This window comes from Streptomyces sp. NPDC059499, from assembly GCF_042749285.1.
Classification (GTDB): Bacteria; Actinomycetota; Actinomycetes; order Streptomycetales; family Streptomycetaceae; genus Streptomyces.
Map to the genome: position 1 here is coordinate 269518 of NZ_JBHYTT010000002.1, position 55580 is coordinate 325097.

Consider the following 55580-nt stretch of genomic DNA (forward strand, 5'->3'; position numbering starts at 1 on the left):
GCGTTCCCCCCCCCCCCCGCCGGGCGGCCCCCCGCGGCCCCGCCGCCCCCGCCGACCCGGCCGCGGTTCTATCACCACCGGGGGCCGCGGGGCTGACGGGGCCGCCCCGGCCGGGGGGCCCCCCCCCCCCGCTTCCGCCGTTTCATGCATCATGTGGGTCGCACAGAACCCACAGAGACGTACGAGACGGATGAGGTGCCCCCGTGCGAATACGGATCGCAACGGCGAAGGCCGCGACGGCAGCACCGCTCGCGGCGGCCTGCGTCGGCATGCTCCTGCTGTCGGCCTGCTCGGGCGCCTCCGAGGCGCACGCACCCTCCGCGGCGTCCGCCGCCCCGACGGGCAAGAACGGCGACGCCCCGCCCGAGGTCCTCGCCGGCCGGGCGGACACCCCGCGGCTGCCCGTCCCGCGCGGCAGGGGCAGCAGTACCGCCGACGACTTCAACGGGGACGGCCACCGGGACCTCGTCATCGACGACCTGGTGAAGGCACCCGAGGACAGCCACGGCGACGACGCCGGCATCGGCATCGTGTACGGCTCAGCCGGCCGCGCCCTCGACCCCGGCACCCGCCAGCTGCTGAGCGCCCGCACCCACGCGGCGAAGTTCGGCGACACCCTCCCCGCGGCGTTCGACGCCCAGACGGCGTGCGACCTCGACGAGGACGGCTTCACCGACCTGATCGTGGCCACGGATCCCCCGTACGACGGCATCGGCCGCCCTCCCGTGCCGCTGCAGATCCTCTTCGGCTCGCCCGGAGGCCTGACCGGCAGGGCCGTGACCCTCCGCATCCCGGACACGGCCAGGTACGGCAACGAGTGGCCCGACCACCCCGTGTGCGGCGACTTCGACGGGGACGAGCACACCGACCTCGTCGTGACGGCGGGCGAGGGCCGGGTCAGCAACCTCCGCGGCCCCTTCACCCGTGCCGGTGCTCCGCGCCGCGCGGAGTCCCTCCCCGGCGGCGGACCGTACCTCTTCGCCCCCACGCCGAAGGCCGACACCAACGGCGACGGCTACGACGACCTCGTCCACTCCCCCAAGCCCCACGGGCCCGGCGAGGCGGCCAGGGGCACCCTGCTGCTCGGCACCCCGAACGGCCCGACCCGCCCCGGCGGCACGTACCGCTTCGAAGCCCCGCCGAACGGCATCCCGACGGCGCCCGTCCGCGGCTCCGGCTCGTCCGCGCCCGCGGGGACGGCACTGCTCGGCTACGCGGACTTCGACGGCGACAGGAAGCGGGACACCGTGGTCCGTACGCACCGGGGCGAGGAGACGGACCTGATCGCCCTGTACCCGGCCACCGCTCCCGGCCGCCCCGGAATCAGCTTCTCCACGGCCCTGTTCCTGCGCTGAGCCCCTGCGGCAGACCCCCCGGGGTTCCCCTAGGGGATGTCACAGGTAGGCCGCAATGGCACCCGTGTTCCCCTGGCCACCGCACCACGCCCTGACGGACCAGGTACGTTCGATACGTGGCTGGATTCAGGATCGGACGCGGCCGGGACAACCGCACACCGCAACAACACCCGCAGCAGCAACAGCCGTACGGCACGCAGGCACCACCGCAGCCGTACGGCCGACAGTCGTGGCCTCCGTCAGGCGGCAACGGCGCACCGTACGGCGGGCCCCAGGGCGCCCCGTACAACGGCGGGCACGGCGGCAACGGACACGGGCAGGGGGGCGGACACGGCGAACCCGAGTACTTCGGCGACCCGTACCACCAGCCACCCCAGCAGGACCCGTACGCCAATGCCCCGGGCCACACACAGGCCTTCAGCATCAACGAGGACCCGTACGGCGACGGAGACACGTACCACGCCGGCCAGGCACCCGCCCAGCCCGCAGGCCCACGCCTGCACTGGAAGCAGCTGCTGAGCGGTGTCGTGATGCGTCCGGGCCCGACGTTCTGGCAGATGCGCGACTACCCGGTCTGGGGCCCCGCGCTCGTCGTCACGTTCGTGTACGGACTGCTCGCGCTCTTCGGCTTCGACCAGGCCCGCGACGAGGCGATCCACGCGGAGGTCTCCACGGCCGTCCCGTACGTCGTGATCACGGGCATCGGCTTCGTCATCGGCGGCCTGGTCCTCGGCGCGGTCACCCACACCCTGGCCCGCCAGCTCGGCGGCACGGGCTCCTGGCAGCCGACCGTGGGCCTGTCCATGCTGATCATGTCGATCACGGACGCCCCCCGCCTCGTCTTCGCCCTGTTCCTCGGCGGCGAGAACTCGCTCGTGCAGATCGTCGGCTGGCTGACCTGGCTGGCGGCCGGAGCGCTGTTCACCTCCATGGTGAGCAAGTCGCACGACCTGCCGTGGCCGAAGGCCCTGGGAGCCTCCGCGATCCAGCTGATCGCCCTGCTGTCGATCATCAAGCTCGGCACGATCTGACCCGGACGACACACGGAAGGGCCCCGGTGCTCAGCACCGGGGCCCTTCCCACGTCCACCCGCGGGTCTACGAGTCGAGAACCTGCCCGGCGCGGCGCACGACGGGCTTCTCGACACTCCACGGGAAGTTGATCCACTGATCGGTCTTCTTCCACACGTACTCGCATTTCACGAGCGACTGCGGCTTCTCGTAGATGACCGCGCTACGCACTTCGGCCACGTGGTCGATACAGAAGTCGCGCACCAGTTTCAGCGTCTTGCCCGTGTCCGCCACGTCGTCGGCGATGAGGACTTTCTTCCGCGTGAAATCGATGGCGTTCGGCACGGGCGCCAGCATGACGGGCATGTCCAGGGTCGTACCGACCCCGGTGTAGAACTCCACGTTCACCAGGTGGATGTTCTTGCAATCCAGCGCGTACGCCAGGCCACCCGCGACAAAGACCCCGCCGCGCGCGATGCTCAGCACGACATCCGGCTCGTACCCGTCGTCGGCCACCGCCTGCGCCAGCTCACGCACGGCGAGCCCGAAAGCCTCGTACGTCAGATTCTCCCGCGCCTCGTCAGCCATGCCGCATCACACCTGGGTCCGATGGAAATTCATGTACGAACGCGAGGCCGTCGGCCCCCGCTGCCCCTGGTAGCGCGACCCGTACCGCTCGGAACCGTAGGGGAACTCGGACGGCGAGGTCAGCCGGAACATGCACAGCTGCCCGATCTTCATCCCCGGCCAGAGCTTTATCGGCAGCGTCGCCAGATTCGAGAGCTCCAGGGTCACGTGCCCCGAAAACCCGGGATCGATGAAGCCTGCCGTCGAATGCGTCACCAGCCCGAGACGCCCCAGTGAGCTCTTTCCCTCCAGCCGCGACGCGAGATCGTCGGGGAGCGAGATGACCTCGTACGTCGACGCCAGTACGAATTCGCCCGGGTGAAGGATGAACGCCTCATCACCCTCCGGCTCGACCGTACGCGTCAGGTCCACCTGCTCGACCGCTGGATCGATATGCGGATAGCGGTGGTTCTCGAACACCCGGAAGTAGCGGTCCAGCCGCACATCGATGCTCGAGGGCTGCACCATCGAAGCGTCGAACGGATCAATGCGAACCCGCCCTGCATCGATCTCGGCCCGGAGGTCCTTATCTGAGAGAAGCACGCACCGAGGATACGCAGAACGCGCGGGCCCGCCCCAACCGGACCGCCCCGCGCGCCTGCTCCACCACTCCCCGCCGCCGCTACCGCTCCCCGAGCACCACAGGAACGGCCTGCCTCAACCGGGCGCAGCGCGGGCAGCGGATGAGCCGCCCGGGACCGATCCTGTCGGACCCGAGCTGCTGCATCGGGAACGACGAGGTAGCAAAAACGTGCCCTTCGGCACAGCGGACGACGGTGCGCTCCATCGACTCCATCAAGTCCCTTCCCCAACCAAGCCTTGGACGAGACCGCCACATTAGGGGATGAACAGGACGCCACTCCAGGCGGCACTCCGCCCACCCACGCTACGCCCCCAACTCCCGCTCCCCGCACCCGCGTCCCGGCGGCGAAACGCCGGACAGACCCCGCGGCGAACACGCCGGGGGCCTGCCATGAGGTAGAGTGTGCGGCGATGCACTGCCGATCATCGGCGCGCTTCGCGGGTGTAGTTTAATGGTAGAACATGAGCTTCCCAAGCTCAGAGCGCGAGTTCGATTCTCGTCACCCGCTCCATGAAAAAGCCCCAGGCCAGCGGCCGGGGGCTTCTTTGTTGTCTGGACCATTTCAGGGGTCCCGCACCAGATCCGCACCAGAAGGCCTTTGATCAGCCTTCTTGCGGGCGGTGCGCACGAGGTCATCCAGCCCGCTCGCGACTTCCTGTTGTCGCTCGAGATCCGAGTGCTGATAGATCAGCGCCGCCTTCTCCGACGACTGGCCGGCGCGGACCATCGTGTCCTTGAGGGTGGCCCCGGATTGGGTGGCCAAGGTGTGACCGGTGTGACGAAGGTCGTAGAAGCGGAAGCCGTCCGGCATGCCGACGAGCACGCGGGCCCTGCGCCACTTCCGCCCGAAGGAGGAACGCCGGAACGGCTTGCCCTTCTCCCCCACGAACAGAAGTCCGTGCGCCCCCTTCTCCGCGTACCAGTCGAGGTGACGCCGGACGTCGGTCCGGAGAAAGGCCGGCAGGACCACGACCCGCTTGCCCGCCTCCGACTTGGTGTCGCCAGGAACACGGCGACCGGTGGTCAGCTCGGGCGCCGCCATACGGACCCGGATGGTCATCTCGTCCAGGTCCACGTCCTTGCGGCGCAGCTCGGCCTGTTCCTCCGGCCTCATGGGACCGTACGCACCGAGGAAGACCATGAGCCGCCAACGAGGCCCGAGGGCATCGGCGAGCGCGTCGACCTGGGCGACGGTCGCGATCTGGCGTTCGGCGGACGACTCCTTCCCGGCGCCCCTGATGCGGCACGGATTGCGGCGGATCAGTTCGTCATCGACCGCGGTTTCCATGACGGCCTTGAGCAGCCGGTACGACTTGGCCACGGTCGTGGCGGCCCCGGTGGACGACAGCCGCTCGGTTCGCCAGGTACGGACTCGGGGTGCGGTGATCTCGTCGAGGTCCAGGCCCTCGAAGGTGGGCAGGAGGTGGAGCCGCAGGAGTCGCCGGTACAGCTCGTCAGTGGTGGCGGAGAGACCGCGTTCGTCCACCCACTGGAGGGCGTACTCCTTGAAGTTCACCGCCCCGGCGTCCGGGTCCTGCCAGTCCCCGCGCGTGAGGTCCGCTTCGATCTGGGAGAGCCAGACTTCGGCGTCCCTCTTGGTGTCGAAGGTCTCCGGCGCACGGAACTCCTGCCCGTCCGGGCCCAGGTAGCTCGCAGTCCAGCGACCGGACCGGTACTGGCGCACGGCACCGAAGCGCCGACGGCTTCCCTTCGCGTTCCCCATCAGGCAGGCCTTCCGTATCGGGAACGTCGACGGCGGATCGGCTGCACGGTGTTGCCCTCGATGTAAGCCGCCAGGACGCTCTCCTTGATACGCACGTGGCTGCCGACCTTGACGAAGGCGATCCGGCGTTCGGCGATGAGTCGGCGCGGGAAGCGTGCGGTGGTGCCGAGGCATTCGGCAGCTTGGTCGACGGTGAGCAGGGGGTCAGTCACGACCGATCTCCTTCCAGGGCGAGGGCATCGCGTGCGGTCTCTCGGTTGAGTTGCAGGTCTCTGGCGATCGAGGCGGCGAGGACGGATTCGCCGGGGCTGTGACCTTGTCCGACGTACTGCCAGTCCGTGAGGACGAGGACGGTCGGATCATGGTCCGGGTCGGGCAGGCCGAGTTCTTCGCGCTGCTGGGCGGCGCGGTAGTCGGCGCGGATCTGGCGGAGTGCGCCGAGGGTGGTGGAGTAGTGGCGGGACTTGGAGGAGAAGTGGCCGCGGAAGCCGAGCATGTGAGCCCACGCGCTCAGCCGCCGGTCCGGGTAGAGCGCGTCGAGGTCGAAGCAAGCTTCGATGAGGCGGCGCGGGTGGTCGGGTACCTCGAGGAGGACCAGGGCCTCACGGTTGCCGACGCGGCGGTCGATGGTGCCGGTCGTCTCGGCTGCTTTGGTGGCGTACTTGGCGACGTAGGAGGCGACGGCCTGTTCGGTGATGTCGGTCCCGGCGTCGAAGGCTCGGATGGGGCGGATGTCGAGCTGGGTTCCCCAGCGCATCGGGCGGGCGGGTTGGCCGGCGGCGGCCGGGACGGTGATGGTCGTGTACGCGTGTACGGCGGCCGCGCGGATGGAGTCGTCGAGCAGCTGCAGGGAGGCCCAGGAGGGCGGCGGGCTGTCGGGTCCGTCCGGGCCGTCGAGGCGTATGACGGCGTGGAAGTGGACGGCCCCGCGCTTCTGGAACTCGGCGACCTTTCCGTACGAGACCCGCGCGGTTTCCTTGAGTTCGCGTTGGGTGAGGCCAGCGCGGGCGGCGATCTCGCGGCGGAGCCTGTTGGTGAAGCGCTGCCAGAGGTCCCCGGCGTGGTTGTTGAAGAGGACCGCCCCGGCGTAGTCGTACGACTCGGGGTCGAGCGGGGTGCCGAGGGCATCGTCGTCGGGGCGGTGGGTGGTACCGCAGCGGCAGCGGCCTGAGTCGGGGCGGTTGTGGACGGGGCCGAAGGATGGGGCGGTGAGTGTGGCGAAGACGCGGGGGTGTTCGCGGACGGTTGTGGGGATGTCCTTGTCCTGGTCGCCCGCGAGTCCGGCGCGGATGAGGTGGTAGGTGTCGGCGGAGTAGGTCCAGGCGCAGGCCGGGCAGCGGGAAGCACGGCGGTTGCCGCACGCGACGCGGAGCCTTCCTCCCGGCTCGGTGTCGGTGGAGTAGCGGTACAGGGTCTGGCCGGTGGTCCGGTCCTTGGTGAGCGTCCAGCCGGACAGGTGGATGGGGTTGGAGCAGCCACCGGTGCGGCGGATCTGGTCCTGCCAGCGGTCGAAGCCGGTGGACCCGGCCACCCGCAGCAGATCGCCGAGGGTGGCCGGGTCCAGGCCCGCGAGGATCGTGCCCGTCACGCGTGCTCCCGCTGGACGACCGGGGCCGGTGCCGGGGTGCGAGTCGAGCCGGTGCCACGGCAGGGGCGGCAGGTGATCAGGAGGGTGGCGCGGGTGCCGTCGTCGAGGAGCGTCCCGGTGTCGATGGCGACGGCGGGGAAGCCGTCGCAGTCCGGGCAGATGCGCGTCGGGGCAGGACTGTGCTGGGCCATGATGGTGGTCCTTTCGATTGCGGTTGGAAGGGGCCGGACCGTCCGGGCGGCGGCGATGCTTGGCGGCTTGTGCGCCACCCGGAGGCCGGTCAGCGGTGCCGGTTGTCGGAGGCCATCAGCGAGCGGATGACCAGGGCGCAGATGGCGACGGATGCGCCGGTGATGGCGACCGCGAGGAGCATCGAGACCAGGACCGCGCCGACGACCAGGACGACGGCCGTCGCACCACCCACGAGAGCGATGACGGCGCCGGGCGTCAGCTGGACAGTCGGCCTGGCCGCAGCAGTCGGGACAGCCAGCGGCACAGGGCTCGGCGAGTGGTGCTGGACCACAGAGGTCGGCTCCAGGACGGCCGGCGGGGTGATGCGGCCGGTGGGCTGAGGCATGGTGGGGACTTTGGGCTTGAGCATGGTGGATCTCCCTTCACGGGTGGTTACTTGACGGCGGTGTCGATGACGGGGGCGAGCAGGCTGTCGGCGAGGAGGTAGCCGCCGAGCAGGAGGACCGCGACGAGCCAGAGCGGCGGGCGGATGAGCTTGATGCCGAGCCAGCCGACGATGATCAGGGCGAACCAGAGGGGGACGTCCACGGGGGCCGTTCTCCTATCGGGCGGTGCAGCGGTGGGTGCGGGCGGCGAGCTGTGCGGCGGTCTGGCTGGAGTAGTCGGCGGACCAGCCGCAGCGGTCAGCGCTGCAGACGGCGGCGTGTTTGGTGCGGCCGTGGCGGTCGCGGTGGGTGCCGATCTGCACCGGGCCGATCCGCATCACGGAGTGGAAGTGGTCACGAGCGGGCATGGCGGTGGTTCTCCCTTCTGGTCAGGCGAGTTGGGCGGCGATGGTCTCGGCGAGCTGCGATGGGACACCGAGCCGGGCGCGCAGGGTGTCGGTGTCGATCCGAGTGCCGGTGCGGGCGTGGTGGTCGTCGGCGAGCTTGCGGGCGTGGTCGACCAGCGCGGCCGGGACCGGCGGACCGGCCGGGACGACGGGAGCGGCAGGGACGAGTGCCGGGGTGTCCTTGGCAGCCGCGGAGATGGGCTCCGATCGCGGATCGGGGGCCGGTTCCCGCTCGACCTTCGGAGCGGGCTCCGGGGCTACGGGTGCCGGCGGAACCGGCTCCAGCTCCGGCTCCTGGGCGGAGTGCGAGTGGGCGAGGAGCGTGCCGCCGAGGAAAGCGAGGGCGGGCCAGCCCGCGATGCCGAACCGCAACCAGGCCGGCGGGTGGGCGAGGTCGAGGAATCCGGCGGTCGTGACGTTGGCACCCAAAGACGCGAACAAGGCGATCAAGAACCAGCACCAGGCCAGCCGGGACGGACCCTCACTCCGCAGCCTTCGCCAGGCAGCGACCAGCAGCAGATCAACGCTGATCGGGTAGGCCCAGGCCTTCCACCCGTCCTGTCCGGCGGCGGCGGCGAGGTCGTGCAGGTGGGCGAAGGACAGGGCACCGGCGATGACGGCCTGGACCAGGACGGCGTCCACGCGGAACGCGGGGCGGGCCATCACGAGCCCCTGGGGTAGTCGGGGCCGTCGGCGGGGTCGTAGCCGGGCGGGAACATTCCCGGCGGGGGCTCGGGAAGCGACGCGGCCAGGGACGGGCCGATGGCGTCGATGAACGCGTCGTCGGCACCAGGGGTGTTGGCGTACAGGGCCAGGGCGCCGAGCATCAGCACGGTGCGGTGGAAGTCCTCGATGTGCTCACACATGGGGAGTCGGTCTCCCTTCCTTCAGGCATGGAGCGGGTAGGGACCCGGCGCGATGCGGTCACGCCAACCGGGGTGCGGGCGGAGTCAGACGGTGGCGGGGGCAGCCTTGGCGAGCGGCTCGGAGGCCGGGGCCAGGGCGCCGACGACGGGCCGGAAGGCTGCCAGGACGGGCAGGTCCGGGGTGCGGTCGGCGTGCCGGTTGCAGATGTTCACGGCCGCTCGGAGCGAGGTGTGCGGGGCGCGGATGCGGGCCCAGCCGCCGGAGGAGTCGCCGGTGACGGCGATGCCGGGCGTCTCGGTGGGGATCTGTATGGCGGCCAGGACGGCGTCAGGGGCGATGTCGCCAAAGGCCATGTTGGCGGAGGATTCGTCATTCACGCGGTGGGCGGTGCGGCCGGTGAGCTGGGCACGGAGCATCGTGATGCCCTTGCCGAGTTCAGAACCGAAGCGCTGTCCACAGATCTCCAGGTAGATCCCCGCGGCCCGTCCGAGTTGGGCGAGGCGGACCAGCGCGGTGATGATCCGGTCCCTACGCTTCTCCTCATCCTTGGAGGCGAAGAGGGCGAGTTCGGCGACCTCGTCCACCAGGACCACGACCGGGACCGGGCGTAGGTGGTCGGGCAGGTCCCAGATGTCTGCGGCGATCTCCGCGTCCGGCACGTTCACCGTGATCCGCTGCTCGGCCCGGATCAATTGGTAGACGTCCTCCATATGTGTGACGAGGGCTTCGAGGAGGTCGAGGGCGGTGTCGGGGTTGTCGGCAAGTGCGGAGAACCGGCGGGCCAGCGGGAAGAGTTCGACGCCCTGCTTGCAGTCGATGCCGACCAGCGCGACGTTCATGGGCGCGAGGCCGGCGACCAGGTTGCGCTGGTAGACGGACTTCCCCGACTCGGTGGCGCCGAGGGTGAGGCCGTGCGGAACAGTGCGGTAGTCGCGGTAGTGGACTGCTCCGTCCTCGCGCAGTGCGACCGGGACCCGCATCGGTGTCGGGTCGGTCTTGGCGGGCATCTGCACCCGCTTGAGGACGTCATAGCCGGTCATCCGCACTTCGACGACGCCGGAGCGCAGTTCGCGGGAAGTCACGCCGTACATGCCGAAGGAGTGCCGCAGCCGGTCCGTGGCGGCGGAGACGTCGAAGGCGTCCTGTCCGGGGCGGAGCTTGAGGCGCAGCACGAGGCCGGTGCGGGTGGGGCGGATGCGCAGGATGCGCGGGGCCCGGGACTCCGGCGCGGGCCGGTTGGTCATCCGGGCGAGGGCCAGACGCCAGCGGGAGGGCGGAACGGTCAGCCCGCACGCGTCCATCACGGAGACGTAGCGGACCGAGACCCGTAGGGCGGCTAAGGCCGCGCCGAAGGCCAGCCAGTACCAGGCGGGGCGCCGCCACCGCAGGATCACTGCGGCAGCGACAACCATCACCAGGGCGACCGTGAAGCCGGTCATGATCAGGCCGCCTTCGGCTTCGACGCAGCGGCGGCGAGCGAGGTGACAGCGACCGCGCGGAACGCGATCCCGTGCTTCTTCTGGCCGTTGAACTCGTTCTCCCACGCCGAGGCGACCAGCCCCGTCAGCGCGACCGGGGTACCCATCGCCAGGTCCTCGGAGACACCCGGCTGCGGAACGGTGAGCTTCAGGATCTCCACCTCGTCCGGCGTGGAGAACATGACCTCCACCGTCATCAGCGTCACGCCCTCCTTGTCGAGCGCGATCTCACCGGTACGGCGGTCCTTGATCTTCGGCTGGGGAGCCTTGGCGACCATCACGGTCGCGTTGGTGGTGTCGATGGGAATCTGACGCACAGCAGATCACTCCTCTATAGGTGCCGAGCTCCATCACTCATGTACATGAGTGACATGAAGAAGAGTGCAGGACTCCTGTACATGAGTCAACCCGCCGCGAAGAATAAATCGCAGCGGGTTGAGGGGAGTTGAGTGTGCGTCAGTCAGCGGCAGGGATCCGGTAGCTGAAAACGAACTGGTCAGCAGCCATGAGGGTGTCGCAGACCTCGACCACACGCCCCTCTTCGGTCACGGCATCTCGGATGAGGTGAACAACCGGGGCGCCGGGGCTCAGCGCGAGTTCGGAAGACTCCGCCTTCGAGGCCGGCCGCGCCTGAAGGGTCTCGACGAACTCCGCGAAGACATGGCCGTCGTCTTCAAGTCGGGCGTAGATCCCACCAGGGCCGGGGTTTTCAGCGAACAGCTCCGGGATGTCCTTCACGACGTCCCACGGCAGGTACGACGTAGCGGTCTCGACCGGAGTGCCATTGCGGAAGTAGAGGCGGCGGCGGGCCAGCACCTTGGTTCCGGGTTCGACGTCCAGGCGATCCGCGATGTCGTCAGGTGCGTCGGCCGGCCCGATGAACAGCACGCTCACCTTGGCGGTCGCGCCGGCCTGCTCCGACTCTGCGAGGTACGCGGCCTTGCCACCCTTGCGATGCGAACGCCGGAAGCGGTCCGAAGACCGATGACGCACCGGGGGCCGTGCCTTCACCAAGGAGCCCTTGCCGTGCCGGGTCTCCACCAGGCCGCTCGCGCGTACCTCCACCATGGCCTTGCGGATCGTGCCGCCGGAAACCCCGTAGCGGTCGACCAACTCGGACTCACTCGGCACCATGTCGCCAGGCTTCAGGACACCTGCCCTGATCTGCTGAACGATCTCGTCGGCGATCTGAACGTACCGGGGTACGGCCCTGTCACCTCCTACTGCTGTTCCCATCGACCTGCTCACTCTCCTATGCTCCTGTACATGAGTAACAGCGCCCAGGAAGCTCCGTCAACGCCGAAGCACAGTGTGTCCGTGGCGGGGGCTGTCGTGCGCGAGGACGGCCGACTCCTGGCGATCCGCCGTGCGGACAACGGGACATGGGAGCTGCCGGGCGGAGTGCTGGAGTTGGACGAGTCCCCGGAACAAGGCGTCAGCCGCGAGATCTGGGAAGAGACCGGCATTCACGTCGAGGTCGACCAGCTCACGGGCGTCTACAAGAACACGGCCAGAGGCATCGTCGCCATGGTCTTCCGGTGCAAGCCCTCCGGGGGCACCGAGCGCACATCAGCCGAATCAACCGCGGTCGACTGGCTCACGCCGGAGCAGATCACCGAGCGCATGTCCGAGGTCTACGCGATCCGCCTGCTGGACGCCCTGGACGGGGCCGGCCCCCACGTCAGGAGCCACGACGGCCACCGCTTGCTAGAGGCATCAGCATGACCAGCGGTAGAAAACTCCCCAAGCCCAGACCCCTGGATGAGCTCGACAGCGTGCACGACTTCCTCGACGACGTGCGCCTACGGCCAAGCATGTACGTGCGAGGCCGTTCCGTCCTTCACCTCCAGTCGATCCTGTTCGGGTACAGCGTCGCCTGTGAGATCCATGGAGTTCCGGCGATGACGGACTTCGTTCACACCGGGCCGTTCAGCGAGTGGCTGTGGCCTCGACTCGACATGCAGTACCCAAGCTCGCTCGGCTGGGCTGTTGAGATCGAGCGGGCAGCTGAAGCAGCAGACATCGCACCTCTGGACATGTTCTTCGACCTCTTGGACGAGTTCCGCCTGGCGCGGCACGAGGGCACCCAGCAAGCCACGCGGTAAGAGTTTCTCTACTTCATCAAGACCCGCGCACGGCGCGGGCACGCGCCGCCTCAGCGGCGCGGCCTGCCTCTGTCTTCGCCCCGGCTGGCCGCGCCCGGCGGCGCGCTCGTGCTGCGGGCGGAAGCGAGGAAGTCATCCGCGGCTCAAGGACATGCCTCCGGCGGGGGTGCTCAGACTCCGGGATGGGTGGGGCACCGTTCGCGACTGCCGGCCAGAGCGTGGTGAGCGTCGTGGGGCCCCCATCCCGTCCGCCTTCGACCCAGGCAAAGCCGAGCAGTCGCGGCCCAGGGCGTCAAGGTCGTTCGTACAGTGGCGCGCTCCACCTTGACGCCCTGAACCACGCCCGCTCCACGATGTGTGGGTCGAAGGCGGACGGGATGGGAGCTAGAAGTCGTCACGTGGCAGGAAAGCCCGACGCGCCTACAAGCAGTACACCGAACTACCCCTAACTCATCTGACTACACAAACGCCGGACGCGATCCTCCCGCGGGCGCCATACTCAGCTGGTGGAGGCACCCGATACTCAGCAACCCGCGCCACCGCGAGCGCCGCTCAAAGCCCTCTCTTGGCGAGTAGTCATATCCTCTTTCTTGGTTGCGTGTTGCATTACCGCCGCAACGACTTGGCTACTAGTAGCGACAACTGCTGCCCAAAACTCAGACGAGGCCAAAGTCGCCGCCGTTAAGATCAGTGCCATTCGAACTGGACTCAGCGTGGGCGCAGGGGCCGGGGGTGCAATGGCTCTACTCCTAGCCGCGCGCAGACAATGGCTCGGAGAGAGATCTCAAGCCCACCAGGAAGAAGTTTCCGAAAATGAAATGATGGATGCTACGGAAAGGAGAATCACCGACCTTTACGGAAAGGCAGTAGATCAACTCGGAAGCGATAAGGCTGCAGTTCGAATCGGAGGAATCCTTGCACTCGAAAGACTGGCCCAAGCGAACCCTAGCCACAGGCAAACCATCGCTGACGTAATCTGCGCGTATTTGCGCATGCCTTTCCCGATTCCCTCATCGGTGGATCTCAGCAATATCACTCCCTATGTGCTCCAGGATGCCCTTCATGCCGATGAAGAGCGTCAAGAAATTCAGGTTAGGACTACCGCGCAGGGCATTTTAAAGCGCCACCTGTCGCATCACTCTAAAGGTCGAAGTGAATTTTGGAACGATCTCCGACTAGATCTGACCGGCGCCACTCTAGTGACGCTCAATCTAGCAAATTGCGAGTGGGGGAGTGCCGTATTTGCACACGCACGGTTTGTTGGCACCACTCGCTTCACAGGCTCCCAATCGTCTGGTGATTCAAATTTCAGGGGGGCGAGATTCTACGGATTCACAGATTTCATGGGGGCGGTATTTTCCGGGCAAGCGCGATTCGACGACGCAAATTTCGGTAGGTCATGTAACTTCACCGAGGCAAGCTTCGATCGAGGTGCTAGATTCGACAAATCCTCCTTCACTGATCAAGTGAACTTCACATTGGCTAATTTCTATGATCGATCCATCTTCGATGACACTACGTTCCTCGAGGGGGCGATATTCTCCAAAACGCACTTCTTGACAGATGTTCAATTCATGAGAGCGACCTTTGGCGAAAAGGTCCGTTTCGGTGAAACTAGATTTGGAGGCACTCTGACCATTGCGGAAACGTCATTTGAAAAGGAGGCCCGTTTTGGCGGATCCCACTTCGAAGGAAGACTTCGAATCCGCAATGTCACCTTTCATCGAATTGCGAGTTTCGCGGAATGCAGGTTCGACTATGGTGTTTCATTTCGCAAGGTTAGGTTTGCCGGTACAGCTCGATTTTCCAACAGCCTAGTGCTCGCCGGAGCCTCCTTTAGGGAGACGGTTTTCGAGAGAGAGACGAGTTTCACGGGACCGCCGAATTCGCAGACTGTGAGCTTCTACGGTGTCCAGTTCGGCGGGGCAGCCGACTTCCATCAGTCGACTCAGAACTCGTTCAAATTCGAAAACTGTTCGACATTTAGCGCAGATGCATTTCATCCGCAACCCTGCGGCTGGGCGGTTTCCAGTCGGGCCGCACCATCAGGAAGATTCGAGATTGTACGCTGGTACGCACCCCTAATCATTCCCTAGCGAGGCGCGGTGGTGGCCTGGTCGCACAAGGTCCATGCCAGATGCGTGCCAGACAGGGCGGTCAGCAGCGGTCGACAAGGAGGGCTGCAAGGAGCCTCAGGGATCACTCTGGCGCTCGTTTGCGCTGGCCAGAGACCCAAGCATGTCTGGAAGATCAGTGATTCCCAAGCTCCGTTACTGCACTGATTTCAGTCGTAGTCGCAACAGCCGTGCGGCGAACAGGCGGAGGTTCTAACCTCTCCTGTCATGGAGTGGATATCGCTGGCCAGCACGGCACTTGGCGCGGCAATCGGGGTGGGCTCCACCTTGCTCGCTGATCGAGTCAGGTGGCGCAGGGAGCGCGCCGGCCAGAACCTCGATGTACGGAGGCAGCTGTACGCCGACTACACCGCCGCGCTCTCACGGATCCGAACGGCACTCAACGAGTGCGCGCAGGTGGACATCCCGGCTGACGAGAGGCCTCTGAGGGTACGTGAACTGTTCCTGGCCCCTGGTGCGTACGAGATTCGCCATCAGTTGGCCATCGTCGCACCACCGGAGGTTGTGGAAGCCGCACGATCAGCGTTCGTGGTACTGAGGGATACGCGGGACCTGCTCGTGGAAGGTTCAGCGCTCGACGACACGGCCTACATAGAGATAGAGGCCAGGTTCGATGCTGCGGTGGCCGAGCTCCGAACCCTCATGCGCCTTGATCTTGGAGCAGCCACGTCGATCACGGCACGATGACACGTGACCGAGGAGCCAGTAGCCACAGAAGGCTCGCACCAGATGCGCACCAGTTGGCACAGCGAACTGTGGTCAACAGCGGCGACCGCAACAGTCTCCCCGACTAGCCCGACGGGCACATCGCTGCTGGTCAGCTGGTGAGCTGGCATGACGCTGCCTGTGATTCCCAAGCTCAGAGCGCGAGTTCGATTCTCGTCACCCGCTCCACGAAGCCCCAGGCCTGCGGCCGGGGGCTTATTTATTGGCCGAGCGGTGCGGCCGGGGCGGCGCCGCACTCCCTCGAACTGCTCGCCGCCGTCTCGGCATACGCAGCTCTGATAGCGCTGGGCCCGGCGGCCAGGCCCAGCCCTCCCCGCGCCTGAGGTCAGGGGTTTCTGTCCCGCCGCGCTATGCGGAGTCAGCACGGCCGCACCCCGCCGCGTCAGGCCACCCACCTGGCAGGCATCCTTCTGCATTCCTTGATCCGCAACCCGAGGCGCGTCACCCCGTTCTGGAGTCTCGCGCCGCGCCTGGGCCGACCGGTACCGGTACGTCCTTTACCCCTGGTTTTCCGGGATGATCCGGACTCTTCTCCGCCGGGTTCACTCCGGTCTTCCCCTGCTGCTCGCCCGCCAACAACTGCTCGCAGTATGCCGGTACGGCCTTCCGGTTGCCCGCCGCCTCCTCAAGCCGGCTTGTCGCCGCGTCCCTGGACTCATTGCCCCGCCCCTCTACTGCCGCCAGGTAGACGCGGCAGTGGGCGACGGTGTCCTGCGCTGTGCCCGGGCGCTCCGTCGGGGACCCGTGCGAGACCGACGGGGAGGGCCTCGATGAACGCTGTGGTGCCCGCCCCCCGAGCCCGTCACCAGCCGATTCCTCGCCCGCGCCAGGTACCGTGGGCGCGTTCTGCCCGGGCTTCGGCTCCGCGCCACCGCCGAACGGCAACGAGATGGCACCGTCGCCCGCCGCCACCGCGACCCCGCCGAGCGCCGCCGCTGTGACGACGCCCGCCAGCAGCGCCTTGAGCGACCGTGCCCAGCGACGTTCAGCGGCAGGCCGCCAGTCGTCCCGTCTGCGCCGCCACCGCAGCGGCTCCGAGTGCGCACCTTCCTCATGCGCCGTGCGGAAAGCACGGAGCGCCTTCTCCTCTGCAGCTTGGCTGAGGGCGCCGGGGCGGCTCGCCGCGTCGAGCAGCGCCTCCAGCTCAGGAGGATGGGGATCTTCCCATTCGGGGTTCATGTCTCATCCTTCAGCGTGCGCTGTGCCCCAGGCGTCACACCGCGTGCTCCAGCCCGGGTGAATTGCCCCGCCAGTCCCTTTAGTCCCCGGTATGCCGCGGTGCGAACGGCCCCGGGGCGCTTGCCCAGCACCCGTGCGCTCGCCGGACCGTCGAGCCCGACGACCACGCGCAGCAGTACGGCTTCCGCCTGATCGCGCGGCAAGTTGCCGATCAGTTCGAGAGCCTGCTCCGTGGAGAGCTTCTCGAGGGCAGTGGCGGCCGTGTCGTGCCGGCCCGGCATCTCCAGCATGTCCTGTTCCAGCAGTGAGGTGCGCGGTCGCCGTTTCTGCCTGCGCAGATGGTCCAGAGCACGGTGACGGGCGATCGTCGCCGTCCAACCCCGGAAACCCGCCCCGTCGCCGCGGAAGCGACCCAGGTCGCGCGAGATCTCCAGCCAGGCCTCGGACGCCACGTCCTCGGCGTCGTCGCCGACCAGCCCCCGGACATAGCCGATCAAGCCCGGCTGCACCAGCCGATACGCGATCGCGAACCCTTCCTCGTCCCCCTGCTGAGCTCGCTCAACAGCAGCACCGAGCTCCGCGTCGTACGCCCCCACACTTCCCTCTCCGTACCGGCACCCCGTTGAACCCGCCCCCTCATCTCTGCGTTCGGAGGCGAAGAAACGTCACTGGAACAAGGATTAGAGGCGCTGCACAGACTCCTCGGGGCCGCCCTCTTCGAAGCGATTGACCATTTGCCGAGCGGACTCCACACGCACCCATCGGGCATCCGAATCCCCGAACGAGGCCTCACGTCAAAAAGTAGATTCGTTCGAGTTCCGGAGGAGCATCTCCACGAAATCGAAGCTCCTGCCCAGCAGGTCCGCATTCTCCCCTCCCTCCAGAAGGGCCGCGCTCACCACACCTCGAAGGAACACATCCGACAGAAAGTCGTAAAGGTCAAACCAGTCCATGTCGACGCCAACTGCGTGCTCTGCGGAAACGCCGTCCGACGGGCGACCGCATTCGGTGAGTACGGCCGCGCCACCTGCACGGGCGAGCTCCTCGCCCACCAGCAGGTGAGGGATGACCCGGGTGGCTCCGGATCCGCAGGCCCTGTGACGTTTCGCAGCCGGGATGCGCTGGATACGGCAGGCCGCCCATGTGACGGGTGCGCCGCAAATGAACTTTCAGAGGGGTGGGGCAATTGAGCCCGCGTACGTCGCATGCGTACAGAACACTGAGCATCAAGCGCCGGGTGTGGCTGACCCTGGGCGCTGTCGTCCTGGGAGGGGCCGGCGTGGCGACGGTCGCCATAGCCAATCCCCCCGAGAACCGGGGCCCTTCCGGTCCCGAGAAGCGTCCGGCGAAGGTCCGGACGTTCGAGCTCGCCAAGGGCGGAGCCAACGAAAGGGAGCTGCCGGCCACAGACACCGAGCCGTTCTCGCTGGTCGGCATCGGCTGGGACAGCGCCACAGCCGAGGTCGCGGGCACGGCTCAGGTGCGAACTCGCGAGGCGGGAACCGGCAAGTGGTCCGGCTGGCAGGCACTGGAGCTGGACTCGCACGGCCCGGATGATTCCGAGGGCGCGACGCGCGGAGCCTCCGAGCCACTGTGGGTCGGCCCGTCCACCGCGGTACAGGTACGGGTCAAGGCGGCCAAGGCGCTCCCCAAGAACCTGAAACTGCACATGGTCGACCCGGGCGTGAGTGCCACCGAGTCTGGGAATCAGGCCGCCCCGGTCATGGACAAGGCTGCGTTCGTGGCGGACGAGACGCCGGGCGCGACCCCGACGGACACCGTCACGCCGACCGACGACTCCGTGACGCCGACCGAGCCGGCGCCGACGGAGACCGCGGTGCCCGCCGAGTCCGTACCACCGCCCTCCCCCGGCAGCACGGCAACCGACGCCCCGAGCGGATCGCCCACCCCGACGGACACCGTCACGCCGTCACCCACTCCCACCAAGCCGACCGCGCCTCCGTCGACCGTAAAGCGGCCTTCGGTCATCAGCCGCGCCCAGTGGGGCGCGGACGAGTCCATGGTCGAAGACCCGGCCGAGTACATCGACAAGATCCAGGCCGTCTACATCCACCACACAGTCGGCTCGAACAACTACAGCTGCGCCGAATCAGCCGCGCTGGTCCGCGGCATCATGACGTACCACGTCAAGACGGAGGACTGGAACGACCTCGGTTACAACTTCCTCGTCGACAAGTGCGGCCGGATCTTCGAGGGCCGCGCCGGCGGCGCCGACCTCCCGGTCAAGGGCGCGCACACTTACGGCTTCAACAGCTACTCCACCGGCATCGCACTGCTCGGCGACTTCGAGGGCGACACCGCCACCGGCAAGCCCGCAGGCCGGCCGACCACCGCTGCGCTGCAGTCCGCTGCCCGCGTCGCAGCATGGAAGCTGGGCCAGTACGGCGGCAGCCCCAAGGGCTCGGTGACCCTCACCTCCATGGGCGACACCGGCAAGTACACCGAGGGCCAGCAGGCCACCATGAGCGTGATCTCCGGCCACCGCGATGCCTTCGCCACCGCCTGCCCGGGCAAGAACCTCTACGCCAAGCTCTCTGCGATCCGCGACTTCGCGGCCGGAGCCGGCCGTAACTCCGCCATTCCGACCTCGGACTTCAACCGGGACGGAATCAATGACTTGGTCGCCGGTCTGCCTCGGAAGGCGAGCAGCGACGGCAGCGTCACGGTCCTGCCCGGCACCATCAGTGGCCCCGGCTCAACTGCCCGCAAGATCCTCAACCAGAACAGCACCGGGGTCCCCGGCTCCTCCGAGGCAGGTGACCTCTTCGGCTCCGACAACGCCTGGGCCGATGTCAACGGCGACGGCTACGCCGACCTCGTCATCGGTGTGCCGGGCGAGAACGGCACTGCGGCGCACGCCGACACCGGTCAGGTGTCGGTGCTGTACGGCCCGGGCCTGGCCGGCGGCAAGAGCTACTGGACCAACGAGGCCACCCGCGTCGCCGGCGAGAAGCTCGGCACCACGGTCACCGCGGGAGACTTCAACGCGGACGGCAACGCGGACATCTTCTCGGTCGCCCCGGGCAAGCCCGGCCGCTGGTGGGCGTGGGACGGAAAGTCCGGCGCGGCGAAGACCGGATACCTGAACTCCTCGGCGTACACCGGCGCCGTCGGCTACGCGAGCGCCGCGACCGGCGACTTCAACAAGGACGGCTATGCCGACGTCGCGGTCAGCTTCCGCGACCCGAGCGGCATCGGCCGCCTTCTCTGGCTCAAGGGCTCGGCGACCGGGCTGCAGCGTGTCGGCGTCCTGGACGCGCGAGGCGGCCGCTCACTCGCCGCAGGCGACCTCAACGGCGACGGCTACACCGACCTCGCCGTCGGCCAGCCGAGCACCACGGAGTCCGGCCACACCCTCAAGGGCGGTGCGGTCACCGCCGTCTTCGGCTCATCGACCGGGCTGACCTCGACCGGCCGTAAGACGTTCGGCCAGGACACCACCGGCGTCCCGGACACCGGCGAGACCAGCGACGACATGGGGGCCTCCGTCTCCATCGGCGACGTCAACCTCGATGGATACGACGACATCCTCACCGGCCTTCCGGGCGAGGACATCACCCGCAGCGGCGTCTCGCAGACGAACGCCGGTCAGGTCATCCTGCTGCGCGGCTCCGCCACCGGCCCGACGGCTGCCGGCTCGGTCGCGTACCACCAGGACACCACCGGAGTGCCGGGCACCACCGAGCCCAACGACCGACTCGGCTCGTCCGTCTCGCTTACCGACCTGTCCGGCTACGGCCGGGCCGACCTCGCCATCGGGGCCGACGGGGAGGACACGAACAACGGCACGATCCTCCAACTGGACAACAGCAGCACCAGCGGCATCGTCACCGGCTCGGGCGTCTTCTACGGCACCACCGCCCTGGGCGCACCCACAGGCATTCGCATCGGCGAGAACCTGACGCCGTAGCCCCGAAACAGGGGCACGCGCTCGGAGGCCGGGGTCCCAGGACCCGGCCTCCGAGCGCTCGGAGAACATGTCGAGGACATGGCTGGCTGAGAGTGTCCCGCACCAGAAGGCTCCCCGCGCAGCAGGTCGAGGTGCCGTCGGAGGGAAACCGCCAGCCTGGAACTGCAACGACGAGGTCTCTCCTCGCTCACAGCGACAGTTATCCCGCTACGAACTGTGATTCCCGAGCTCACCGCATTGATGGAGCGCTACCGAACGCTGAAGCAGTTGACCCGCCGGAAGTGACCTTCGCGTGCCCGATCGGCCACCGAACCAGGGCGATCAGTGGCGATGGGGCTGATATACACTCCGCGCCGGTTCGCCCTGTCCGTGGCCCAAAGGACGCTACAAGATCGAAAGTGTGAATGAGCAATGATCGGACGCATATCACCGGGCGATGACCTCGGTTCCGACCTCGGCTCTTCGATGCCCTGGATGGTTGTCTCATCCCGTTCGCTGCCCGGCTCCTCGGGGGACGTCATGCGGCGTGGCATGGCCGTGTTCATCGATCTGGTGATCGCCGTCGCTGTCACTCTCGGCCCGCTGATCGCCCTCGACCGGATCCTCGTGGCCGCCTCGGTGGATGACGTCTGGTTGCCCTCGGCCGCGGCGTGGCCGCTCGCCTTCCTGCTGCTGTACTCGCCACTGAGCGTGTCACGGTGGGGCGGCACGGTGGGCAAGCGGCTCCTTCATATGGAGGTCGTGCGGGACTCCGACGGCGGGCGGCTCTCCTACGGCGCCGCCCTGGTACGCCACCTGAGCAACCTCGCGGTGAACACGGTCCCGGTATTCTTGATCGCCCATGCGACGGCGACCAACCTCAGCCCGAAGAAGCAGGGCCTGCACGACCGGCTGGTCGGCAGCAGGGTGGTCATGCGGGGCCGGTGACGGGGCAGTCGTGACGGGCGATCATGAGCTCCTCCCAGAAAGTCCATGCCGCCATAGGCGGCCCGGCAGGACCCGGGCGTCGCATGACACAGCTACTGAAGTCAAAGGCCCCGGACCTGGCTGGTTCGGGGCCTTTGGTGGGTGCTCAGGATGGCTACTTGGTGATCGTCACCGTCGCCTGGGTCGTTGCGGACATGTGCTGGCCGTCGCCCCTGTAGGTAGCGGTGTAGGTGATGTCACCCGTCTCGCGCGGGCGTTCCGTGAACGTGAACTCGCCCGTCGCCGTGGAGACGGGGAAGGTGCCGACAGGAGTGCCGGTCGGGTGTTCCGCGTCCGTACGCGTCACTTCCACCGCAGAGCCGGCCGCGAAGGGCTCCGCTGCCGACATCTGTCCGGTGACGGTCAGGTCCTTGCCCCTGTGGGAGGTTGCGGGGGCCTGGAGGCTGAGGGTGGTGTCCAGCCTGCCGGCGTCCGGGAGGACGTGGAGCGTGGGGGCACTGCCGTAGGAGAAGCCGGTGATCGCGAAGAGACGGTTCTCGTCCGGGGCCCAGGCGAGGCCGTCGCGCTGTAGGTCGTTCACGACGTACTCGCGGAACGCCGGCCAGGTGGAGCCCGGGCGGTAGGTCTTTACGAAGTCGCCGTCTGCGCCCGTCGCCACTGTTCCGTCAGCCGCCACGGCCACCGCGCTGGGGAATTGCCAGCTCGAGTAGGAGCCGCTCGACGACAGGTCCGCCAGGCGTACGACCTGGTGGTCGGACGGGTTACTCGCCGCGACGATGACGTTCTGGCCGTCCGCCGTCACCGCGAAGTCGTTGAGGTACGAGATCGACGGCGACGAAATAAAAGAGCGCTCGGTGAGCTTCTGCAGGCCGCCGGCCGCCGTGTCGTAGACCGCCAAGGAGGCCGGACTGACGCCCTCCTCGCCCGCCACCAGGACGTTCGGGTCGGCGGGGGACGATGCCAGGGCCGGGGCGTAGTACCAGTACCGACCGCTCGGAACGAGCGTCGCCGCCGGAGCCGGAGAGGCCACGTCGAGCGAGCCTATGCCGCCGTTGCTTTCGACCGTGTAGCCGAACCACAGCTTGCCACCCGCCATCGCCAGGCTCTGGGGCGAGGTGTCCGCGCCGGTCGGGTAGCGGTTGGTCTCGATGAGGGTGGCGGTGTCGATCTCGGCGATCGCGCCGACCGTCGACAGGGCCACGTACAGCTTGCTGGAATCCGCCGAGAGCACGAGGCCCGCGGCCCCCTCCTCGGCGGTGATCTGTTGGACAACCGCACCCGAGTAGTCGGTGACGACGATGCTGCCGCCTGTCGGGTCGCTGACGAACACCCGGTCGTGCACTCCGTCGACGACGATGTCCCGGTACGAGGCGCTGGGCAGCGCCACGCTCGTCTCCTGGGCTGTGGCCGTCGCTGCCCCCGCCCCGATCAGGGGCAGCGAGCCGATCAGTGCCGCTGCCATTGCGACGGCAGTGCGTTTGTGGATGTGCAAGTGAACGAACCTCCTCGAACCAGGGCGGCCGTTTTCGACCTCCCAGTAGAAGAGCGCTGAGCGGTAGACATGTGTCACTGACAGGCGCCAACTCCTCGTGCGTCACTTAGCTTGATCTTCTAAGTCTCCTCGTCGGCTCCGCCGCGTCGAGGCAAGGGAGGAGACGGGCCGACCCTCTTCGGGCCATCTCAGCTTCCGTCTCATTCAGCAACGTCCGGGGTGTCCGGTCACAGACGGCTTCAACACCCCGGATGTCGCGGCCCGGTGGCGAAGCCGCGCAGGCGCCGGAGGCGTTTTCCTTCTCACAGGAACGCGCACCACGCCGCACCTGCCTCCGCACCATATGCGGCGGACAACCACGGTCAGCAGCGGTAAACGCGGCGATGGCGCGAAGCGGACATTGGGCGGTATCCGTGCCAGATGCCCGGTCATCCGCCGTTTCACAACGAGCCCGCACAAGCTGGTCGAGGCCGACCTCCACCTCACGCTGCCGCTCCAGGCCCGAGCGCTGACAGATCAGCGCAGCCCGCCCGGTCGGCTGCCCGGCGCGGACCATCGTGTCCTTGAGCGTGGGGCCGGACCGGGTCTCGGCGTGCCAGTCAAGGATCCGACGAAGGTCGAGCCGTAGAAGGGCCAACAGAACGACGAACCGCCTGCCCGCTTCCGACGTGGTGACCCTTCAGTGCGCCTGCCCGTGGTCGGCTCCGGCACGGCCTTCCTGGTACCGACGGTGCGGTTGTCCAGATCGATGTCCTTTCAGCGGAGTTCGGCCTGCTCCTGGGGGCGAAGAAGCGCGAAGCCTTGACCGGAACGATCGGTGCCGCAAACCCAAGCCTTCTCGCGCATACTCCAGTATGCTTGCCGTATGTCCTCAACGACTCGCATCACCGTCACGCTCCCCAGCGATCAGGTGGCGGAGCTCCGCAAGCTCACGGACAACGTCTCCGGCTACGTGGCGGAAGCCGTGGCCCGCCAGATTCGGCACCAGCTGCTGGGCGATGACCTTCGCCGCCACGAGGAAGAACACGGACCCTTCAGCGACGAGGAACTCGCCGACGCCCGTTCGAAGATCTTCGGTGCCGCCGGCTCCTCCAAGGACGCGGACGCCGTGTGAGCGAGCGCATCGAAACCGTTGTCCTGGACTCAGAAGGACTCTCCGCCTGGATCGCGCAGGACCGCAAGCTCCTCGCGATGCTGCAGGTCTTCCACGACATGGGAGCCGACCTGGCGATCGGGGCGAACACCATCGTGGAAGTAACCCACTCCCGTACCAACATGCCTCGCCTGAACTGGGCCCTGTCCCGCATCAAGGTGGAGCCGGTCACCGAGCAGGCGGCGAAAGCGGCGGCTGAGCTCCTCAAGGGCGCCGGACTGCACGGGCACAAGTACGCCATCGACGCCACGGTCGCCGAGGTCGCGCTCCGCCAGCCGAAACCCGTCGCCCTGCTGACCTCCGACAGCGACGACATGACCAAGCTCTGCGGCAGCCAGGTCCGCATCATCCCTCTCTGACCCTCCAGGCCACCCGGAGCACGCAAGGTGACTGATGGCATACCCAGATGGCGCAAGCCTCAGTTCTGGGTCGGGATGTTGACGTTCATCTTTGCGGGGAGCCGCATCGCGAAAGGCGCGCTCATCGATGGGAACACGGTCTGGCAGGTAGTTGGGGTTGTCTTCCTGATCGGCTGCGCCTACCTCATTGGATACGCCGTCGGAACTCGGTCGGCAACACGAACCGGCACCAAGGCCGCCTCAGATGCTGACATCAGCAACTGACACCAGCCAGCGCGAACAGGCATGGTCAGCCACGAACCCGGGCAGCGCCTCAGCGCGGCGACCCATGCATGTCCTGACTGTCACGCGGGAGCTGGCCCGCGAGCCAATTCGTAGGCGAAGTCAACTGTTTCGGTGAGGCGGTCGTTGGCCGTGTGGCGGCCGAGTTCGGCAATAAGGTCGGCGTCGAACTCGGAGGCGTGATCGGCGAGCACCGAGGGCGGCAGGAAAGAGGTAGACCGGATATGGCCGGCGAGTTCGGGAATCGTCCAGTGGTACTCGACCGAAAACTCGTGGCGTCCGGCGACGTCGAACCCGGCACGGGACAGCACTTCGTGGTCCGGGTCCTGCTGCCGTACTCGATCCCAACCGGCCGGGACGCGACCGGACGCACCGAGGGTGTCTTGCCACGAGCGCAGCAGCCTGTCGAGCGCCTGCTGCCAGTCCCGAGGTCCGACCCATGGCGAGGATGACCAGCACAACGCGAGGCAGCTGCCAGGCTCGAGCCAGGTGTAGGCGCGCTGTGCCACGAGGGAGCGGTTCAGCCGGTGAAAGGCATTGCCGATAACGATCAGCTCGAAACCGCCCGGCTCGGCATCCAGATCTTCGGCACGGGCGGTGACGGTCCGGACGTGGGTTGCGCCGACGGCGTCTGCCTTGGCGCGGACCACCTCGGTCATGCCCGGTTCGGCGTCTACGGCCCAAACGTCCGTGAACCGGTCGCGCAGGGGGAAGGCGAGTTGGCCGGTGCCGCAGGCCAGATCCAGCAGGCGCCCGCGCCCTGAGGGGGCGGCTCGGCGTGCGAGGTCGGCGATCATCGCGTCGGGGTAGGGAAGCCGATACTGCTCGTAGTACCCGGCCGTCCCTTGATAGAGGTTGGGATCGAATCTCACCTGGCTGTCCACGCGAGCACCATGACACGGGGCAGCCCGGCCCAGGAACGTAGCCGACCGGAAGCACCTACCTCCGTAGGCCGCTCGTTGTGCTTCGGTAGCCCTCCGTCACGCCAACAGGACGCGTTTCCGCAGGTCGCACTTTCGTGATCCGAAAGAATCGCCATAGCCCCACCACGCTCCTGAAGTAGTTGTGCAGGCGCTCACCGAGTCCAAATCCGCTGGAACTCTTCCGCCGGGATGGCCTCCAGTGGGTCCGCTTCAGGATCGATCGCTTGGTCTGTCAGGCCGCCGTCTTCGTCCTCCAGGTGCTCCCAGCTGTACCGGTGGAGTTGGCCGACAGAGGTGAGCTCGGCTTGCTTGATGACGATCAGTTCTCCGCGATCGGGCACAGCCTCGATGTCCCAGAAGCCGCCCTCCTCGTCAGCGTGGTGGAAGTGGTGCCGCAGGGTGGCGCCCTCATCGAGTGCTCGGTAGTACGCCACGATCTCTGCTGTGATGCGCTCCAGATCAACCACGACACCATCGTGCCAGCGGGCACATGCCGTTGCGCCGTTCTGACATCCACGAGTGACATCAACGACGGCGGACGTCAGCACTCCTAAGCGGTCCGACCTGGCCGGCGTGGCCGTATTGCGCCCAGGCAGTGCCGAGGGGCGATCGAATCCCTAAAGCGGTGGCTTCCTGGCAACCAGCGGCCGCGGCCAGCTGACACAGGCCACGAGTGCGCTGCCGTCCTCGGTGAGGAACAGCAGGGTGAACCGTGTCCGATTCTCCGGATCGATCAGCATTGTGCGCACAGGCCGGCCGTGTTCTCTGATGAGCTGCACTGCTCGTTCCAGCCCAGGAGGTTCGATTCCGCGCATCCGCAAACGCTGAAGTCGACGACTGAAGACTCCGGCATGCGCACCGGTGGGTTGTACCCCCTCTTCCACTGAGTAGGGGGCGCCGCCTCGGAGGGCGGCCAGAGCTGCCACGGACGCCTCGTCATCACCGACCAACAGCGATTCCAGCTCATGCCGGTCCATGGTCACCCCGTTCGGATCGTGCGGTACAGCAGCCAGGTACCGCAACCCTAGTAACCCTCCCGCACGGTAGCGTCCCTCCGGGTCCTTCTCCACGTACCGGCCGAGATGCCTCCGCAGATCCACATGCAGAAAGGCCGACAGAACGACATACCGCTTACCTGCCTCCGACTTGGTGTCGCCCACGGCGCGCTCCCCGGTGCTGCCTTGCGAACCCGGACGGTGAGAGCGTGAGTCGACAGACCACGACCAAGCGTCACAAGCTCACGCGTGCGGTAGAACTTTCACTACCGGGGTGACCTTTTGCGCACGGTCGGCCGACTGCCAGGCCTGAGTAGCGCAGGGCGCCGTACCCCCGCCGTCACGGATGACGGATGCGTGAGGCGACCGCACCACCGGGAAGGGGCGGGCGGGGAGCAGTTGCTGCCGCGATGCAGTGAGGGCCGTTGTGGTCGCTCCGCGTAGGTACCGGTATCGCCGTGGCTGATGAGCATGTCGTCGGGACACCAGCACCTATGCCCACTCCACGGCGTGTGGGTTGACGGCAGACGGGATGGGAGTTGGGGGCGGTGGACTCGAGGCCCGCAGACCAAAGACCGGACGCTCAAATGCCGTTGAACAAGCGCCGCCTCGCTGTCGCCTGAGCAAAGCCTCAGAGGCACCAGAAAAAGCCAATCTTTGACTCGGTGTAGTTGCCCATGCACGGTACGTAACGATGTGGCGTACAGTCGCGCTTCGTAGCACTGCGTGAGCAGAGCCAGTCACTTCTGTGACTGCGTGACTTACATAGGAGTCAACTGATCATGTCCGCACCCGTCGTTGACGTCTGGGGCCCGGTCGCCCCCGAAGCCCGCTCCTCGTTTCCCTCCGCTCCGGAACCGCATGACGAATGGGTCCTCGGTGGCGGAACGGCCTGGGTCTACTACAGCCCGCTGAACCGCAGGCAGCTCATCAGGCCCGTCATCCTCTCCGATGGCTTCTCGAGCGGGTCGAGCAACCCCGACCAGCTCTGGCACGGCCTGGAGGAGAACGGCGGCTACCGCTTCATCTCCGAGCTCCACGCGACCGGCCGGGACGTGATCATCCTCGGCTACACCGACCGGACGGCCTCGATCACGGACAACGCGGAAACCGCGATCGAGTGCATTCGCCGGGCCCTCGCCGAGCGGGTGGGCCGGTCGAGGCTCGCCGTGGGCGGATTCAGCATGGGTGGACTGGTCACCCGCTACGCCCTGGCGAAGATGGAGCAGGACCCGAGCCTTCCCGACCACGAGACGTCCCTCTACTTCTCCTACGACACCCCCCACCATGGCGCATGGTTCCCCATCGCCATCCAGGCGTTCACGCACTTCGCGACGGACAACTGGGGAGACACCCCCGGCATCGGGCCCGTCCTGCGCCAGTTCTCCGGGCTGCTCAACAGCCCCGCCGCAAAGCAGATGGCGCGGTGGCACATCGAGAAGGCCGACGCCACCCCGGAGCAGGCATCGGAGCGGGTGGCGTTCCTCGAGGCGCTCGACGAGGTCGGAGGATGGCCGCGGATCCCCCGCAAGATCGGTGTCGCCAACGGCGTGGGCACCGGTACCGGCAACGGCATCAAGGCCGGCGCGACCGCGGTGAGGTGTGACGGTGACACGCTGCACGACACGTGGCTCAAGACCCAGGCAAAGGGTGAGCAGGTCGTCGCCCGCCTGCAGAGGACCGGCGGGGAGCCGGTGTCGGTTCGCACCAATGGACTGCCCGAGATCGACGGTGCTCCCGGAGGCCTGTTCACCGTGCCGTCCCCTGCGGGCGACACCGGCAGCTTCGGCCTGGCCGGCCTGCTCATGGGTCTTCTCGGCAACACCGTGGACGCGGACGTCATCACCACGTCCTGCTTCATCCCCAGCATCAGCGCCGTCGCCGTCGGTGACATCAGTGACCCGGAGGCCCTCTACCAGCCGATCTCCCCGGACGGCAGCCCACTCGACGCCTTCGTGTGCGCCGACCGGAGCGAGGGACACACCACCATGACCGAAGAGCTCGGTGGGTGGATCGTGAACGAGATCGCCGCGAACGGGTGACCGCCAGGGTGGGCGGCCCCCGCTGCAGGCCCGCCCACCCTGTCTCCGTCAATGAGAGTCGGCGGCGGTCCCGCCCTTGCAGCGACCGTACGAGGTCCGTCGGCAGCTTCACAGCCACGTGCCACTCACGTGCCAGACAGAGCGGGGAACGACGGTCAACGGCGGGTGCCGACGGGAGCCTCAGAAGTCTCCCTGACATCCATACACGCTGGTCAGAGATCTGCGAGCGGTGGAAAGATCGGTGATTCCCAAGCTCAGAGCGCGAGTTCGATTCTCGTCACCCACTCCATGAAAAAGCCCCAGGCCGACGGCCGGGGGCTTCTTTGTTGTCTGGACCAGTTCAAGCGTCCCGTGCCACATCCGTGCCCGATGCCTGGTCATCCGCCGCTTCACGCCGAGCCGGTACAAGCTGGTGGAGGCCGGCCGCAACCTCCCTCTGCCGCTCGAGGTCCGAGTGCGGATGGGCCAGCACGGCCCGCTCGGTCGCCTACCCCGCGCGCACCCATCGTGTAAGGGTGCAGCTAGCCAGCAATACACACCGGGATACTGAACCTTGTTCCGCACTCCGGGCAGGTCGCATGCCCGAAGAGGTGGGTCACCCAGGCAGCAACTTGGTCATGGCCGACGTCACGCGCCATGTTGTAAATCCGGTCGCCGACGCCGGTCAGCTCGTCCGGGCTCGCCGGATGCAGTTCGGCATCACTCTGGTCCGCGTACTCGCCCGGCAGAATGCAGGTGAGCGCCTCGCACTCAGAGCACTCCACCTCGAACTCCTCAAGGAGCAGTTCAAGCTGCTGAGACCAGATCGGCACACCTTCGAAGGCGAGCAGGCACTGCGCGAGGTACACGTACGTCTCCGGCTCGTCGGCCGGGACGTCAGTCAGGCAGGTGTGGATCACAGACATCAACTCAGTGATCTGGGAAGCGTAACGGCCACGCAGCGTCGCATCGGCTTCGGCGACGATCAAGCCGCCCATGAGTACCGCCTGCTTCCGCTCGCCGGGCGCGCGACCAGACGCGATATCGGCAAGGGCTGGCAGGGCGGCGTAACTCGCCTCGTACACAGTGCCTTGGTGGCAAAGCGCCGACCAGAGGTCGTGCCAGACCTTCTCGTCCTCCTTGCCGCCGTTGAGACAGGCGAAGAGGTCAGGTATGTCGCCTGCGGGCCCGTACGCATGTCTGAGCTGCGACCAGTCCGCCGCGGGGTGTGTCATGCGTCCGTATTCTGCCTGGCGTCGGCAGGGGCGGCTCCAGCCAGACGCTACGCGATCAGGGTAGACGCGGCGTGAATCACGCACTCAGGGAAGCGGCCCCCTGCGGATGGAAGCCCGTGCCACATCCGTGCCAGAAAGGACAGAGCCCAGCAGTCAAGCGCGGAGCCCCAGGCTTGATCATCAGAAGCCGTTTCCACCGGTCAGCGTAAACACCTCCCGTGACGGTCCGGTGATTCCCAAGCTCAGAGCGCGAGTTCGATTCTCGTCACCCGCTCCATGAAGAAGCCCCAGGCCCGGTCGGCCGGGGGCTTCTTTGTTGTCTGGACCAGTTCAAGGGTCTCGCACCAGATCCGCACCAGGATCTCGACGAGATCACCGCACACCGGGTCCGTACCCGGCGAAGCGAGCGGTTGTCGCCCACCGCCTCGGCCACGACCGTGGCCTACCAGTTACTCAAGGCCATCATGGAATCCGCGGTCGATGACGAGTTGATCCGTCGCAATCCCTGCCGCATCCGGGGCGCCGGGAGGGAGTCGTCCGCCGAACGTCAGATCGCTACCGTCGCCCGGGTCGACGCGCTTGCAGACGCTCTCGGGCCCCGCTGGCGGCTGATGGTCTACCTCGGCGCGTACGGTCCGATGCCGCCGGGGAAACAAGCGGGCTCCGGCATAGGGACGTCGGCCTGGACGAGATGACTATCCGAGTCAATATGGCCGCGCCCTAGCTGACCACCGGTCGCCGTGCTCCTGGCGACACCAAGTCGGAGGCGGGTAAGCGGGTGGTGGTCCTGCCGGCCTTTCTCCGGACCGCCATCCGGCGTCACCTCGACCGGTACGCGGAGACGGGACCAGACGGACTTCTGTTCGTGGGCACTCTGGCCACCCGGTCCGGGGCCACTCAACGACACGACGGTCAGCGCTAGCTAGTCGTCGGAGAAAGCGGCGCTGATCTATCAGCATTCGGATCTCGAGCGACAGCAGGAGGTTGCGAGTGGGCTGGATGACCTCGTGCGTACCGCCCGTGAGAACGCCCAGAGGATGCCTTCTGGTGCGGAAGGTAAGTCACCAGCGCAGATGGGTGTCTACAGGAGTTCAGCGCAGTCCAGTCATATGCGATCACTCCGCCTAGTGGTCTGCCACCAGGTCGCAAGCGCCACGACAACGACGAGACACAGGAAGCCCACCACCCAACCGGAGCCGCCAAAATAGTAGTAGTGGAATCCTCTGCCGCGTCGACGGCTCGCCAGTTCGATCACGGTCTCTATGGGTGTCATGACCAGGGACTTTAGCCCACCGTGCCGAGTGCGATCGCGCCGTCAGATGACCAGGCGTCTGCGTGTTGAGGGCAGCCGATTACTGACATCCGCGGCTGACACCAACAAGCCCGAATGGCGCCGCTCAGCGCCGAACATCAGCGGCGGGAAGGCGTAGGGACGGTGAAGTTCGAGCGAGGTCCAGAAACCCCGTGATTGGCCTGATAGGGATGAGGCCACAGTTCGACGTCCTGCGCTCGAAGTGCGCTCGCATCTGGTGGCTGACACAAGCGCCTGCCAGGATCAAGTCGTGAACGAGCCTTCGATGCCCGAGAGATTGAACAGAGCCCTCGACTGGGCAGGGCTGCCCCTGTCCGTTTTCCTTCTGGCGATCGGCATCAGGGACTACCGCGATGGAGCCTCCATGGGTTGGCCAATCGGCGGAGCGGTGCTTGTTCTGGTCAGCCTCTGGGTGATCTACCGAGGGATGCATCGCCGGAGCAACAAGACCACCGCGTCGCCTTAGGGGTACAGCAGCGCCGTACCGCAACCCCAGCAACCGCCCCCGGCTGGTAGCGACCCTCCAGGGACGAGAAGCGACCGCAATGACCACCGCTGACCGATCTGGCCAGCGCTACGGATCAGAAGGCAGCCTTGTCGGCGCCGCACACACCCGTGCCGCCCCCAGCGGCTTTGTTGGCGCAACTGGTCGCCAGAAAATCACCGCTTCAGGAGCCACGTAGGGCGATGTAGGTCGTGACCTGCTCGTTCCCTGCCTTGCGCGGAGTCGGGTAGTCAGTCCCTGCGCCCCCCGATCCCCGTGAGTCCCCTCCGTTCTGGGATGTGGGCCGGTGCGCCGTGCGCCTATCGGTCAGAAGGGGGGTTCGAGATCACCGTGGCCATCGCTGTGTGGCCCCCAGTCCCAGGGCTCCTCCAGGATGGGTTCCACGTCGGAGACGTCGTGGCCCCATGCTTCGAGTGCCTTCCAGGCAACGCGCCGGTCAGGGCCGTCGCTGCTGGTTTCCAGCATGCGGCGCGCGTGCACGGCGAGGTGATCGCGGTGCCCGGCGAGTGCGGGGTGTTCGGCGAGGATGAGCTCGAGGATGAGGGCGGCTTCGCGCACGTCCTCCTGGCCGTCCTGCAGGAAGGGCGCAACAGCTCGATAGAGCATCGGGCGCAGGTCCCGGAAGGCCGCCGTGGTGGTGTCGTGGGTGTGGAGGTCGGGAAAGTACTGCGCCGTGCGGGCAACGATCTCGTCGGAGGCGTCGTAGGCCGTGGAAACCAACCAGTTCAACAGCGTCGCGCGGAGAGGGATGCTGCGATACGGCCGGAGGGTCATGGCCGCCGGGTGGGTGAGGATGCCGGCGACGTACATGGCGACGGGGGCTGTGGCTTCGTAGATGCTGTTCTGGTGGTTGACCAGCTCACCCAGCTCCGACAATGCGGTGACCTGCACCTTGGGATCAAGCTCCAGCAGCCGGGCCAGAACTTCGGGAAGGCACTCACCGTTCCCGAAAGCCGTCTGGAGCGAACCCCAATCGGTCTCCGCCAGGACTACCCGGTAGGACGGCACGTCAGGCTCGCGGGGCACCCCGGTCCTGGAGCTGCTGTGGTTCACGGGCCAAACCTAGACCGGACTTCTGACACGATTCCCGTCCGGGCCAGTCACTCGGTCTGCCGCCCTGCCTCGGACGGCCTGCTGCGCATGGCGCAGGTCGATGCGGAACGGATGTGCGCGGCCGGCTCTGGCAGGTGATCTGCTGGCCATCGACAAAGCCCGACCGTCGGTTAGGTCCCGGACGATTCTCCGGGCCGCCCCCAGACAGGCCGGGGATGCAACCATTCCTTTCAGAGCTGGAACCCCCGGAAGCCGACCGCGCGTTTGAGACCCTAAAGGCCGGCACTGACAACGGCCCTGTCGATGCCGGGCCGTTGAGCGGTGAGTGTCCGGCTGCGTGACAACGCCGACGGTGCGAGCGAGCAAGTCGAGAGGGAGCGCGGCTGCTTCGCCGCTTTGGGCGAGCGGCCCGAGCGAATAGAGCGTGCCCGGATCGCCTGCACGTGGGGCGGCGCCGACGGTGCACGGGTTGACCTGCCCCCCGGACGGCCGGTTCGCGATGACCGGTATTCCGCGCAGCGCCATCCATTTCAGCTGGCGGGCAGCACCGTCCCCTCGCCACCGACGCCGCGCGTGACGATACCGGTGAGGTTCTCCTCGCCCACAAGACCGACAACAAGGCATGGAAACTGCCCGAAGGCGGCGTCGACGTAGGCGAGTCGGTCGGTAAGTGGTGGGTGGAGGAGCGCTGCAGGGGGCGGCATCTCTCCACTGAAGAGGAGCCAAGCTCAGATGGTCCTCAAGGCTTGGCGCTTTGGCTTCCACAGGCGGGGACCGGCTGCCATGTTTGTCTCCACGCGGACCACGATCGTGTGTCGCGGGCTACTGCCGCCAGGCAGCGAAGGAGACGCAGATGTTCGGATTGCTGGGCCCCGGAGACATCATCGGTGTAGTCGTCTCGGTCGTTGCCATCGCAGGTGCCGCCGTAGTGGCTGTCAGGTGGTTCAGGGCCGGAGCGCGGTAGGGGCCGAGCGGGGTCAAGGTTTGCCGAGGACTCCTGTAGCGGCTGAAGGGGTCCGCCGGTGCAGGACCGCACCGGCACAGGCCAGGACGACGGCGAGACCTGCCGACAGGCAGACGAGCACGTTGAGTGACATGGGGATGTGCTCGACCACCGCACCGTCCAAGTAGAAGCAGGCGCTGCGAAGAGGCCAGTACCCCTGCACGATGCTTACCAGCTCGGCACCGGAGGTGTTCCGGTCTTCGCACTGTGCGGGGAACGGCCCTCCCAAGGCGACGGCGAACCAGCCGCAGCAGTACGCGACTGCCGCCGAGGACCCGAAGACCGGAACGAGAATCGCACAGAGTCTGGCCAGGTGCAGGGGTGGGTTCTTCAGCATCAGTACGACGGTCACGATGCTCGCCGCCGCGGTGGCCAGACCGATGAGCAGCAGCATGCCCAGCAAAGACACCGGCACTACGCCCTCCCTGCAGAAATACTCAACGAAATGTTCCGCGCAGAACTGGCCGTGACCCACGTGGGCTTGGCGATCACGATCGTCGCAAGCGTCTTCGTGGGGGGGGCGGCCTGGTCACCGAGGGCGGACGCCGCACGCGCCGCCTACACGTTCACCTTCGGCTGGGCAGAATGGATCATGCCGTAGCGGCGAGCCGCATCCGGGCCCTCCACCGGCCTCACGTGATGTCGGTCCACGGGCCGGTGGTCTCGTCCTTGGGAATCCAGAGCAGGGGCTGCCCCGTGCGGCAGCGCTCGTCCGCTCCCTCTTCCCAAGGGAACCGCCCGGCTCTGTCCGGCCAGAACAGCTGCGTGACGGGCAGCGGCGGGGTCTGGTAGAAGTCGATGCCTGCGCCGAAGAAGTCGTAGTACCAGCTGGGATGCACGGGCCGGACGGCCACGTCGTAGCCGTTGAGCACGTCTCCCCTGCGCTGGTCGGGCGCGAGCGGGTCGCCGTCCCGTATCGCTGCACCGGCGGCGTTCACCACGCTCATCGCGGTCTGCGAAGGCAGACCGAACACGCTCACCTCGGGACTGCGCAGGGTGTGCCACAGGCCGATGGAGTAGCCCCAGTCGCCGGGGGCGTCATCGCCTGCCACACCCATGACGTGCCAGCCGAAGTCTTCGACACTCTTGGTTATGCGGCTGTCGCGTTCCTCCGACACGGGTCCGCCCCATTCCGTCGGGGCGCAGAGGAGGCAGAAGCAGGTGGCGTCGTCCATCCGAGGAGAGTAAGCGTGCTCCGGCAGGGGATGTCCGCCGGGGGCCACCGGCTCTTCGTGGCATCCGTTCCCACTGGCCCGCGGACAGGTCGAGGTGTGCCGCCGACCTTCTTGCACGTGCGAACCAAGGGGGCATCGCCAGGCGGAGTTGGAAGCGATGGCGAAAACCCTCAGTCCAGGGCTGACCTGGCACTGTCCGCTATTCTCACGGGAAATCCGCAGCTCGGGGTGGGGCGCCATGGACAAGAAGCACAAGCTGGCTCTGGCAGCGTTGGCAGCACTGCTCGCCGCCGTGCCGGTCACCTTGGTGACGCACGAACGGGTAGAGACAGCGGACCGCGAGTCGCTCGAGGAGGCGGCTCTGAAAATCTTCCAGCGCGACGCGGACCGCGCCTCGGCGGAGTGGCGGAGCCATGAGCCACCGGCGGGCAAGGTGTGGGACAAGGCCGTTGCCACGGCTGCCGTCTCCGACGTCGAGATGCAGGGTGCCCGGGCCAAGGTGTGGGTCGACGAGTCCACGACGCCGTACGCGACCGATCCGTCCGGCAAGGACGCACAGCCGACCACGCCTTCCGTGAGCTCCCACCTCTTTCTCTTCGAACCGGCGGGAGACGGCTGGCGGCTCGCCGAGGATCTGACCGGGTCCGATTCCTACGAGGGCTGACGTACCGGGAGGCAGCCGCCTCAGGGTCGCCCGAGGTCGCGTGCGGCCGGTGGTGGCACGGTGGGGTGGACGGCACCGAACCGGCCGCCCGTCGGCCGGTTCGCGCTCAGGTCTCACTGCCGGGGCTTCGATGGGCCTTGCGTATATCCGGATGCCGGTAGGAGTAGGGGTAGGGCCTCCGACCGGGCGGACTGCGTGCCAGGGACGGATCGAGCAGCAGCTTCAGACGGTGCTCAAAGTGACGAGCGGTCGTGTCGGGAACAGCCGGTCCGGTCGGCACGGTTGCATCGACCGAGGGAACCGGCGCCGCAGGGGCGGGGGGACGGAGACCGTGAAGTCGTCCGCCCCACCAGGATCCGGGCCCCAGGACCGCGGTGCGCCCGCCGCGTGTTCGGACCACGACGTAGTTCTGCAGGAGGATTGTTCTCATGACGACTGACCGGCCGTTGACGCTCATGGCGGTACACGCCCACCCCGACGACGAGGCCACCGGCACCGGAGGAGTCCTCGCGCGGTACGCGGCGGAAGGAATCCGCACGGTTCTCGTGACGTGTACCGACGGCAGTTGCGGAGACGGACCGGGGGGTGTCAAGCCGGGCGATCCCGGGCACGATCCGTCGGCTGTCGCTGCGATGCGCCGTCAAGAACTCGAGGCGAGCTGTGACGTCCTGAAGATCAGCGATCTGGAGGTGCTGGACTATGCCGACTCCGGAATGATGGGCTGGCCGAGCAACGACGCCCCCGGATCCTTCTGGCAGACCCCCGTCGAGGAAGGCGCCGCCCGAATTGCGGAGCTCATGCGGCACTACCGGCCCGATGTGGTCGTCACCTACGACGAGAACGGCTTCTACGGCCACCCCGACCACATCCAGGCCCACCGCATCACGATGGCTGCGCTGGAGATGACCGGGCTGACACCGAAGGTGTACTGGACGACGATGCCCCGCTCGATGATGCAGCGGTTCGGGGAGACCATGCGCGAGTTCCAGGAGGACATGCCGGAGCCGGATCCCGCCGAGGCCGCCGCGATGGCCGAGATCGGCCTCCCCGACGACGAGATCACCACGTGGGTGGACACCACCGCGTTCAGCGGTCAGAAGTTCGATGCGTTGGCCGCGCACGCCAGTCAGGGCGAGAACATCTTCTTCCTCAGGATGGGCAAGGAGAGGTTCGGCGAGTTGATGGGCATGGAGACCTTCGTACGTGTGAAGGACGTCGGCGGCGCGGCCGTACCCGAGAACGATCTCTTCGCCGGACTGCGCCGATAAGACCGTGTAACGGTGATCGCCGAGCTCGGACCGCGAGTTCGCGGCCGGCCGACGGGTCACCGTACGACCGGTCAGCCGTGCGTCGCGGTGCTGTAGAGGTAGAGGGCGATCACACCGGCGATGCAGGCGAGGACAACCCAGGAGCCGAAACCGGTGTGTCTCCCCGTGCCTTTGGGCCGCGCGGCCTTCCCGGACCGATGGGACCGCCCGGCCCCTGCCCGCCCCTGAGCGACCGGCGCCACATCGGCCGCCGCCTCGGCGAGCAGGCGCCGGCAGGTCGCGGCGAGCACGCCCGTACCGGCGGAGAGGGGGACCACGGCTTCCGAACGCGCCGGAGCGGTGGTGCCGCCGTCCAGGATGCGTCCCGCGCGTACGAGGATCTCGTCCCGACCGCCCGCCGGAGCGAGGCTGATCCACCGCTCTACATGCTCACCCCGGATGACCACACCGCCGGACCGCTCCCGGTACACGGTGTGCTCCTGCCACAGTATCTTCGCCAATTCACCTGCGGTGTCCCTCAGTTGTACGCCCACGACCCCTCCCCCTCCGCCTCGCGGCGAATCGAACAAGCATCGCACTCTAGTGGGAGGTGCAGAACGGGGAGCCAGCAGCCCTCACCGTTACGGCGGCCTGCGCGGCAGGGCACGCCGGGCAGTCGCTCCAGGAGGTGTTCCGGCTGACCGGTGAATGGCCGGTGCCCGGGCGGCAGCGGGCGCTGGGGGAGGGAGGACGCGGCCGATGCCCTGCGCCACGTCGAGTGGCGGCACGTCGCCCACGACTAACCGCGGTTCGCGGGGCGGGAGCAGGAGTTCACCGCACGGGGAAGCCGAAGGAGTAGCCCTGCTGCTTCAGCCACGGCAGGATCTCGCGCAGAGCGGCAACGGTCTCCGAGCGTTCCCCTCCCGCGTCATGGAAGAGGACGGTCGGCCCGTTGGTGATCTCGTTCTTCACGGTGGCGACCATGGCGTCCACACCGGGATGCTCGAAGTCCTTGGTGTCGACGTTCCAGCCCAACGGGCGCATGCCCCGGGACGCGGCGAGCTGCCGGCTGTACGGGGTGAACGCGCCGCCCGGGGCCCGGTAGTACTGCGGCCGGACGCCCCCGGACGCCTTGGTGATCATGCGCTCGGCGTCCAGGATCTGCTGGGACTGGTAGGCCTCGGACTTCTTGTCCATGGTGGTGTCGTGCGAGACGGTGTGGTTGCACAGCCGGTGCCCGTCCGCCACGACCGCCTTGACCAGGTCCGGGTGCGCCTGGGCCTGCGTGCCCACCATGCAGAACGTGGCCTTCACCCCGCTGTCCTTCAGCAGTTGCAGCACCTGGGGTGTCCACGTCGGGTCCGGTCCGTCGTCGATGGTGATGTTGACGCCCCGGGCGCCGCGGTCCGACGCGTGCGCGATGTCCACCGCGACCGGCCGGACGTCCGGCACCGAGACAGGCGCTTTCGGCTGACGGGTGCCGGTGGTGTCGGCCTGTGCGGTCCATACCGAGGTGGCAGCGGCCACCGCCGTCACCCCGAGCCCCGCCGCGAGAAGCCGGCCGTGCCATCCCCTCCCCTTGTGCTTTGCCATGTCCGCCCGCCCCTTTGTCGTCCCCGCCTGCCGTGCCCCCATGAAGACATACGAACGCCCTTGCAGGCTGCCTCTGTTACCGAGCGAGGACGAATCCACAGGGGCCCGGCGACAAACACAGGAATTCCGCGACAGACGAGGGACGCAACGGCCCGGCCGGGTGGGGTGCCCTGCGGGCGGACGGACCCGTCGCCGGCGGGGGACCGACCGTCATCCGCGGTGCCCGGGACCCGTCACCCTGCTCCGGAGCCCCGTGCCGCACCGGGGCCGGCCGGTACCGGCAGGTCCTTCGTCCCCGGCTTCACGGGGTGCGCCGGGCTCCTCTCGGCTCCCTTCGCCCCGCTCCTGTCCTGCTCGCCCTCCAACAACCGTGCGCAGTAGCCCGGTACGGCCTTCAGGCTGCCCGCCGCCTCTTCGAGCCGGGTTGTCGCCGCGTCCTCGGGCGCCTTGCCCCGCCCCTCCACTGCCGCCAGGTAGACACGGCAGTGCGCGGCGATGTCCCGTGCCGTGCCCGGGCGTTCCCTCGAGGGCTCGTGCGATGCCGACGGGGAGGGTGCTGCCGGACGCCGTGGTGCCCGCCCCCCGCTCCCGCCGCCGGCCGGCTCCTCGTCCGCGCCGGGTGACGCGGGCGCGCTGTGCGCCGGCTCCGGCTCCGCGCCACCGCCGAACGGTGACGGGACGGCCCCCGCCGCCACCGCGACCCCGCCCAGCGCCACAGCCGTGACCACACCCGCCAGCAACACCTTCAACGACCGCGGCCGGCGGCGCTCGTCGGCGGGCCGCCAGTCGTCCCGTCGGCGCCGCCATCGCGGCGGTGCCGTGTGCACGCCGTTCTCACGCGCCGTACGGAACGCACGGAGCGCCATCTCCTCGGCGGCCGGGCCGATGGTGCCGGGGCGGCCGGCCGCGTCGAGCAGCGCCTCCAGCTCAGGAAGCGGGGGATCGTCCCGTTCGGCATTCATGTCTCATCCTTCAGCGTGCGCCGTGCCCCAGGCGTCACACCACCTGCTCCGGCCCTTGTGAGCTGCTCCGCCAGTCCCTTCAGTCCCCGGTACACCGCGGTGCGAACGGCCCCGGCGCGCTTGCCCAGCACCCGCGCGCTCGCCGGACCGTCGAGCCCGACGACCACGCGCAGCAGTACGGCTTCCGCCTGATCGCGCGGCAAGTTGCCGATCAGTTCGAGAGCCTGCTCCGTGGAGAGCCTCTCGAGGGCAGTGGCGGCCGTGTCGTGCCGGCCCGGCATCTCCAGCATGTCCTGTTCCAGCAGTGAGGTGCGCGGTCGCCGTTTCTGCCTGCGCAGATGGTCCAGAGCACGGTGACGGGCGATCGTTGCCGTCCACCCCCGGAAACCCGCCCCGTCGCCGCGGAAGCGGCCCAGGTCGCGCGAGATCTCCAGCCAGGCCTCGGACGCCACGTCCTCGGCGTCCTCGCCGACCAACCCCCGGACATAGCCGATCAAGCCCGGCTGCACCAGCCGGTAGGCGATCGCGAACCCTTCCTCGTCCCCCTGCTGAGCTCGCTCAACCGCAGCACCGAGCTCCGCGTCGTACGCCCCCACACTTCCCTCTCCGTACCGGCACCCCGTTGAACCCGCCCCCTCATCTCTGCGTCGGGAGACGAAGAAGCGTCACTGAGGAATCGTCACCGTCCGGAGGCGGAACCCGGGTTGGCGGCCCTGCCTGTGACGTTTCGCGGAAGGGATGCGCTGGGTACGGCAGACCGCCCACGTGGCGGGTTCTTACGAGGGAGCATCATGATGAGAAGCAACGCGCTGGTTCGCAGCGTTGCCCGCACGGCGGCCGTACTCACAGCGGCTTTCGCACTGGCGGTGACGGTGGCCCCTCTCGCAGGCACGGCGCAGGCCCATGAAGCGGTGACGGGATCGCTCAGCTTCAGTGGCGAGCCGGGCGAGTACATTTCCGGCGGACAGTCCTACGCCTACACCCCTGAGACGACGGAGATGTTCGACATCTCCGGGCCGACCTCCGAATCTGCGGCAGGCGCGACGGTCGTCACGGCCGAGGGCGAGCGCTGGGCCCTGTCCATGTCAGCCCCTTACGGCCAGAAGCTCGTGGCCGGCACCACCTACTCCAACGCCCGCAGTTGGCCCGAGGCCCTGCCGGAGGATCCCAAACTTCAGTTCAGTACGACCGACAGGTACTGCGAGAGCGGCACCGGCTCCTTCACCGTCTCGCACATCGTCTACGGACCCCACGGCTACATCCGTGAGGTCGACGCCACCTTCGAGCGGTACTGCAGCGGATCCACCCTCCCCGTGCGCGGGGAGCTCCATGCCCGGATGCCCGAGCCCCCCGCGGAACTCGCCATCGGCGTTCAGCTGGACACCACGGGCACCGTGGTCACCCGCACCGGTGAGATCACCGTCGGTGGCACGGCCACCTGCAACAAGCCGGCCCGCATCAGCATCAACGTCAGCGCCTACCAGACGCAGAAGCGCACGACGGCGGCCGGCTCCCACGAGGGCCTGATCGTTGTCTGCGAGCCCGGCGCCCCCGTTCCGTGGACCACGTCCTTCCCCAGCAACATCGACCCCACCGCCTCCTTCCAGCCCGGCGCCGCCGTGCTCCGGGGACTGGCCGGGGCGGACGACCGTGACTACCCGGTGAGCGTCACCGACTTCCGGAGCACCGACATCACCCTCGTCAGGTCCTGACCCTGTGGCGGGCCCGGATCTGCCGGGCCCGCCCTGTCCGCCGAGGGCCGGGAGACACCGGCCGGACGGTAGTATCCGCGGATCTTCGTACGGGGAGGAAGCATGGCCGAGGACAGCAGCACCGAAGGAACCGACAACAACGCCGGAGTTTTTGACGGTGTGATGGACGAACGGACCGAGGTCCGGTTGGCGTACGTGCCGCAGTCGGCCGACACGCTCGTCGGCCTGCGGGTCCGCGAGCGGATCAAGCGGACCGGCCTTGTCCTGCGGTGGGTGTTCCTCGCACTGTGGGCAGGGCAGTGGCTGCTCTCGACCGTGGGCCGCGGGAGCATCGACGTGGTCTCGACGGTTCTCTTCCTGTTCGTCGTCCTGTTCGTGTGGGGGTACCCGCGGCTGCAGGCCGCCCACGTGCAGCGGCTCGTCGGATGGCAGGGCGAGTACCACGCCACCGTGTCCCCAAACGGGATCACCTGCCGCAACGACCACAGCACCCTGGCCCAGAAGTGGTCCCTCTTCCAGGGCTACCGGGAGACGGCCGGCCACTTCGTCCTGCTCAGCCGGGACCCCAACATCATGTGCCTGGACGTCCTGCCCAAGCAGGCCGTGCAGGGGGCCGGGGGCATCGACCGGCTGCGGGCCCTCCTGGACGAGCACACCACACGCGTGTGACACAGCGACGGCCCCACGGATTCCGGCGCCGGTGAGCGCGTCCTTCCCCCTGACGGCCCACACCCGGTAGTCCCCTCCTGCCACGCGGGCGAGAGTGGCACCGGGCGTGCGCGACGGTGCGCCACCGGCTTCCGGCACACCGTGGACAAGGGAGAGACGATGTCCCCCTCAGAATCGAAGCCCGCGGGGCCGTCGGTCACGGAAGCCACTCCCCGCCCCGGCCTCGCCGTCCTCACGCCGTGAGCCCGCGACACGGCGGCGCGTCATGACCAACCCGGGCACGCTCGTCCTGATCATGGCAGCGGCCGTCCTGGCGCCCGTTCTCGTACACGCCACGGGCAGGTGGATCCGCGTCCCCCTGGTGATCTTCGAGATCACCCTCGGCATCCTCATGGGTCCCGATGTCCTGGGCTGGGCCCACCCCGGCGACGTCGTCGACACACTCGCCGACCTCGGCCTGGCCATGCTGATCTTCCTCGCCGGGTACGAGATCGACTTCGCGGCGGTCCGCGGCGACACCCTGCGCCGTTCCCTGTGGTCCTGGCTGGTCTCACTCGCCCTCGGCATCGGAGTGGCCGTCCTCATCAGCGGCGGCGACATCTTCGAGGCGTTCGTCATCGGCACCGCGCTCACCAGCACGGCGCTCGGCACCGTCCTGCCGATGCTGCGGGACAGGGGTGAACTGCGCGGCCGGTTCGGAACGGTCGTGTCGGCGTTCGGGGCCGTCGGCGAGTTCGGCCCCGTCGTCGCCATGGCGCTGCTGCTCAGCGGACGCCGGGCGGCCGAGTCGGCGGCGCTGCTGGCCGCGTTCGGGGCGATCACGGCCGGCGCGGTGTTCTGGGCGCTGCGTCCCAGGCCGGACTGGTTCGCCCGGCTGACCGAACGGACCCTGCACAGCAGCGGCCAGTTCGCGGTCCGGTTCGTCATGCTGCTGCTCGCCTGCATGCTGGGCCTCGCCGAGGTCTTCGGCCTGGACGTGCTGTTGGGCGCCTTCGCGGCCGGCGTCCTCACCCGCCTCGTACTGCGCCGTGCGGTGCCCGGGAGCAGCGGGGAGGTCGTCGGCAAGGTGGAGGCGATGGGCTTCGGCTTCCTCGTACCCCTGTTCTACGTCGTCACGGGCATCGAGTTCGATCTGGACGCCCTGCTGCACGACCCGGTGGCGCTGCTGCTGGTGCCGGTCTTCCTGCTGCTGGTCCTGCTGGTGCGCGGCGGCCCGGTGTACGTGCTCGCCCCGAAGGATCTCGGCCGTACGGACCGGGTGGCCCTTTCGCTGTTCGCCTCGACGTGCCTGCCGCTGGTCGTCGCCATCACGACCATCGGCGTCGATCAGGACCTCCTCGGCTCGGACGAGGCGGCGTCGCTGGTCGGCGCCGGGATGATCTCCGTACTCGTGCTTCCGCTGCTCGCGATGCGGATACGGTCGAAGGCCGACGGGACGGCACGGCTGGCGCCCGCGGATACGGCCGACGACGCGGAGGCGTGGTGAGGCCCTCGCCGGGGATCAGGGGCGCTCGAAGAACTGGAGCACCCCTCCGACGGCGAAGCAGAGTGCTCCCGTGAGGGTGCCCCAGTTGGTGATGTCGACGTTCACGACGTCTCCCGTCGCGGGGCGGGTGAAGTCCGCCAGTGCCGCCACCAGGAAGAGCACGGATCCGAGCTGGTTGACGGCGACGATCCACCAGCCGAGGTCGTGCGGGCGGATGCCCGGTCGGCCGTGGCAGACCTCGGCCAGGGCAAGGTGCCCGGAGAGGAGGAACAGGATGCACCCGACCATGTCAGGGGCCCAGACCAGCCTGTTCGCCTGCTGCACGGAAAGCCCCTGCAACAGGGAGCTCAGCAGGTTGATCCCGAACACGAGCGTCCCCGCGAACAGCAGGAAGGTGCTCAGCCAGTCGATCCGGCCGGGCTCGTAGCTCCACCATCTCCAGCGCCGTGCCGCAAGCGCCCCGGTTCCGCTGTCCTGACGGGGAGCGTTGACCGCCTGGAGAAGCGACACGTAGCCGCCCGTGTTGAAGAACAGGCCGCCCGCGAAGTAGATCCAGGCACTCGTCACGCCGCCCGTGCCGAACTGGCCCACCGCGGCCCCTGAGGCGAACAGGCACCCACCGGCCGTGAACGCACCCGCCGCGACGGCGTTCAGCCTGCCCAGACGGGCGGCCGATGCGCTGTCCGTCCTACGGGAGCGGGGCTTCGACTCGCCGGCGGCCCGCACGGTGAGCAGGCCCCGCTTGCGTGCCGGCCGCGACTCCCAGACCGCGGTGCCCCCGTCACTGAGGCGCCAGGTCAGCCGGGTCGTGAACGGCCCCGCACCCTCGGCCTTCCGCTCGATTCGGCTCACCCGGCGACCCTAGCCTTCGCCCCGGATCGGGAACCGGAACCAGCCGTTGCCGCGCTGACCGGCTGTACCCGACCGGGCGTCAGCTGCGCATTTCGACGAATGCTCCGTGCCGTTCGGGTGACTACCGTTCGCGCCGTCCGTATCCGGCGACCGTCGGGGGCCATACCTGACCCCATGGACAGGAAACTGCCGAGACGAACGGTGCGTGCTGCGGTGCGAGGAGAGAATGTCGGATCATTTCGGCGACGTGTGGTCGCCGGATGCTGTGCCCTGCTGCTCCTCGCCCTGACGTCGAGCGCGGCAGCACAGGCGGCCTCGTCGCCCGACGACGAGGGTCCGGAACGGCTCGACCCGCGGATCACGGAGATCATGGGGAAGCCGGACTACCCCAACGCCCAGTGGGGTCTGCTCCAGCAGGACCCGGACAGCGGGCGGGTCGTCCACAGCCGGTTCGCCGAGCAGTTCTTCATCCCCGGGTCGGTGGCCAAGCTGTTCGGCACCTCCGGGGCGTGGGACACCCTCGGCGGCGACCACCGCTTCAGGACGCCTGTCTACGCGGTCGGTGATCGCCGCGGAAGCACGCTGAACGGCGATCTCGACCTCGTCGCCCAGGGCGACCTGACCATGGGCGGCAGGACTCGGCCCGACGGCACGGTCGACTACACCGACCTCGACCACACGTACGCCAACGACTTCCCCGGCGCCACGCTCACGCCGGAGAACCCGCTCGCCGGGATCAACCGGATCGCCCAGCAGGTGCGGCGCTCCGGCATCACCCGCGTCAACGGGAACGTGATCGTCGACAACCGGCTCTTCCGGCCCGAGCCGGTATTCATCCCCGTCCCGACCCCGCTGATCATCAACGACAACCTCATCGATCTGCTGTCGACCCCCGGCGCCCGCCCCGGCGCGCCCGCGCGGCTGGACTGGCGCCCGAAGGTCGCCCCGTACCGCGTCACCTCGACGGTGAGGACCGTGGCAGCCGGGGAGCCGACCGACATCGACGTGACGACCTCCGAGAACGGCACCCGGATCAAGCTGTCCGGCACCATCGCCGCCGACTCCGAACCGGCACTCAAGGTCTCCCCCATCACCGACCCGGCGGCGTTCGGACGCACCGCGCTGATCGAGGCACTCGGACGGGCCGGGGTGAAGGTCACCGCAGATCCGACGGGAGCCAACCCGGTCAGCCGGCTGCCCGACGGGTACGAGGGCCGGCCGCGCGTGGCCCAGTACACCTCCCCGCCCTACTCCCAGTACGCCAAGCTCATCTTCAAGGTCAGCCACAACCTGGGCGGGAACCTCGCCGTCTGTCTCATGGCCGTCGCGAAGGGCAGCCAGGACTGCATGGACGGCTTCCCGGTTCTGGCCGACTTCCTGGACCGCGCGGGCGTCGACCGCACACAGGTCCAGCTCCTCGACGGCCGGGGCGGCAACCCCGTCGACCGCACCACGCCCACAGCCGTGGTGCAGATCCTCACGTACTGGCATCGCACCCCCGAGGCCGAGGTCTTCCGGAACGCGCTGCCCATCCTCGGCGTCGACGGCCTGCTGGCCGACAACTGCACCGACTGCCCCGCGCGCGGCAAGGTCTTCGCCAAGACCGGCGCCGCCGTCGGTCTGGACGCCCTCAACAACCGCCTGGCCGTCGGCGCGATCACCATCGCCGGCTATCTGGACAAGGGCAACGGCCGCTTCGACGTCTTCTTCGCCGGAGTCAACGGGGCCTCCACCCCGACGACCGACGTCAACGGCGTGCTGGACATCGCCGACGACCTCGCCATGATCTCCGCCTACCTGCAGGAGGATGCGGAGCGGCGGGAGGACTGACAGCACTCATCGTCGAAGAAGCCCCGGGCCTTTGGTCCGGGGCTTCTTCGCGGGGGCTGTTTCCTGCCCGGCCGGGGCGGATGTCGCGCAGAGTACTCCGTATGACGACACCCGCTGAGCTGCTCCGCGACTTCGCCCGCACCCGCGCCTCGCTCGACGGCGAGGAGGTCACGTACTGGTGGTCGGGGGACGTGTACTCCTGGGCTCCCGACGAGCCCTACCGACGCGTCTTCGGCTTCGAAGGGCTCAATGTCGCCCGCCTGGTGCAGGACACCGAAGCCGGCCCCGACGCCTATCAACTGCTCACCCGCGAGGCCGCCTTCTACCTGGACCCCGCCACCCGCGAGATCCTGGAGACCTGGCAGGACCTGCCGGTGGTGCACGTCTGGAACGACCCGGCGAACCAGAAGTGGCGCCCCTTCCCGATCCCGACGACCGAGCTCGGCGGACAACTCTGCTTCAGCCTGGAGATCCCGCTCGCCTACCCCTCGCCGCTGCCGGTCTCCCAGTACCCCGTCCACTCGGCCGGCGACACGTACAAGGCACTGGAGCTCTTCCAGTTCTTCGCCGACCGGGCCGACCTGGCCGGCCCGGCGCCGAGCGTCCCGGCCACCTTGTCGTGGACCCGGATGTCCCCGTGGCTCCCGTGGATGGCCCGCGGTCAGGCGCCCGGCGGCCTCACCTTCCACTGCCGGGGCCGCAAGCTCGGCTCGTACGCCGAGGTCCCCGGGCGGACCCGTGCCTACATCGCCGACCGGCACCCGGAGTTCGCCCGGGCGCCGGAGAAGTGGAGCGAACCGAACGAGACCAGCTGGACGTACTTCCGCAGGCTCAACCCGCCGCAGTAGCCGCCTGAGTTCCCCACCTCGCGAGGCGCCCCAAGTGGTGCGGGCGCCCTCCGCGAGGCATCGCCGGCCCGCTCCGAAAACCGGTGGAACCGCGTCCCCGTGCGCCGTTATCGTCCTTGCGCCCGCAGTCGCCCCGTCAAGGACGTGCCGTTGTACACCAAGTGAGACCCCCCGAGCGCTGATCCGTCGCGCGTCGCACCTGTGCGCCGCGCTCCTTTTCGCTGCGGTCCTCTCACTGAACCGGTGTACTTCTGTGTCCAGAACCTGGGTGGTTGTGCCCACCTGCCTGCCCATAGTCCTCCGCCGTTGCCACAGGTGTGCCTCCGGGCGCTTCCGGGCGAACGGCAAATTCCGTGTCAACGCGAACCACAAGCTCCTCGACGCCTGGCTCCTCGCCCTGTGCACGGGGTGCGGGGACACCACCAAGCTCACTGTCCTGGAGCGGATGAACGTACGTTCTGTGCGTCCGGAGTTCCTGAACCTGCTGCACTCGAACGACCCCGGCCTGGCGGCCGAACTGCTCCAGGACCCTGTCGTACGGCGCCGCAATCGCATCGCCCTCGACTGGGACGACGCCTGGCGCCTCGACAGCGGCGCGCCGCATCAGCCGAATCAGCCGGAGAGTGAGGCGATCGAGGTCTCGGTCCGCTTCGCGGCGCGGATACCCGTGCGGCCGGTGCGACTGATCGCCGAGGGCTTCGGCCTCTCGCGGGCCGAGGCCGGGAGACTGCTCGCGGAGGGGAACCTCGTGTCGACGGTCCGCCTGGGCGGCAAGCTGTCGGGGGACTTCACCTTCACGCTCAAGCGCTGAGCCCTGGGGGCCCGTCCGGCAGTACGCGACCCGCCGGACGGGCCCTACCGGTGCCCCCTCACCCGCCAGGTACCGGATCGCAGCCGGTCACCTGTGACCGAGCCGCACAACGGCCCCGCCGGTCAGGGTGTCGGTGCCGACCCGGGCCCTTGGCGTGGCCGACCGGTTCCCGCAGGTCCTGGCGGGGACGAATTCGTCGGCGGTCAGCGCGGGGCGGTGTCGTCGGCGGGAAACGCGGGGCCGTGGCCGGGCACGATCAGGTCCGCGGCGGCGAGCACCCGGAGCCGGGATGCCAGCAGCATGTCCTGGTCCGGGGCGACCGGGTCGTCCACCGGGCCGTTGGGGCGCCACCACAGGTCCCCGACGAAGGCCACGACACCCGCTTCCGTACCTGCCAGCAGGGTGATGTCCTCGCGGCTGTGCCCCGGGGTGCGGATCAGCCTGAGCGAGGGGGTCAGTTCGTAGCCCTCGGCGTCGCGGTCGGTCCACTGGTCGTTGAGGTAGATCGCCTTGTGGTCGTGGACGCGGGCCTGGCCGAAGAGGCCGACGTTCATGGTGTTGTCCGGATGGTGGTGGCTGAGCACCACGTCGGTGATGTCGTCGGGCCCGACCCCCGACTCCGCGAGCGGCCCGAGGATCCGTTGACGGCCGGCCACCATGCCCGGGTCGACGATCACACGGAGTCCCCCGTCACTGATGTAGGAGACGGTGGCGGCAACCCCGGGTCCGGTGGAGAGGGTGTAGCCGGTGGTCAGGATCTCGTACGTGGCGCTGCGGCCGAGCGGTGCGTCTGTCATGGCCCCAAGTCTTCGTGGCAGCACCCTTCTTCACGAGTGGCCGTGCTGCCACTGATCGCATGAATCGTGCCAGACTGCTCGCATGCCGCCCTTCGTGACCGTCGCCGCCTACGCCCCGCCCGGTGTCGGGATGCTCGGAGCCGGTATCGCCTCCGAGGTGTTCGACGCGCGCGGCCAGGACCTGCCCCGCTTCGACTTCGCCCTGTGCACCGACCGGCCCGGACGGATCCGCACCGACGTCGGGCTCCCGATCGTCGTCGAGCACGGCCTGGACCGGCTGGCCGCGGCCGACCTGGTGATCGCGCTGCCCTGGGCGGACTTCCGTACACCGCCGGAACCAGCCGTGCTCGATGCGCTGACCTCCGCGCATGAGCGCGGCGCGCTCGTCGCCGGACACTGCGTCGGCGCTTTCGCACTCGCGGCGGCCGGGCTGCTCGACGGGCTTCGCGCCACCACGCACTGGCGGTTCACCGGCCTGCTGGCCGACCGCCACCCGGACATCACCGTCGAACCCGACGCCCTGTACATCGACGAGGGCCGGATCGTCACGGGTGCGGGAGCCGCCGCCGGTTTCGACCTGTGCCTGCACCTCCTGCGGCGGGAGTACGGCGCCACCACGGCCAACGCCATCGCCCGGGACCTGGTCCTGCCGTCCCACCGCGACGGCGGACAGGCCCAGTACCTGACCGCCCCCGCCCCGGAGGACTGCCACGACGACCGGCTCGCCGAGGTGCTCGCCTGGGCCCGCGAGCACCTCCACGAGTCGCTTCCGGTGGCGGAACTGGCCCGCCGGTGCCTGATGAGCAGGCGCTCCTTCGCCCGCCGGTTCGCCGCCTCGACGGGCACCACCCCTCACGCCTGGCTCCTCGGCCTGCGGCTCAGCCGCGCCGAGGAGCTCCTGGAGACCACGGACCTCCCCGTCGAGGAGATCGCCCGCCTGGTCGGCTTCGGGAGCGCGGCCGTCCTGCGCTCACAGTTCGTGCGGCGCCGGGGAGTTCCGCCCCGCTCCTACCGCCGGTCCTTCACCCGTACGCCGTAGGCCGGAGGGCCTTCACGGGGCCGGGTGGACCGCCGGCGTCGGGAGCGCTCAGCGCTTCCGCGCCTCCTTCAAGGTGGACTGCAGGGCGAAGAAGGCGGGCTTGGGGGCGAGGTCGCCCGTCATGACCGTCGCGGAGCCCTCTCCCGCGAAGAACACCGGGACCCAGGAGTACTTGTCGGTGAAGCCCCAGATCGTGAAGGAGTTGCAGTCCTTCACGGCCAGGCACGCCGACAGGGCCCGCTGGTAGTAGTCGGCCTGCTGCTGCAGCTGCGCCTCGGTGGGCTCGCCGCTCTCCGGCAGGTCCATGCGCACGTCCAGCTCGGTGATGGCCGTTTCGAGGCCGAGCTCGTCGAACCGGCGCAGGCTCTCCTCGAGGCCGCCCGGGAAGCCGTAGCGCGTGCTCAGGTGCGCCTGCGAGGAGAAGCCGTCCACGGGCACCCGCTGCTTGAGCAGGTCCTTGACGAGTGCGTAGTACGCGTCGCTCTTGGCGTTGACGTCCTCGACGCCGTAGTCGTTGAAGAAGAGCTTCGCCTTGGGGTCGGCCTCGTGCGCCCACCGGAAGGCGTCGGCGATGATGCCCGGACCGAGCTCGCGGATCCAGATGTTCTCCTCGGTGCGCAGCTTGCCCTCGCCGTCGAAGATCTCGTTCGCCACGTCCCACTGCTGGATCCGGCCCGCGTAGCGGCCGACGACGGTGGTGATGTGCTTGCGCAGGATGGAGCGCAGCTCCTTGTCGGAGAAGTCGCCCTCCTCCAGCCATGCCGGGTTCTGGCTGTGCCACAGGAGCGTGTGCCCGCGCACGACCTGGTTGTTGCGGTCGGCGAAGTCGACGATGGCGTCGGCCATCGCGAAGTTGTAGCGGTTCTGCTCGGGGTGGATGTACTCCCACTTCATCTGGTTCTCGGGGGAGAGCGAACTGAACTGCTGCCCCATGGTCTTGCGGTACTTCTTGTCCGAGGTGAAGGGGTCCGGGTAGTCCTGCTCGAGGTGGTGGCCGCCGCCGGCCACGGCGGTGCCCACGAAGAACCCGTCGGGAGCGGCCCTGCGCAGCGTGTCGGACTTGCCGTGGGAGTGATGCGCGTCCCGGTGGCCGGAGGACGGGTCGGCCGTGGCCGTGCTCGCCGCCAGGGGCAGCGCGAGGGCTGCCGTGGCGAGGGCAGCGGTGGCGAAGCGGAGGTATCTCATCGGAGGACTCTCATTCCGGTCGGCTTTTTCGAAAGTTTCGATAAAATTTACGAACAAGCGCTCACGGACGTTAAGAGCAATCCGCCGGGGCGTCAATACATCGCGAGGAACCTTCTGGCCGCCGGGCGTTCGCGGGACGGCCGCCGGCAGTTCCTCGCGCATCGGCGGGGTCACCTGCGCGGAAGAGGCCGTAGGGTCGTCGGAATTCCGGCCGTACGGGCCGTCAACCCGGGTTTTCCGACCCGACGTTGGCCGGCACGGCCGCCGGTTCGGGACGGGAACGATGCGCCGGGAGGCATGAAGGTCGCACGCAGAGGCGGATCACGGCCGCACCGGGAGGGCGTGCGCTAGTTCCGCGCGGTGGAGGACGGCCTGACGGGGGCGTCCGTCACGGACACGTACTCGGTGATCCCGCGATCCGGTCGAGAACATCCCGGACGTGGAGCACCGCCTCCTCGACGCCCAGCCGGGCGCCGTGGTCGAACGACTCCGTGAAGGCGAAGGCGCCCAGGGCGGCTTGCGCCGAGGACGTGATGCGGTCGACGTCGGCGCGTTCGGCGGGTGGGAGCGGCGCTCCCGCGCGGCGGCGGGCCGCCGCCGCGGCGCCGAGGAGTACGGCCGAGCAGTCGGCGGACTCCTCGCCGTGCAGGGCGGCCGCACCGGCCAGCCCCTCCAGGGAGAGGGCGAGAGCGCGTGGCTCGGCGAGGGAACGGGCGGTGTCCAGGCCGCGCAGGTGGTGGACCGCGGCCCGGCGCGCGTCGCCCCGGAGCTCGGCGACGAACCCGAGCTCCGCGAGGACCAGGTGGTCGCCCGCCTCGGACGACACATCGGCGTAGCCGTCACGCAGGTGCAGCAGGTGCGCCTCGGCGGCATCGAGCTCGCCGGAGCGGCGCGCGCCGAGGGCCAGGCCCATCCCGGAGTGGATCTCGCCGTACTTGTAGCCCTGTTCGGCGGCGATACGGCGAGCCTGTTCGTGCAGGTCGCGGGCCCGTTCCCAGTCGTGGGCGAGCAGGGCCAGCCGGCCGAGACCCGAGAGCCGCGCCGAGACCTCCGCCTCCAGGCCCAGCTCCCGTGCCATCCGGAGCCCATCGCGCTGGCGGCGCGCCGCGTCCTCGTACTCGCCCTTGATCTCGGCGAGCGCGGAGAGGGGCGAGACGGTCTGCAACTCGCCCCACCGGTCGCCCAGTTCACGGAAGATCGTGGCACTGCGCAGCCCGTCGCGGCCGAGCCCGGTGAGGTCGCCGCGGACCAGCGCGAGTGTCGCCCGCAGGCCGAGCGCGGCCGCGGTGCCCCACTGGTCGCCCGCATCGGTGAACAGGGTGAGGGCGCGGGTGTTCAGCTCGTCGCCGTCGGCCGTGCCACCCGCGCTGAACAGGCCGTACGCACACAGCCACAGCGCACGGGCGCGACGCACGGGGTCCGGGATGGCGTCGGTGGCAGCGGCGCCGCCTGAGCGGGTGGCGGCCGCGTGGTCACCGGTGAGGAGCGCGAACGCGGTGTGCAGGAGCGTGAGTTCAGGGCCCCCGGGGGTGGCCGCGGTCGGCTCGGGAACCGCGGCCAGGACGGACCGCAGGCTGCGGCGGGCTTCGGTGAGGCGGCCGCGCAGGAGCCACCACCAGGCCAGTGCGGTGGCGAGCCGCACCGCCTCGTCCGGCGCGCCCGCGCCGGCGCGGCGCACCGCCTCGTCGAGCGCCACGCGCAGATTGCCGGCCTCGGCGTCCAGACGGGCCAGCCAGGACCGCTGCCCCGCGCCTCGCAGCCGGGGTTCGGCGCGTTCGGCGAGCGCGAGGTGGTGGCGCAGATGGCGGTCGCGTACGGCGGCGAGGTCCTCCATCTCGTGCAGCCGCTCCGTCGCGTACGCGGCGACCGACTCCATGAGCCGGTAGCGGGGCCCGGTGGGCCCGTCCACCACGACGACGAGGGACCGGTCGACGAGCCGCGTGACGAGGTCGAGCACGTCGTCCCGGTCCACGCCGTCGCCCGCGCACACCGCTTCGGCGGCGTCCAGGTCGCAGCCGTCGCTGTGCACGGCGAGGCGGCGCAGGACGATGCGCTCGGGCGCGCTGAGCAGTTCCCAGCTCCAGTCGATCACCGCCCGCAGGGTCTGCTGACGCGCGGGGGCGCCGCGCTGCCCGGAGGTCAGGACCCGGAACCGGTCGCTCAGACGGGCCGCCAGTTCCCTTACGCCCAGAACGTGTACGCGGGTGGCGGCGAGTTCGAGGGCGAGCGGGATGCCGTCGAGGCGGCTGCAGATCGCGGCGACGGCGTCGCGTTCCGACGCGTCCGGTTCGCGCGGGAAGCCGGGCGCGGAAGCGGCGGCGCGTTCCATGAACAACTGGACGGCGTCCGCGGTCGGGAGAGGCTTGACCAGGAACACCGCCTCGCCCGCCAGACCGAGCGGCTCCTGGCCGGTGGCCAGGACGCGCAGGCCGGGGGCGGTGCGCAGCAGGAGCTCGGCGAGTTCGGCGGCGGCGTCGACGACGTGCTCGCAGTTGTCCAGGACGAGCAGGGTGCGGCGGTCCCGGAGGGCGGCGGCCAGGCGGTGCGGCGGGGAGGGGGTGCCGGTGCCGGTGCCCGGCAGGGCGGAGGGGGCGTCGTCCCGGATGCCGAGGGTTGCGGCGACGACCTGGGCGAGGTCGGCGGGCGTGCCGGCACGGACGCCGGCGAACTCGACGAGCCAGATCCCGTCGGGGAGTTCACCGGCCTGCGCGCTGTCCCGTTCGGCGGTGGCGACCGCCACCGCCAGGCGCGTCTTGCCGACGCCACCGGGACCGGTGAGGGTCACCAGCCTGGCCTGTCCGAGGAGCTGGGACAGGTGGGCGAGGGATCGGCGGCGTCCGATCAGGGGGGTGAGGGGGGCGGGAAGGTTCGAGTGGGCGTGCGCGCCCGCCGTGGGCAGGTCCGCCCCCGCGGGGACGACATCGGCGGTGCCCACTGCCGTCGGCCCCGGCATCAGCACCGGGTCCTGCCGGAGCACCGCCTGGCGCAGTGCGCCGAGCTCGGGGCTCGGGTCGACCCCCAGCTCCCCGGCGAGCCGGGCCCTCAGGTCGTCGTACGAGGCGAGGGCCTCGCTCTGGCGGCCGGCCGCGTACAGCGCCCGCACCTGTACGGCGCGCAGCCGCTCCCTCAGCGGGTACTGCGACACGAGGTCGGCGAGCTCCCCGCCCAGGAGCATGTGGTCGCCGGCCTCCAGGCGGGCCTCCGCCTGCTCCTCCAGCACGGTCAGCCGCTGCTCCGCGAGGCGTTGCGTCGCCCCCCGTACGAACTCCTCGTCCGCGAAGTCCGCGTACGCCTGGCCCCGCCACAGCTGCAGGGCCTCGGTGAGCAGTGCGGCACGGGCGCGCGGGTCCCGCAGCGGGCGGGCCCGGGTCACGAGGGCGCGGAACCGTGCGGCGTCCACCTCCTCGGGACCGTCGTCGAGCCGCAGGCGGTAGCCCGGCGGCTGCCGCACCACCCGGTCCCGTCCGATGACCCGGCGCAGCTGGGAGACCTTGGCCTGCAGCGCACCCGTGGGCTTGCCCGGCGGCCTCTCGCCCCAGAGATCGTGGATGAGGCGGTCCGCGGAGACGGGGCCTCCGTCGCGCGCGAGCAGATCCGCGAGCAGCGCCCGGACCTTGACCTCGGGAACCTTGACTTCCTGTCCCTCGTCGTCCCACACCACCAGTGGTCCGAGCACCCCAAACCGCATACGCGTCACCGTACATGTCCGGGGGCGCGCGTCCCGGAGCCGCCGGGATCCCGCGCCCGGGGCGGTTCGCCGGCCGGACCGTCAGCGCTTCCGAAGGTTCCCCGAAGCGCCGCGGCGCACAGTCGTGACCACCGGGCGGCGCCACGCACCGGCAGGAGACGACAGCCCCGGAGGGAGCGGCAGCCGTGACCAAGTACGCGAACAGGAAAGCTCTGGTCGTCGGTGAGGACACCGGCATCGGCCTGGCCATCGCCAAGCGCCTCGTGGAAGGCGGTGCGACGGTCCTGCTGACCGCTCCCACCGCCCAGGACCGCGTCCACGCGGGCTCCGAACTCGGCTCCGCCGCCCGCGTCCTGGCGCCGGACGCCGTCGAGGCCGGTCTCGGCCCCGACGGTGCCATCGATCTGCTCTTCGCCGACGCGGTACCCACCGTGCTGCCGCTGCTGCGGTACCTCGGTGACGGCGGCGCGATCGTGCTCACCGCCCCGGCCCCGTCCCCCATCGCCGTCACGGCGCTCGCCGCCGAGCTCGTCCCCCGCGGCATCCGCGTCAACGCGGTGGCCCCGGGCTGTATCGCGGCGCCGGGCGCCGGCGCCGCGCCCCTGCCGCCGATGGGCCGTCTCGGCGCCGCCGAGGAGGTGGCCCGCGCCGCACTCTTCCTGGCCACGGAGGCGACGTTCACGACGGGCGCCCGGCTCCCCGTCGACGGCGGCCTCGGCCCACCGTGACCCGGAGCACCACGTCCCCAGATTCCCCGATTCCCCCCAGAAGATCCGGAGTCCACCACATGAGCACCGTGCCCGACACCGCGGCCGATTCCGCCGCGGCACCGGAAACGAGGAGCGGCACCCAGGAGCAGCAGAAGCTCCCGCTCCTTGCCCTGCTCGCCCTCGCCACCGCCGTCTTCATCACCTGCCTCACCGAGACGCTCCCCGCGGGCCTGCTCACCGCGATGAGCGACGACCTCCGGGTGAGCGAGTCCGCGACCGGCCAGACCGTGACGATCTACGCGATCGGCACCGCCCTGACCGCGATCCCGCTGACCGCGGCCACCGCCGCCCGGCGGCGCAAGGGGCTGCTGCTCACCGCCATGGCCGGATTCGCCCTGGCCAACACCGTCACAGCGGTGTCGTCCGTCTACGAGCTGACGATGGTGGCCCGGTTCGTCGCGGGTGTCGCGGCCGGTCTGGCCTGGGCCCTGCTCGCCGGCTACGCGCGGCGTCTCGCGCCCGTGCATCTGCAGGGCAGGGCGATCGCCGTCGCCATGGCGGGCATTCCCGTCGCGCTCTCCATCGGCGTACCCGCCGGAACCTTTCTCGGCGAAGTACTCGGCTGGCGCGTGGCGTTCCTCTCGATGACGGTCCTCACGGTGGTGCTCCTGCTGTGGATCTTCGCGGCCGTGCCGGACTACCCGGGGCAGGAAGGCGGCGA

58 protein-coding genes, 1 tRNA gene and 1 pseudogene (1 of these 60 running past the window's edge) are annotated in these 55580 nt (G+C 68.8%); 26 read left to right on the forward strand and 34 right to left on the reverse strand.

Going from position 1 to position 55580, the window contains the following annotated elements; translation table 11 throughout:
- The first annotated feature begins 203 nt into the window (after positions 1–203).
- Complete coding sequence (locus ACFW9O_RS06550) at positions 204–1355, forward strand: FG-GAP repeat domain-containing protein (protein WP_384605813.1); 1152 nt, start codon at positions 204–206, stop codon at positions 1353–1355.
- A 116-nt stretch (positions 1356–1471) separates the two neighbouring features.
- Entirely contained in the window at positions 1472–2386 is a 915-nt protein-coding gene (locus tag ACFW9O_RS06555; RefSeq protein ID WP_351181682.1) for a Yip1 family protein, read from the forward strand.
- Between the two features lie 66 nt (positions 2387–2452).
- Here the strand turns inward: ACFW9O_RS06555 and ACFW9O_RS06560 are convergent, their stop codons facing one another.
- Positions 2453–2953 carry a phosphoribosyltransferase gene (locus tag ACFW9O_RS06560; RefSeq protein WP_384605816.1) on the reverse strand — a complete coding sequence of 167 codons (501 nt, stop codon included), beginning with the start codon at positions 2951–2953 and terminating at the stop codon, positions 2453–2455.
- A 6-nt stretch (positions 2954–2959) separates the two neighbouring features.
- Entirely contained in the window at positions 2960–3535 is a 576-nt protein-coding gene (gene dcd / locus ACFW9O_RS06565; RefSeq protein ID WP_329209486.1) for a dCTP deaminase, read from the reverse strand.
- 477 nt (positions 3536–4012) lie between these two features.
- Here dcd and ACFW9O_RS06570 point away from each other — a divergent pair.
- Positions 4013–4086, forward strand: a tRNA-Gly gene (locus tag ACFW9O_RS06570).
- Between the two features lie 51 nt (positions 4087–4137).
- Here ACFW9O_RS06570 and ACFW9O_RS06575 read toward each other — a convergent pair.
- The 12 genes from ACFW9O_RS06575 to ACFW9O_RS06630 all read right to left on the reverse strand — a co-directional run bounded on the left by ACFW9O_RS06575 (position 4138) and on the right by ACFW9O_RS06630 (position 11491).
- The gene (locus tag ACFW9O_RS06575; RefSeq protein WP_384605819.1) at positions 4138–5298 is read right to left on the reverse strand and encodes a tyrosine-type recombinase/integrase; all 1161 of its coding nucleotides are present in this window, start codon (positions 5296–5298) and stop codon (positions 4138–4140) included.
- The gene (locus ACFW9O_RS06580; RefSeq protein WP_384605822.1) at positions 5298–5510 is read right to left on the reverse strand and encodes a helix-turn-helix domain-containing protein; all 213 of its coding nucleotides are present in this window, start codon (positions 5508–5510) and stop codon (positions 5298–5300) included. The genes ACFW9O_RS06575 and ACFW9O_RS06580 overlap by 1 nt, the downstream gene beginning before the upstream one ends.
- A complete protein-coding gene (gene repSA / locus ACFW9O_RS06585) occupies positions 5507–6886 on the reverse strand; it encodes a replication initiator protein RepSA (protein ID WP_384605825.1) in 1380 nt (459 codons plus the stop codon). The genes ACFW9O_RS06580 and repSA overlap by 4 nt, the downstream gene beginning before the upstream one ends.
- Positions 6883–7077 carry a hypothetical protein gene (locus ACFW9O_RS06590; protein ID WP_384605828.1) on the reverse strand — a complete coding sequence of 65 codons (195 nt, stop codon included), beginning with the start codon at positions 7075–7077 and terminating at the stop codon, positions 6883–6885. The genes repSA and ACFW9O_RS06590 overlap by 4 nt, the downstream gene beginning before the upstream one ends.
- 89 nt (positions 7078–7166) lie before the next feature.
- Entirely contained in the window at positions 7167–7487 is a 321-nt protein-coding gene (locus ACFW9O_RS06595) for a SpdD-like protein (protein ID WP_384605831.1), read from the reverse strand.
- Positions 7488–7510: 23 nt separating this feature from the next.
- Positions 7511–7666, reverse strand: coding sequence for a hypothetical protein (locus tag ACFW9O_RS06600; RefSeq protein WP_384605834.1), 156 nt, complete (start codon positions 7664–7666; stop codon positions 7511–7513).
- Between the two features lie 13 nt (positions 7667–7679).
- Complete coding sequence (locus ACFW9O_RS06605; RefSeq protein WP_384605837.1) at positions 7680–7871, reverse strand: mobile element transfer protein; 192 nt, start codon at positions 7869–7871, stop codon at positions 7680–7682.
- A gap of 21 nt (positions 7872–7892) precedes the next feature.
- Positions 7893–8573, reverse strand: a complete 681-nt coding sequence (locus ACFW9O_RS06610) for a DUF2637 domain-containing protein (protein WP_384605840.1) — start codon at positions 8571–8573, stop codon at positions 7893–7895.
- On the reverse strand, positions 8573–8776 hold the full coding sequence (locus tag ACFW9O_RS06615) for a hypothetical protein (protein ID WP_384605842.1): 204 nt from the start codon (positions 8774–8776) through the stop codon (positions 8573–8575). Before ACFW9O_RS06615 ends, ACFW9O_RS06610 begins: the two co-directional genes overlap by 1 nt.
- A gap of 84 nt (positions 8777–8860) precedes the next feature.
- Positions 8861–10216, reverse strand: coding sequence for an FtsK/SpoIIIE domain-containing protein (locus ACFW9O_RS06620; protein ID WP_384605844.1), 1356 nt, complete (start codon positions 10214–10216; stop codon positions 8861–8863).
- Between the two features lie 2 nt (positions 10217–10218).
- Entirely contained in the window at positions 10219–10572 is a 354-nt protein-coding gene (locus tag ACFW9O_RS06625) for a hypothetical protein (protein ID WP_384605846.1), read from the reverse strand.
- Between the two features lie 139 nt (positions 10573–10711).
- Complete coding sequence (locus ACFW9O_RS06630) at positions 10712–11491, reverse strand: GntR family transcriptional regulator (protein ID WP_384605848.1); 780 nt, start codon at positions 11489–11491, stop codon at positions 10712–10714.
- An 18-nt stretch (positions 11492–11509) separates the two neighbouring features.
- Here ACFW9O_RS06630 and ACFW9O_RS06635 point away from each other — a divergent pair, with 18 nt between their 5' ends.
- The 4 genes from ACFW9O_RS06635 to ACFW9O_RS06650 all read left to right on the forward strand — a co-directional run bounded on the left by ACFW9O_RS06635 (position 11510) and on the right by ACFW9O_RS06650 (position 15182).
- Entirely contained in the window at positions 11510–11980 is a 471-nt protein-coding gene (locus ACFW9O_RS06635; RefSeq protein ID WP_384605851.1) for an NUDIX hydrolase, read from the forward strand.
- Positions 11977–12360, forward strand: a complete 384-nt coding sequence (locus tag ACFW9O_RS06640; protein WP_384605853.1) for a hypothetical protein — start codon at positions 11977–11979, stop codon at positions 12358–12360. Before ACFW9O_RS06635 ends, ACFW9O_RS06640 begins: the two co-directional genes overlap by 4 nt.
- 821 nt (positions 12361–13181) lie before the next feature.
- A complete protein-coding gene (locus ACFW9O_RS06645) occupies positions 13182–14456 on the forward strand; it encodes a pentapeptide repeat-containing protein (RefSeq protein ID WP_384605856.1) in 1275 nt (424 codons plus the stop codon).
- Between the two features lie 246 nt (positions 14457–14702).
- Positions 14703–15182 (forward strand): hypothetical protein, encoded by a 480-nt coding sequence (locus ACFW9O_RS06650; protein ID WP_384605858.1) that lies wholly within the window; start codon positions 14703–14705, stop codon positions 15180–15182.
- A gap of 480 nt (positions 15183–15662) precedes the next feature.
- On the opposite strand, the gene ACFW9O_RS06655 is transcribed toward ACFW9O_RS06650, so the two are convergent.
- The 3 genes from ACFW9O_RS06655 to ACFW9O_RS06665 form a co-directional block, all read right to left on the reverse strand.
- Positions 15663–16400: a hypothetical protein gene (locus tag ACFW9O_RS06655; protein WP_384605861.1), complete on the reverse strand. Its 738-nt coding sequence runs from the start codon at positions 16398–16400 to the stop codon at positions 15663–15665.
- A complete protein-coding gene (locus ACFW9O_RS06660) occupies positions 16397–16996 on the reverse strand; it encodes an RNA polymerase sigma factor (protein WP_384605863.1) in 600 nt (199 codons plus the stop codon). Before ACFW9O_RS06660 ends, ACFW9O_RS06655 begins: the two co-directional genes overlap by 4 nt.
- Before the next feature lie 198 nt (positions 16997–17194).
- Positions 17195–17452 (reverse strand): hypothetical protein, encoded by a 258-nt coding sequence (locus ACFW9O_RS06665; protein WP_384605865.1) that lies wholly within the window; start codon positions 17450–17452, stop codon positions 17195–17197.
- 125 nt (positions 17453–17577) lie between these two features.
- Between ACFW9O_RS06665 and ACFW9O_RS06670 the strand changes: the two genes are divergently transcribed.
- Positions 17578–20331: an FG-GAP-like repeat-containing protein gene (locus ACFW9O_RS06670; protein ID WP_384605868.1), complete on the forward strand. Its 2754-nt coding sequence runs from the start codon at positions 17578–17580 to the stop codon at positions 20329–20331.
- A gap of 474 nt (positions 20332–20805) precedes the next feature.
- Positions 20806–21258 (forward strand): RDD family protein, encoded by a 453-nt coding sequence (locus tag ACFW9O_RS06675; RefSeq protein WP_384605870.1) that lies wholly within the window; start codon positions 20806–20808, stop codon positions 21256–21258.
- A gap of 154 nt (positions 21259–21412) precedes the next feature.
- On the opposite strand, the gene ACFW9O_RS06680 is transcribed toward ACFW9O_RS06675, so the two are convergent.
- A complete protein-coding gene (locus ACFW9O_RS06680) occupies positions 21413–22720 on the reverse strand; it encodes a YncE family protein (RefSeq protein WP_384605873.1) in 1308 nt (435 codons plus the stop codon).
- A gap of 895 nt (positions 22721–23615) precedes the next feature.
- On the opposite strand from ACFW9O_RS06680, the gene ACFW9O_RS06685 reads away from it, so the two are divergent.
- Genes ACFW9O_RS06685 through ACFW9O_RS06695 form a run of 3 tightly spaced genes read left to right on the forward strand, consistent with a single transcriptional unit; the run spans position 23616 to position 24526 of the window.
- The gene (locus ACFW9O_RS06685; protein WP_384605876.1) at positions 23616–23864 is read left to right on the forward strand and encodes a hypothetical protein; all 249 of its coding nucleotides are present in this window, start codon (positions 23616–23618) and stop codon (positions 23862–23864) included.
- Positions 23861–24262: a DNA-binding protein gene (locus tag ACFW9O_RS06690; protein WP_384605878.1), complete on the forward strand. Its 402-nt coding sequence runs from the start codon at positions 23861–23863 to the stop codon at positions 24260–24262. The genes ACFW9O_RS06685 and ACFW9O_RS06690 overlap by 4 nt, the downstream gene beginning before the upstream one ends.
- A gap of 27 nt (positions 24263–24289) precedes the next feature.
- Complete coding sequence (locus ACFW9O_RS06695) at positions 24290–24526, forward strand: hypothetical protein (protein ID WP_384605880.1); 237 nt, start codon at positions 24290–24292, stop codon at positions 24524–24526.
- An 80-nt stretch (positions 24527–24606) separates the two neighbouring features.
- Here the strand turns inward: ACFW9O_RS06695 and ACFW9O_RS06700 are convergent, their stop codons facing one another.
- The 3 genes from ACFW9O_RS06700 to ACFW9O_RS06710 form a co-directional block, all read right to left on the reverse strand.
- On the reverse strand, positions 24607–25428 hold the full coding sequence (locus tag ACFW9O_RS06700; protein ID WP_384605881.1) for a class I SAM-dependent methyltransferase: 822 nt from the start codon (positions 25426–25428) through the stop codon (positions 24607–24609).
- Positions 25429–25619: 191 nt separating this feature from the next.
- Positions 25620–25934: a hypothetical protein gene (locus ACFW9O_RS06705; protein ID WP_384605883.1), complete on the reverse strand. Its 315-nt coding sequence runs from the start codon at positions 25932–25934 to the stop codon at positions 25620–25622.
- 150 nt (positions 25935–26084) lie between these two features.
- Complete coding sequence (locus ACFW9O_RS06710) at positions 26085–26627, reverse strand: hypothetical protein (RefSeq protein WP_384605886.1); 543 nt, start codon at positions 26625–26627, stop codon at positions 26085–26087.
- Between the two features lie 617 nt (positions 26628–27244).
- Here ACFW9O_RS06710 and ACFW9O_RS06715 point away from each other — a divergent pair.
- Complete coding sequence (locus tag ACFW9O_RS06715) at positions 27245–28504, forward strand: esterase/lipase family protein (RefSeq protein ID WP_384605888.1); 1260 nt, start codon at positions 27245–27247, stop codon at positions 28502–28504.
- Between the two features lie 521 nt (positions 28505–29025).
- On the opposite strand, the gene ACFW9O_RS06720 is transcribed toward ACFW9O_RS06715, so the two are convergent.
- Positions 29026–29718, reverse strand: a complete 693-nt coding sequence (locus ACFW9O_RS06720) for a hypothetical protein (RefSeq protein ID WP_384605891.1) — start codon at positions 29716–29718, stop codon at positions 29026–29028.
- Positions 29719–29960: 242 nt separating this feature from the next.
- Complete coding sequence (locus tag ACFW9O_RS06725) at positions 29961–30101, reverse strand: hypothetical protein (RefSeq protein ID WP_351166057.1); 141 nt, start codon at positions 30099–30101, stop codon at positions 29961–29963.
- Between ACFW9O_RS06725 and ACFW9O_RS06730 the strand changes: the two are divergent.
- Positions 30078–30773, forward strand: a pseudogene (locus ACFW9O_RS06730) (site-specific integrase); the annotation flags it as partial. The gene ACFW9O_RS06725 and the pseudogene ACFW9O_RS06730 overlap by 24 nt on opposite strands.
- Positions 30774–31841: 1068 nt before the next feature.
- Here the strand turns inward: ACFW9O_RS06730 and ACFW9O_RS06735 are convergent.
- Both ACFW9O_RS06735 and ACFW9O_RS06740 read right to left on the reverse strand, forming a co-directional pair.
- Positions 31842–32588, reverse strand: coding sequence for a hypothetical protein (locus ACFW9O_RS06735; protein ID WP_384605894.1), 747 nt, complete (start codon positions 32586–32588; stop codon positions 31842–31844).
- Positions 32589–33565: 977 nt separating this feature from the next.
- Entirely contained in the window at positions 33566–34006 is a 441-nt protein-coding gene (locus ACFW9O_RS06740; protein ID WP_384605897.1) for a hypothetical protein, read from the reverse strand.
- 30 nt (positions 34007–34036) lie between these two features.
- On the opposite strand from ACFW9O_RS06740, the gene ACFW9O_RS06745 reads away from it, so the two are divergent.
- Positions 34037–34192 carry a hypothetical protein gene (locus ACFW9O_RS06745; protein WP_384605900.1) on the forward strand — a complete coding sequence of 52 codons (156 nt, stop codon included), beginning with the start codon at positions 34037–34039 and terminating at the stop codon, positions 34190–34192.
- 31 nt (positions 34193–34223) lie between these two features.
- On the opposite strand, the gene ACFW9O_RS06750 is transcribed toward ACFW9O_RS06745, so the two are convergent.
- Positions 34224–34766 carry a DUF4262 domain-containing protein gene (locus ACFW9O_RS06750; RefSeq protein ID WP_384605901.1) on the reverse strand — a complete coding sequence of 181 codons (543 nt, stop codon included), beginning with the start codon at positions 34764–34766 and terminating at the stop codon, positions 34224–34226.
- A gap of 238 nt (positions 34767–35004) precedes the next feature.
- Between ACFW9O_RS06750 and ACFW9O_RS06755 the strand changes: the two genes are divergently transcribed.
- Together ACFW9O_RS06755 and ACFW9O_RS06760 are read left to right on the forward strand one after the other, a co-directional pair.
- Positions 35005–35430 carry a hypothetical protein gene (locus ACFW9O_RS06755; RefSeq protein ID WP_384605903.1) on the forward strand — a complete coding sequence of 142 codons (426 nt, stop codon included), beginning with the start codon at positions 35005–35007 and terminating at the stop codon, positions 35428–35430.
- 455 nt (positions 35431–35885) lie between these two features.
- Complete coding sequence (locus ACFW9O_RS06760) at positions 35886–36698, forward strand: PIG-L family deacetylase (protein ID WP_384606618.1); 813 nt, start codon at positions 35886–35888, stop codon at positions 36696–36698.
- 71 nt (positions 36699–36769) lie between these two features.
- Here the strand turns inward: ACFW9O_RS06760 and ACFW9O_RS06765 are convergent, their stop codons facing one another.
- The 4 genes from ACFW9O_RS06765 to ACFW9O_RS06780 all read right to left on the reverse strand — a co-directional run bounded on the left by ACFW9O_RS06765 (position 36770) and on the right by ACFW9O_RS06780 (position 39828).
- Positions 36770–37189: a hypothetical protein gene (locus ACFW9O_RS06765; protein WP_351166233.1), complete on the reverse strand. Its 420-nt coding sequence runs from the start codon at positions 37187–37189 to the stop codon at positions 36770–36772.
- A gap of 319 nt (positions 37190–37508) precedes the next feature.
- Positions 37509–38270 (reverse strand): polysaccharide deacetylase family protein, encoded by a 762-nt coding sequence (locus ACFW9O_RS06770; protein WP_384605905.1) that lies wholly within the window; start codon positions 38268–38270, stop codon positions 37509–37511.
- A 233-nt stretch (positions 38271–38503) separates the two neighbouring features.
- On the reverse strand, positions 38504–39232 hold the full coding sequence (locus ACFW9O_RS06775) for a hypothetical protein (RefSeq protein WP_384605907.1): 729 nt from the start codon (positions 39230–39232) through the stop codon (positions 38504–38506).
- Complete coding sequence (locus ACFW9O_RS06780) at positions 39229–39828, reverse strand: RNA polymerase sigma factor (protein WP_384605909.1); 600 nt, start codon at positions 39826–39828, stop codon at positions 39229–39231. Before ACFW9O_RS06780 ends, ACFW9O_RS06775 begins: the two co-directional genes overlap by 4 nt.
- Positions 39829–40023: 195 nt before the next feature.
- On the opposite strand from ACFW9O_RS06780, the gene ACFW9O_RS06785 reads away from it, so the two are divergent.
- From ACFW9O_RS06785 to ACFW9O_RS06795, 3 genes are all read left to right on the forward strand, one after another.
- On the forward strand, positions 40024–40944 hold the full coding sequence (locus ACFW9O_RS06785) for a hypothetical protein (RefSeq protein ID WP_384605911.1): 921 nt from the start codon (positions 40024–40026) through the stop codon (positions 40942–40944).
- A gap of 102 nt (positions 40945–41046) precedes the next feature.
- Positions 41047–41613 carry a YcxB family protein gene (locus ACFW9O_RS06790; RefSeq protein WP_384605914.1) on the forward strand — a complete coding sequence of 189 codons (567 nt, stop codon included), beginning with the start codon at positions 41047–41049 and terminating at the stop codon, positions 41611–41613.
- A gap of 265 nt (positions 41614–41878) precedes the next feature.
- Positions 41879–43099, forward strand: coding sequence for a cation:proton antiporter (locus ACFW9O_RS06795; protein WP_384605917.1), 1221 nt, complete (start codon positions 41879–41881; stop codon positions 43097–43099).
- A 15-nt stretch (positions 43100–43114) separates the two neighbouring features.
- On the opposite strand, the gene ACFW9O_RS06800 is transcribed toward ACFW9O_RS06795, so the two are convergent.
- Positions 43115–43951, reverse strand: a complete 837-nt coding sequence (locus ACFW9O_RS06800) for a hypothetical protein (RefSeq protein WP_351166085.1) — start codon at positions 43949–43951, stop codon at positions 43115–43117.
- Between the two features lie 213 nt (positions 43952–44164).
- On the opposite strand from ACFW9O_RS06800, the gene dacB reads away from it, so the two are divergent.
- The 3 genes from dacB to ACFW9O_RS06815 all read left to right on the forward strand — a co-directional run bounded on the left by dacB (position 44165) and on the right by ACFW9O_RS06815 (position 47440).
- Entirely contained in the window at positions 44165–45781 is a 1617-nt protein-coding gene (dacB, locus tag ACFW9O_RS06805; RefSeq protein ID WP_384605920.1) for a D-alanyl-D-alanine carboxypeptidase/D-alanyl-D-alanine-endopeptidase, read from the forward strand.
- 101 nt (positions 45782–45882) lie between these two features.
- Positions 45883–46629, forward strand: a complete 747-nt coding sequence (locus ACFW9O_RS06810; RefSeq protein ID WP_384605922.1) for a DUF1838 family protein — start codon at positions 45883–45885, stop codon at positions 46627–46629.
- A 253-nt stretch (positions 46630–46882) separates the two neighbouring features.
- On the forward strand, positions 46883–47440 hold the full coding sequence (locus tag ACFW9O_RS06815) for a DUF1062 domain-containing protein (protein WP_384605924.1): 558 nt from the start codon (positions 46883–46885) through the stop codon (positions 47438–47440).
- Positions 47441–47643: 203 nt separating this feature from the next.
- Here the strand turns inward: ACFW9O_RS06815 and ACFW9O_RS06820 are convergent, their stop codons facing one another.
- A complete protein-coding gene (locus ACFW9O_RS06820) occupies positions 47644–48237 on the reverse strand; it encodes an MBL fold metallo-hydrolase (protein ID WP_384605926.1) in 594 nt (197 codons plus the stop codon).
- 82 nt (positions 48238–48319) lie between these two features.
- Between ACFW9O_RS06820 and ACFW9O_RS06825 the strand changes: the two genes are divergently transcribed.
- Entirely contained in the window at positions 48320–49276 is a 957-nt protein-coding gene (locus ACFW9O_RS06825) for a GlxA family transcriptional regulator (RefSeq protein WP_384605928.1), read from the forward strand.
- A 48-nt stretch (positions 49277–49324) separates the two neighbouring features.
- Here ACFW9O_RS06825 and ACFW9O_RS06830 read toward each other — a convergent pair whose 3' ends face one another.
- The gene (locus ACFW9O_RS06830; RefSeq protein WP_384605930.1) at positions 49325–50461 is read right to left on the reverse strand and encodes an endo-1,4-beta-xylanase; all 1137 of its coding nucleotides are present in this window, start codon (positions 50459–50461) and stop codon (positions 49325–49327) included.
- 388 nt (positions 50462–50849) lie between these two features.
- Positions 50850–54149 (reverse strand): BTAD domain-containing putative transcriptional regulator, encoded by a 3300-nt coding sequence (locus ACFW9O_RS06835; protein ID WP_384605933.1) that lies wholly within the window; start codon positions 54147–54149, stop codon positions 50850–50852.
- A 185-nt stretch (positions 54150–54334) separates the two neighbouring features.
- Between ACFW9O_RS06835 and ACFW9O_RS06840 the strand changes: the two genes are divergently transcribed.
- Both ACFW9O_RS06840 and ACFW9O_RS06845 read left to right on the forward strand, forming a co-directional pair.
- A complete protein-coding gene (locus ACFW9O_RS06840; protein ID WP_384605935.1) occupies positions 54335–54877 on the forward strand; it encodes an SDR family oxidoreductase in 543 nt (180 codons plus the stop codon).
- A 59-nt stretch (positions 54878–54936) separates the two neighbouring features.
- A protein-coding gene (locus ACFW9O_RS06845; protein WP_384605938.1) for an MFS transporter crosses the window boundary here: on the forward strand, positions 54937–55580 show its 5' portion. 613 nt of this gene lie beyond the right edge of the window; 644 of the gene's 1257 nt are visible here — the first part of the coding sequence; it begins with the start codon at positions 54937–54939; its stop codon lies off the right edge, out of view.

Bases quoted from the DNA above. Each gene is read 5' to 3' on its own strand.
- ACFW9O_RS06560 (WP_384605816.1), bottom strand. From the start codon at position 2,953: ATGGCTGACGAGGCGCGGGAGAATCTGACGTACGAGGCTTTCGGGCTC.
- ACFW9O_RS06575 (WP_384605819.1), bottom strand. From the start codon at position 5,298: ATGGGGAACGCGAAGGGAAGCCGTCGGCGCTTCGGTGCCGTGCGCCAG.
- ACFW9O_RS06590 (WP_384605828.1), bottom strand. From the start codon at position 7,077: ATGGCCCAGCACAGTCCTGCCCCGACGCGCATCTGCCCGGACTGCGAC.
- ACFW9O_RS06595 (WP_384605831.1), bottom strand. From the start codon at position 7,487: ATGCTCAAGCCCAAAGTCCCCACCATGCCTCAGCCCACCGGCCGCATC.
- ACFW9O_RS06605 (WP_384605837.1), bottom strand. From the start codon at position 7,871: ATGCCCGCTCGTGACCACTTCCACTCCGTGATGCGGATCGGCCCGGTG.
- ACFW9O_RS06610 (WP_384605840.1), bottom strand. From the start codon at position 8,573: ATGGCCCGCCCCGCGTTCCGCGTGGACGCCGTCCTGGTCCAGGCCGTC.
- ACFW9O_RS06615 (WP_384605842.1), bottom strand. From the start codon at position 8,776: ATGTGTGAGCACATCGAGGACTTCCACCGCACCGTGCTGATGCTCGGC.
- ACFW9O_RS06620 (WP_384605844.1), bottom strand. From the start codon at position 10,216: ATGACCGGCTTCACGGTCGCCCTGGTGATGGTTGTCGCTGCCGCAGTG.
- ACFW9O_RS06630 (WP_384605848.1), bottom strand. From the start codon at position 11,491: ATGGGAACAGCAGTAGGAGGTGACAGGGCCGTACCCCGGTACGTTCAG.
- ACFW9O_RS06635 (WP_384605851.1), top strand. From the start codon at position 11,510: ATGCTCCTGTACATGAGTAACAGCGCCCAGGAAGCTCCGTCAACGCCG.
- ACFW9O_RS06640 (WP_384605853.1), top strand. From the start codon at position 11,977: ATGACCAGCGGTAGAAAACTCCCCAAGCCCAGACCCCTGGATGAGCTC.
- ACFW9O_RS06645 (WP_384605856.1), top strand. From the start codon at position 13,182: ATGGATGCTACGGAAAGGAGAATCACCGACCTTTACGGAAAGGCAGTA.
- ACFW9O_RS06650 (WP_384605858.1), top strand. From the start codon at position 14,703: ATGGAGTGGATATCGCTGGCCAGCACGGCACTTGGCGCGGCAATCGGG.
- ACFW9O_RS06655 (WP_384605861.1), bottom strand. From the start codon at position 16,400: ATGAACCCCGAATGGGAAGATCCCCATCCTCCTGAGCTGGAGGCGCTG.
- ACFW9O_RS06675 (WP_384605870.1), top strand. From the start codon at position 20,806: ATGGTTGTCTCATCCCGTTCGCTGCCCGGCTCCTCGGGGGACGTCATG.
- ACFW9O_RS06680 (WP_384605873.1), bottom strand. From the start codon at position 22,720: ATGGCAGCGGCACTGATCGGCTCGCTGCCCCTGATCGGGGCGGGGGCA.
- ACFW9O_RS06685 (WP_384605876.1), top strand. From the start codon at position 23,616: ATGTCCTCAACGACTCGCATCACCGTCACGCTCCCCAGCGATCAGGTG.
- ACFW9O_RS06715 (WP_384605888.1), top strand. From the start codon at position 27,245: ATGTCCGCACCCGTCGTTGACGTCTGGGGCCCGGTCGCCCCCGAAGCC.
- ACFW9O_RS06720 (WP_384605891.1), bottom strand. From the start codon at position 29,718: ATGACACACCCCGCGGCGGACTGGTCGCAGCTCAGACATGCGTACGGG.
- ACFW9O_RS06745 (WP_384605900.1), top strand. From the start codon at position 34,037: ATGTTCCGCGCAGAACTGGCCGTGACCCACGTGGGCTTGGCGATCACG.
- ACFW9O_RS06750 (WP_384605901.1), bottom strand. From the start codon at position 34,766: ATGGACGACGCCACCTGCTTCTGCCTCCTCTGCGCCCCGACGGAATGG.
- ACFW9O_RS06755 (WP_384605903.1), top strand. From the start codon at position 35,005: ATGGACAAGAAGCACAAGCTGGCTCTGGCAGCGTTGGCAGCACTGCTC.
- ACFW9O_RS06760 (WP_384606618.1), top strand. From the start codon at position 35,886: ATGGCGGTACACGCCCACCCCGACGACGAGGCCACCGGCACCGGAGGA.
- ACFW9O_RS06770 (WP_384605905.1), bottom strand. From the start codon at position 38,270: ATGGCAAAGCACAAGGGGAGGGGATGGCACGGCCGGCTTCTCGCGGCG.
- ACFW9O_RS06775 (WP_384605907.1), bottom strand. From the start codon at position 39,232: ATGAATGCCGAACGGGACGATCCCCCGCTTCCTGAGCTGGAGGCGCTG.
- ACFW9O_RS06785 (WP_384605911.1), top strand. From the start codon at position 40,024: ATGATGAGAAGCAACGCGCTGGTTCGCAGCGTTGCCCGCACGGCGGCC.
- ACFW9O_RS06790 (WP_384605914.1), top strand. From the start codon at position 41,047: ATGGCCGAGGACAGCAGCACCGAAGGAACCGACAACAACGCCGGAGTT.
- ACFW9O_RS06795 (WP_384605917.1), top strand. From the start codon at position 41,879: ATGACCAACCCGGGCACGCTCGTCCTGATCATGGCAGCGGCCGTCCTG.
- ACFW9O_RS06810 (WP_384605922.1), top strand. From the start codon at position 45,883: ATGACGACACCCGCTGAGCTGCTCCGCGACTTCGCCCGCACCCGCGCC.
- ACFW9O_RS06820 (WP_384605926.1), bottom strand. From the start codon at position 48,237: ATGACAGACGCACCGCTCGGCCGCAGCGCCACGTACGAGATCCTGACC.
- ACFW9O_RS06825 (WP_384605928.1), top strand. From the start codon at position 48,320: ATGCCGCCCTTCGTGACCGTCGCCGCCTACGCCCCGCCCGGTGTCGGG.
- ACFW9O_RS06830 (WP_384605930.1), bottom strand. From the start codon at position 50,461: ATGAGATACCTCCGCTTCGCCACCGCTGCCCTCGCCACGGCAGCCCTC.
- ACFW9O_RS06835 (WP_384605933.1), bottom strand. From the start codon at position 54,149: ATGCGGTTTGGGGTGCTCGGACCACTGGTGGTGTGGGACGACGAGGGA.